This window comes from Thermoclostridium caenicola, assembly GCF_900142095.1.
Taxonomy (GTDB): domain Bacteria; phylum Bacillota; class Clostridia; order DSM-8532; family DSM-8532; genus Thermoclostridium_A; species Thermoclostridium_A caenicola.
In genome coordinates this window covers 1-57,671 of sequence record NZ_FQZP01000006.1, presented here as the reverse complement: position 1 = coordinate 57,671, position 57,671 = coordinate 1, and the positions used below count along the sequence as shown (strand labels likewise).

The following is a 57,671-nucleotide window of genomic DNA, read 5'->3' as shown; positions in this document are numbered from 1 at the left end:
GGCAACGGACGCTGATATAATGGTCAGAAGCAATGTCGTCCCCTTAATGGCCTCCGCCGAAACCACAAAATTCCATGTGGGAATCAGGCCCACCAGCAGATAGCCCGTATCACCCACCCGTGTATACAGGACGAGATGCTCCTCCCCTTTGTATACATCTTCAAAGGCACCGGATTCCGATCCGCTTTCCGCGATTTTCGCGAAAAAGTCCATACCGGTGATGGGCTCCCGGGCTTCCGTGCTCATGACAAGCGTGCCGGATTCTTCATCCATCTCATAAACGATATCCCTGTTGTCAGGGCTTACCAGGTGCAGTTCGCTGCCGCTGCCGGGGTTGACGCCATGGAAGGCGTCTGCTGCCAGCCTGTCATTGACGTCTATGATGATATAGCCCCTTGTCTGGGACAGGCCTGCGCCCTTAATGGGGCGAATCAGGGACATGGCATAGGATGAGGGATTGGACAGCAGCGCGTCCAGCTGGAGATGCTCACCCACCCAAAGCATATTTTTTTCCTGGGCGGTATTCATCAGGGAATCCCCCTGCAAACTTTCAAGTGCATTCTTGGCCAGGTTCGAATTGTGGGTGATGACCGAGCGGCCGTTTCCCAGCAGAACGGCAATTTCCGCTATTTCCGGATATCTGGCCTTGAGCGAGGTGAGCATTTGATTGAGACGATCCCTGGCGTCCAGTATGGCGGAATTATACTGTTCGTTTACGGATACCACATATCTTTGAAGATCCTTGTCCTCGGCTATCTGTTTGGCAGCAGATTCCACGACGGACATGGTATTTTCCAGATACCTTGTGATCTGCTTGATGGTCTCCAGTGATGTCTTCTCGGCTGTCTCCCTGATGGATGAGGATGCCCTTGTATACGAGAGTTGACCTAGCAGGATGATGGGCAGAATGGTGAGCATAAAGGCCAGGATCAGCCTGGCGCGGAAAGTCAGCAAGCCGCTGAGGGATTTCCCGGGGCCGGCGTCTTTCCTGGCTGTGTTGGTCTTAAGTGGTTTCATGGTATTCCCCCGTGCCAATAGAATATCTGGCCGGGTCATGCATCCCGCGGGCATTCATGTCCCAACCACAAATCCTTGATGATTCAATTGTAGAACGTTGGAAATGCTATTGAAATGGAATATGTTTATACTTAATTCACAATTTTTAGCTGCTTTTGCTTGCGCAGGAGAAAGATTTTTTAATTTTTTTAGAAAATCATCACATTTTTTAGGTAACCCTTTCCTGTCGCGTCAGTGAGTTCCGGTATATTTGTCCTTGTATTCCTTGCAGGTCATTCCCGTATATTCCTTGAACACCTTGCTGAAATAATACGGGCTGGAAAAACCGATCTCTTCGGCGATCTCATAGATCTTTTTATTGGTGGTGATCAGCATCTTCTTGGCGATTTCCATGCGGTAATCGGTCAAAAAATTGCTGAAATTGACGCCGGTTTCCTGCTTGAAGATCAGGGACAGGTAGCTGCTGCTGACCTGGGAATAGGCTGCCGCATCGGAGAGGCTGATATTGCTGGCATAATTGTTCCTGATGTAGGCAATGGTGTTCTGGACCAGCGCCGAATAGCCTGATTCACGGTTCACAGCCGCATCGGAAATGGCTGCATAAAGCTCCTGGATATAGGTTTCCACATTATCAACAAAGGGCATCACCAGGCAATTCTCATAGGAGAATTTTGCCGGGGACAGGGATGATGTCTGGTCGATGTTCTGCTCCTCGCAAATGGTCCTGGCCACAGATAGCAGATCAATAACGGCATTCTTGAATGTGCCGTAGCTCCTGAGCAGCTTCAGTTCATTGAAAATGCCGGCGATGTATTGCCTGAGTCCTTCCCTGTCCTTCTCTTCAATAAACGAAGACAGCTTGCTGCGGCTGACCCGGATGGTTCTGTCCTTCCCCTGGACCATCTCCGGGAAAAACACCTCAATGGGCTGCAGGGAAAAGAAGCAGGTCTTTCTGGCCTGCTCCGCCTCCGCTATCATGACTGGAAACCGCTCTGGCTTCCCCGCGCTGCTCAGGCCAATCTGAACCACGACTTCGAAATACTGCTTGATATTCCGGATCAGCTGCTGCATGGACTTCACGATGTCATGTGACCCCTTGACCGAATCGACGTCCTTGACACATATAATAGAAGTAAAATAGAGTTGATCCTTATAAAAAATCATGACGTTCGATGATTCGGAAAAGGCTTTTTCCAGCATGGTTTTGACGGTCTGGGAGAGCATCTTCCTGGAATCCTCATGCAGCATGGATGTCTCACAGAATCCCTTGGCGGCCATGTAGGCGCTGTCGCTGAACAAACCCGCCGGGGGCGCCATGTCTGCCTGGTCCGCGAAATCATCATCGGCCGGCTTGCCAAAGAGGAGATCCTTTAAGTAATTCTCCCGCTCCGCCTTGATATCGATCTCTTCCACAGCCTGGTCCTTTTCCTTGAGGGAAAGCTTCTGCAGGAGATCGATCAGCTTTTGATCATTCATTTCGGACTTGAGGATATACTGAGTCGCGCCGAATTCCAGCGCTTTCTGGACATAGGAAAACTCGTCATAATGGCTTAATATGACGATCTGGATATTCTTTTTCCTTTTCCTGACTTCCTCGATCAATTTGAAACCATCCATGACCGGCATCTTGATATCTGTCAGCAGAATGTCCGGATTGGCCTCGTCAAACATCTCCAGGGCTTCCTTCCCATTTGAGGCTTCCCCGACAATCCTGTATCCATGCGCTTCCCAATCCATAGTTGTGCGCAACCCAAGCCGGACGAGGAATTCATCGTCTACGACCATTACCCTTTTCATTTATTGTCCAAGCCCCCCTTGTAAAATGAGCAAAAAAACCAGGAAACGCACAGGTCAAGCGCCTGAGATAATCTTATCCTTTCCATTCCGGCATCAAATCCGATGGAATGGTTGTGCGGATCATATGGTTTCCAGCCGGAATTGGATTTGGTCTCCTTCTGCATCCATCAGGCTACCTGCTGTGGAACAGCCACGATCTTATAATAAATCAACGAATTGAATAAAACAAATAATTTTTTCTCCTGCAGGTATGGTATTTTTGTACAAAGCTACAAATCATCATGCTGTCAATCCGATGATTCTAAGCATAAGCCACCCATGACTTCTTTTGGATTCAGGGTTATTTTCCAGCATAAACCTTCAGGCGGAATGTGACAGTGATCCGGCCATTGAGGTATAATAACTTTAAGCCGTATGGGGGGGAGGCTTTTATATGGGGTTCAGATCCATTTCTTTTCGTATATTTATCGGCATGGCCGGATTGACTTTTTTCCTGCTGGCCACCATGTGGGCGGCCAACCGGTATGTCTATCTGGATGAGTTCCGCAAATATGAGGTAGATTACAACGTTCTGGTCACCAATAAGATCAAATCCCAGTTTGACTTTATGGCAGACATCATTCGCAGCACAGGCAACGCGCTGGGCGCCAACGCCAAGGTGGTGGACATGCTTCCAAAGCCCCAGTCCGGATCGGATCAGGAAAAGGTTGAGCGGCGCAATGAGATCAGTTCGCTCCTTCTTGGCACCATCGGCACCCAGTCCTTTATAAAGGGCGCGCATATTGTCAGCGAACTCGGTTATGTCTATTCCAGCACGCTTTCCATCGACGAGGAACAGGTTTTCGACTTCGTTTCCCGGTATTTCACCGTCATGCGTGAAAAAAAGGTCAAAGAGCTGTGGACCAATGTTCACGAGGTGGAGTATTATCCCGACAACTATTTCAGTGTCATGTCCTATATCTGTCCTGTCTACAACATTGAGACGCAGAAGCTCATCGGGCTGATCGTCCTGGACATCGATTACCAGGTTGTCCGTGAAATGTTCTCGCTGTCCACTGTGGAGCTCGACGAGAAGATCATGGTGGTGGACACGGAGGGCAACATCATATTCAACCATCCCATCATCAGCAATTTTGAGCCCGTACTCGAGCAGTATCCCGAAATCCTTACCGCAAAAAACCTGCAGCTTCGCGGGCCGGTATTTGGCAGGGACAGTATCATCGTCACCGAAACCATCGAGATGGCCGACTGGAAGATCGTCAGGATGATTGAAGCCCTGCCGCTTACCGAAAGGAGCCGCAGCCTGCTGTTCATTTTCAACACTATCCTGTTTGCTACGGCCATTATTTCTTTCACCTTCATCCTGCTTTCAACCCAGTCCATCACAAGGCCTGTCAAGACCCTGATACAGGCATGCAAACGCATTGAGCGGGGCGATCTGGATTTCAGGGTCTCCCTCAAACTGAAGAACGAGCTGGGTATTCTGGGGGATACCTTCAACATCATGATGGACCAGATCCAGAGCTACTACAAAAAGGAATTTGAAGAGCAGAAGCGCAAGTCGGAGCTGGAGTTCCAGGTGCTCCAGGCCCAAATCAATCCCCATTTCCTGTATAACACCCTGGATTCCATCAAATGGCTTGCCGTGCTCCAGAACATGAACAATATCGCGGATATGTGCACCTCGCTGATTAACCTTCTGAAATACAACCTGGCCCAGCCGGGAACCCTGACCACCCTGAGCGACGAGGTGGAAAATCTCAAGAATTATATCCGGATCCAGAAATTCCGTTATGGCGATACCTTCGAATTCTCAACCCAACTGGATCCGGAGACATGCGACTGCGAAATCCTGCGCTTTGTCCTGCAGCCGCTGGTGGAAAATTGCATCCTCCATGCCTTTGAGGATATGGAAGACAAAGGGTTTATCAAGATCCTGTCCTTCATCGAGAACGACAAGCTGCATATCGAGGTGATTGACAACGGTTCGGGAATGGATCTGGCCACGGTCTACACGCTTAACCAAAGCGATTCCAATAAGGGAAAACGCTTCAACACTATCGGCATACACAACATCAAGGAGCGCATACGGCTCCAGTACGGGGAAGGATATGGGCTCTACTACATCAGCGAGCCCGGGATCGGCACCATTGCGGAAATGGTCCTGCCCGTCATCAAGAAAAAAGATGTTCCGGCAATCCAGCCGGTTTGAAGCAAGCAAGGGACAAAAGGCATCTCACAGAGAGATGCCTTTTGTCCGGAGAAGGAACCTGTCAATCCAGCATCTCAAGAAGCCAGAACAAGGGCCCATAGCGGTAAAGGAATCCCCTCGGCCGGTAACGGAAGGGATACCGGAATCCGGGTACGATGACCGGACCGTATATCGGGCGACGGATGACGGGGTATCGCCTGGGGAAGCGCCTGCCTCTGAAAGAACCCGGATAGAACTCCTGGGATACGCCATCCGGCATCATGAACACCTCTCGCATCGCATGCTCCATAAAACCATCATATGACCCGAGGGACAAGAAGGTTACCGGGGGAACCTGAACAGAAAGATGCGGGAGGATGCCGTTTTCCATCCATGATGTACCTTGACAAGTACATTGGAATCTGATAGCATACTTACAAACCGGATAAATGCGATGACAGGGAAAACACACTGCTTATGCGGCTCAGAGAGCTGTTGGACGGTGCGAAACAGCGCGCGGAGCAGAAAGTGGGCTCCCCCTCGAGCAGCCATCTGAACCCCCGGAAGCAGGTTCGCTTCCGGCAAGTAGGCATGGACGGATTCCCGCCGTTACAACGGGAAGGCATTAACCCGGCTGACCGGGCGGATGCTGCATGAGTGGGCCATTTTGGCCAAAAGAAGTGGTACCGCGGAAGCAAAGCTTTCGTCTTCTTGAATGCAGGAAGGCGGAGGCTTTTTTTATTTGATCAAAACACGTCAGGAGGATTGTGGTATGAAACTGGCTTTTTCGACCCTGGGATGTCCAGATTTTGACTGGCCGGATATCTATTCCATGGCCAAGGACTTTGGTTTTGACGGCATCGAAATACGCGGCCTGGGCAAGGAAATCTTTGCGGTCCGGGCAAAGCCCTTTACTGAAGCGGAGCTTCCCCAAACCATCAATAAGCTGCAGAAGCTGCGCCTTGAAATCCCCTGCCTTTCGTCGGGCTGCTGCCTGAAATTCGCCGACAAGGCTGAGGAAAACCATGAAGAGATCGTCCAGTACATCGAGCTGGCGGCAAAGCTCAAAACCCCCTATGTCCGCATCCTGGCGGATAAAGAACCCCAACCCCAGGGAGAGGTGGACGACGAGGTCGTTATCGCCGCCTTAAAGAAGCTGGTTCCCATAGCGGAGGAAAAGGGAGTAACGCTGCTTGTGGAGACCAACGGCGTTTACAGCGATACCCGCAGGCTCTGCAATCTGCTCAACGCTATCGGAAGCGATGCGGTGGGAGCGCTTTGGGATCTTCACCATCCCTACCGTTTTGCGGGCGAAACACCCGGTCAAACCGTCCAGAACCTGGGCGCCTATATCAAGTACGTCCATATCAAGGACTCTGTCATGGCAGACGGCAAGGTTTCCTACCGCATGGTGGGAGAAGGCGATCTTCCCATCAATGATTTCATCATGGCCCTGCGTTCCATCAACTATGCCGGTTATATTTCCCTTGAATGGGTGAAGCGCTGGGCGCCGGATCTGGCGGACGCCGGCGTGGTATTCCCCAACTACGCCAATTACATGTCTAAATACCTGAGAAAGGACATGAGACGGGGCCGGCTGTATACCAACAAAGCGGGCACGGGACAGTACATCTGGGAGAAGGATATCCTCATCGATCTGACGTTCCCCCAGGTGCTCGATCGTGTGGTTGAGGAATTCCCCGACCAGTATGCCTTCAAATTCATCACCCACGACTACACCAGGACCTATGCGGAATTCCGCGATGATGTGGACACCTTTGCCCGCGCCCTGATCGCACTGGGCGTAAAGCCCGGGGATCATGTGGCCATATGGGCCACCAATGTGCCCCAGTGGTTCATCACCTTCTGGGCAACCGTGAAGATCGGGGCGGTCCTCGTAACGGTCAACACGGCCTACAAGATCCATGAGGCCGAGTATCTGCTGCGCCAGTCGGATACCCATACGCTGGTCATGATCGATGGGTTCAAGGATTCTGACTATGTGGGCATCATCCGGGAACTCTGTCCCGAACTGGAGACCGCAGAGCCCGGAAAGCCCCTCTACATCAAGCGCCTTCCGTTCCTCAGGAACATCATCACCATCGATTCGAAGCAAAAGGGCTGCCTGACCTGGGACGAAGCCATGGCGCTGGCCGACAAGGTACCCGTTGAGGAAGTTTACCGTCGGGCCTACACCATCCATAAGGACGACGTCTGCAACATGCAGTACACCTCCGGCACAACAGGCTTCCCGAAGGGCGTCATGCTGACCCACTACAACGTGGTGAACAACGGCAAGACCATCGGTGACTGCCTGGATTTCTCCACGGCGGACCGTCTGCTGATCCAGGTCCCCATGTTCCACTGCTTCGGCATGGTGCTGGCCATGACGGCTGCCATGACCCATGGCGCCACCATGTGCCCCATTCCCTACTTCTCCCCGAAAGTGGCCCTGGAATGCATCAACAAAGAAAAGATAACGGCATGCCATGGCGTTCCCACCATGTTCATCGCCATGCTGGAGCATGAGGACTTCGCCAAGACCGACTTCTCCCACATGAGAACCGGCATCATGGCAGGAAGCCCGTGTCCCATCAAGGTGATGCAGGATGTGGTGGACAAGATGAACATGAAGGAGATCACTATCGTATACGGCCAGACCGAGGCTTCCCCCGGATGCACCCAGAGCCGCGTGGACGATCCGATTGAAGTCAGGGTCAACACGGTCGGCCGAGCCCTGCCCGGTGTGGAATGCAAGATCGTGGATCCGGTTACCGGAAAGGATCTGCCGCCCAACACCGACGGCGAGTTTGTGGCCAGGGGCTACAATGTCATGAAGGGTTACTACAAAATGCCCGAGGCAACGGCAGCTGTCATCGATGCGGATGGCTGGCTGCATACGGGTGATATGGCCCGGATGGACGAAAACGGCTATTTCAAGATCACCGGGCGAATCAAGGATATGATCATCCGTGGCGGCGAAAACATCTATCCCAAGGAGATTGAGGACTTTATCTACACCCATCCCAAGGTCAGCGATGTCCAGGTCATCGGTGTGCCCGACAAGCAATACGGCGAGGAGATCATGGCCTGCGTCATCCTCAAGGATGGCGAGGAAATGACCGCCGAGGAACTGAAAGACTACGTGCGCACCCATATGGCCAAGCACAAAACGCCCAAGTATGTGGAATTCATGAAATCCTTCCCCATGAACGCAGCCGGCAAGACCCTCAAGTACAAGTTGCGCGAATGGGCCGTGGAACACCTGGGCCTCATCGCCGAAAGCCAGATCGAAACCGCATAAGGCAGAACAGATTAAAAGAGGGGTGGCTCCTAAAGCCGCCCCTCTTTCCAACAGGGAATACGGTATTCCGCTTTCAGGACACACAGTATTCTCCTGCTGTCCCCCCCCTCCTTTTCAAACATCACGATACAAGCCCGCGCAGTTCCCTGCTGAGCCTGCCGATGTTTGCCATGGCTTCATGGATCTGCATGATATTGTTGTTCTGATCCTCCAGAGTGGCAAGCACTTCCTCGGTGGATGCCGCATTTTCTTCCGAAATGCTGGCCACGTTCTCTATCTGTTTCTGGATTTCAATAAAGATCTCGGTCACATGCTTGGTTCCCTCAACACCTTCAAACAACTGACGGTTGGCATCCTCCACCGAAACCTTCATCCGGCTGAAGAAGTCCGTAATGTTTTCCAGTATCCGATTACCTTCACGGACTGCTGCATCGCCCTCATACACTTTTTTGAGGGTATCCATGGAGCGTTCGGTCAGCTCCTGGATGATACGGCTGATATTGTCGGCAGTCGCCTTGCTCTGCTCTGCCAGCTTCCTGATTTCATCGGCCACAACGGCAAACCCTTTGCCCTGCTCGCCGGCCCGCGCCGCCTCGATGGCCGCATTGAGAGCCAGCATATTGGTTTGCTCGGCAATCTCCAGGATCTCGTCCAAGGCCCGGTTAACCCGCTCCATGCTTTGGTTCAGCTCGTTAACCGTTGCCTTGGCGGAGCCCACAGCCTTGCTGATGACCTCGTTATGAGCCACCATTTCGGCAATTTTTTCGTTACCCTGCTCAATGGTTTGTGCCATTTCCTTTGATTTTTCAGCTATGGAACCCGAAATGGCCTGGGTCTGGCTGACCAGATCCATGGAACTGTTCATGGCCTCATTGGTCTTGTAAATGCTGGACGCTTCTTCCTGGATGGCCTTTGCCATCTCGTTCATGGACACAAAGATGCCCTTGCTTGATTCCTTCGTGGCGCCAATGGTCTTATTTACGGTTTCGATATGGTTATTCAGGTTCTGGGAACCTGTTTCAACCTGGGCGATCACAGTCTGGAGCCTGGCCGCCAATTCGCCGACTTTATCCGTTTCGGCAGAAGCGTTCTTCACAAGCTCGCCTGCCCACCTGGTCAAAAAGTACAGGAGCGCCAGCGCGCCGTTAAACACGACGAGCACCTTGATGAATTCGACAACCAGGATATCGTTTCCCACCGGTCCCATAAAGACCTCACCGGCCAGCAGGAACATCACTATGAGCAGAACATTGCTGATAACGCCAAAAACCAGGGTAAGCCTTTCGTTAAAGTATAACGCGATCATGGCAACGGCAGCAAAAGCAATATAGTGGTTTCCCAGATCAAACCCTGTAATCAGGAAATAGGCCATCATGGCCAATAAAGGGAGCAGACCGAAAAGCAGGGATTTAATAAACTGTGGAAGGTTCAGATAATACAGTCCTGTTGCAAGGCCTGCCACGACTATGGATTTGATGACATCCGTAAACGCATTCAGCCCATACGTCACGATATTGGTAAGCGCATAGAGCGCAATGACACACCATATTGCAATCAGATTTACCTTATCCACGCGCTTCAGATCATAGCTCGATTGTTTGACAGCATTTGCTTGGCTCATTTAGAGTACCCCCTGTTTCAGTTCATCTATATACTTGAACAACACTTATTTTTTACCACTATATTTTTTATCGAAACATTTTGTAAATATCTACAATATTCTTACAATATCTGTCGTGAATCGCGCACTGTAAACCGCCTGTTGCCGTCTTTTTCTTTTTCCGCCTATTCCCCGACGGCAGGACAGGACACCCGCCAGTATCGATCAAAAACCTGTCGCAGCCTGTCACACTTGTCCAATTTCTGAATAGACTATATCAGGGAATGGTTCATCCGGACCGTCCCAAGGAGGCGCCTCACCTCCTTTATGCCGGGTGCCGGACTTAGCATTAAGTCCGGCATTTAATTTTGGAAAAACACTTGACCTGGTGGCACGATTATTGTATTATTGTATTAAGCGCTTAATACAATAATACAAAGGGGTGATCGAATGCCCTGGGACCTGAAACCGGACAGACCCATCTACACGCAATTGGTCGAACATATCGAATGGATGATACTTTCCGGGGTCTATCCTCCAGGAGCGAAACTTCCTTCTGTACGCGATTTGGCCAGGGAAGCCTCAGTCAATCCCAACACCATGCAGCGGGCGCTGGCCCAATTGGAGGAAGACGGACTCATCATCACGCACCGCACCAGCGGTCGATCGATAACGGAGGATTCGGAGATGATTCAAAAAGCCAGAATAAGAATTGCCAGGGAACAGGTATCGGAGTTCCTGGAGAAAATGAAAAAGCTCGGTTTTGACAAAAAAGAAATCCTGTCCATCATCAACAATATGATCGAGGAGGTAGGGAAATGAATGCCATTCTGGAATGCAAAGGTCTGACGAAATCCTATGGCGGTAAAAAAGCGCTCTCGGATGTCAACCTGACCATTGAGCGGGGCAGAATTGTTGGGCTTTTGGGACCCAACGGCAGCGGCAAAACCACCCTGATTAAGCTTGCCAACGCACTTCTGACACCCACATCGGGTGAAATACGCATAGCCGGCATGAAGCCTGGAACCGGCACCAAAAAGATCGTGTCCTACCTCCCGGAAAGGAATTACCTGAACGACTGGATGCGCGTCCATGACATCATCGGGCTGTTCAGAGACTTCTACGGTGATTTCAGGCCGGATAAGGCTTATGATATGCTCAAAAGGCTCAACATTAACCCGAATGACAAGCTGAAGACCATGTCCAAGGGCACCAAGGAAAAGGTGCAGCTCATCCTGGTCATGAGCCGGGAAGCGGAACTGTATCTTCTGGACGAACCCATAGGAGGCGTGGATCCGGCGGCCCGGGATTATATCCTGGAAACCATCATCAGCAATTATAACCCGGAAGCGACAATCATCATCTCCACCCACCTGATCTCGGACGTGGAAAAGATTCTCGATCACGTGATTTTCATCCGTGAAGGCCAGGTAGTCCTGTCTTCGTCGGTGGATGAGATCAGGGAACAGGGAAAATCGGTGGACGGTCTGTTCAGGGAGGTGTTCAGATGTTAGGCAAGCTTTTAAAGTATGAACTGAAAGCCACGGGAAGAACGTTTATGCCCATATACGCCGCTATGCTGATTGCTGCGGCTGTCACCAAACTCATCTCGGCCCTGACGGCCGGGGGCTCCGAAGTCCCCGAATTCATCAGCGCCATCGTGTACATCATGATCCTGATGGGGATGTTTGTCATGACCTTTGTGGTCATGATCCAACGCTTCCACAAGAACCTGCTGTCCGATGAAGGGTATCTGATGTTCACCCTGCCGGTGGAACCATGGCAGCACATTGTCAGCAAATTGCTGATATCGGTTTTATGGAACCTGGGAAGCCTTGTTGCGGCATTCCTCTCCATCGTTATCCTGACCTTTGATGAAATTGCCAACAGGGCGTTGATGCTGGATCTTTTTGCAGTTATAGCAGAATTTCTGACCATCTTCGGCCCCACAGGAAGCCTGGTTGTGCTGGAAATCTTCCTCGCAGGCATTGCCACCACCGTTTTCGGTATCCTGCTCATCTATGCGTCCATCGCCCTGGGACATCTGTCCAACCGGCACAGGACCATGGCTTCCCTGGGCGCTTTCCTCGGGCTGACCGCTTTTGCACAAATCCTGTTTGCCTGCCTGACCCTCATCCCGAATGTCAGGGTGCTGCAGCACTACATGGATACGCTGCAGGAAAGCCTGCAGACTTCCATTGCACTGTTCCATTATGTCATGTGGTTCACCATCGGTTTCTTCACCTTGCTGTCGGCAGGCTACTTCCTGATTACCAACCATATCCTGAAGAAGCGTTTGAACCTGGAATAGCGTTCGGAAAGCAAAAGACTATCAAATATGAAACGGCATAAAGAGACCTGTATCAGGTCTCTTTCCCGTTTTGCCCCGATTATTCGGTTTTCTCCCCGGTGAATTTCCTGAAGAACCTGGGATATCCCGTTCCGTCCCATTTTTTAATCTTTTCAGCGTATTCCTTATAGATGCGTTCCGCCTTTTCGGGTTCCAGGAGGCCCTTCTTCACCTGGCCGTCCAGGTATTCCCTGCAGTCCCTGATGAGTTTTTCGCGCTTCTCTTCAAGGCTCAGCCCGTTGAATGCCTTGATTTCCGCCATTTTCTCGTCAATTCTTTTCAGGATGGACTCGGCTTTCTCCTTCGGAATTTTGCCTTCCTTCAGGAGTTGCTGGACCTCGCTTTTTCTTTTTTCCAGCGTGCCCAAAGGATCCTTTACAAACTCGCAGTAACCTCTTTTCCTGCGACCGTCCTTCTTTTCCTTTTTATGCTCCTTAATATCTTCCGGAGCCTTTTCCCTGTTGTCAAGTTCCGGCCTTTTTTCCTCCTGGTTCAGCCTTTCCTGGCGCACCGGCTCCCTGTTTTCGGTTCCATGACCGACGGCGACGGCCGGGGTTGTTACCAGAAGGCCGGCAATGACGGCAACAGCTGCCACACCTTTTAGTGCCATTTTGATCACCTCCATGATTATTTTCTCCCGATTCAATCAAGTCATAGGTGTCAATATTTAATAATTCGCGTATACAAAAAACATTTTTGTCCTGCAAAACGCAAAAGATAAGCAGGTTACACGAATTCATTGCCACAAATATGAACATCCGCCCATCATGGCAATGAATTTGCGGGGATAATCCGATGCCCAGCAAGAAAGACTGATTTCAGGGCAAAAGCGGATGCGGGAAACTGCCGGCGCATTTTTGTCATCGGACACGATTTAAAAGTCCTGTGACGCTTGTACAACTTGTGCTTGATTCGGTGCTTCCATAAGTGTTAAAGTTATAGGTATGCGGGAAGTTTTAAGAGGTGATTAATCAATGAAGGAAACATACAGGATTAAGGTAGCGGGCCTGGAAAGGGATCTGCCGCTTTGCAGCATCAGCCAGGATCTCAAGATAGCAGCATTTGTGATCCTCGGCGACGTGGAGCTGACCACCGCCTGCGCCAGGGAACTTATCCGGAAAATTCCGGAACACGATATCATGATAACAGCCGAGGCCAAGGGAATACCGCTGATTCACGAAATGGCCCGCCAGATGAATGCCGAAAAATATCTCGTGGCGCGGAAGGCCCAGAAGCTTTACATGAAGGATCCGATCACCGTTGAAGTCCAGTCCATTACCACCGCCAGGAAGCAGACGCTCTACATCGACAAAAACGATGCCGAGCTCCTGAAAGGCAAACGGGTTCTCATCATTGATGATGTCATCAGCACCGGGGAATCCATTTTTGCCGTGGAAAAGCTGGTCAAGATGTCGGGCGGCACGGTGGTCGGCAAGGCGGCCATCCTGGCCGAAGGCGACGCCAAATACAGGGAAGATATCATCTACCTCGAATACCTCCCACTGTTCAATGCGGAGGGCGAACCCATCGAAAAATAGCAAACGGCCGTCGGATACCAAAAAGAATGACTAAAAGGCTATGAATCATGCATTCATAGCCTTTTATGAGATGAAGATTATCTCCGGACTCATAATGGTTCTTAAGCAAGAACCATTATTCTTTTGTAGAACATTTTAGTCTTTGGGGGGGGCAAAGACATCTAGGGTTTATATGGAATAACCACCCGGAGCTCTATAAACCCTTAGAACATATTATATCCAATCAAAAAGTCCAATCAAGTGATTTTGGTCATCTTTTCGAGTGCTTTTTGCACTGTTTTCTCCATTTAGCGGTCATTGGCCGCCTTGGAGCGCCATGTTTTCCAGCGGGATGAAGGCGTGGACCATAAATCCGTTGCCATCCTCGAAACTGTTGAAGGAAACGTAACCGCCGAGGTTTCCGACGCGTTCCTCCATTCCCCTGAGACCATTGCCCTTGATAATCTTCCCGCACCCTTTACCGTTATCGATGATATGGATGTGCAACAGGCCTGCTTTTTCCTTGATGGAAACGGTGATCTGGTCGGCTTTGCCATGCCTGATGGCATTGGTTGTGGCCTCCTGGCATATCCTGTAGATGGTTTTTACCATATCATCGGTCATTTCGCCCGTGTATCTGGAACGGATTACGTCCATCCTGACCCCGATCTCGGCCAGGCGATCCGCCATTTCGGCAAGCAGGGACCACAGGGGCGACTGTTTCTCCCTGGGCTCGGCATGCGCCGCGATTTCCCCGATACCCCTGTCGATATCGGCGATGACCTGCTTGAGCCTCATCATGGCCTTCTCCGGCTGGGTGTCCAGGATCAGCCGATTGCTTTCCAGAGTGTGCAGGGCGAGGTTGAGGGAGTGTCCAAGTACGTCGTGTATCTCTTTGGCCAGGCTGTTCCTTTCCTCGATGGCGGCCAGGTGGCTGGTCTGGTCCTGGAGCAGCCGGATGCTGTTGTTCAACATCACCAGTTCCTCATTCTTCTCCTTCAGGTGGTTGATGGCGGTTTTCAACGCGGTATCATCATGTATCACGCATATGGTTCCTGCTCTGTTCCGGAGCAGGGATGGAGCTGCGCGCATTCTGACCGTGTATACACCGTGGTTATGCGAAACCTCCAGGATTCTTTCCTCCTCAGCATAATCCCTGAGTTCCTGCGCCTCAAGGCGGCAGACATCAGAAACGGCCTGGAAGGTGTCATGCTCCAAGCCCTCGCATGCCGGATTCATGTAGGCCACCTTTCCCCTGCTGTCCATGATAAATACGGCTTCACCGTACAATTCCAGGCTCCGTTTTATGCCCAGCGCCATCACATGGTACATCCCCAGCTTGGCCGAGCCAAAAAACAGCAGGCTGAAAACCATCAGGGCCATGATCGGACCGACGGGCGATACATAAGCAGGCTGCTGGAGGGATATCATGATTTTGAGCGTGAAGGAGACCATGGACGCCGCCACCAAAAAGATTTCAAAAGGCGAGATCCTGATCCTTTTTGTCACTGTGGCCGCCAGCAGCACACAGGCGGAAACCCGGAACAGGTATTCCACCCAGGAATGGATCTTGTACAGCGTGCCGGGCTTTGGGATGCCCGCTGCCTGTTCAAGAATCAGGGATTGCTCCGCAAGGAGGGCAAACAGGAAAGACAGGGTGGGGATCAGATAGACAGCGATAAGAAAGTACCGGTTCAGGCTCTTTTTCCGCAAAAGGACAAGGCCGAAGCACATCAGGGCAACCGAACACAGAATACCGGCCGAGGAGGAGAGAATGGTAAAGAGATGCTGGGCACCTGTTCCCTGGGCAAGCAGGGCAAGGAAATCCACCATCAGCGAAATGAACGCAAAGAAGTGGACGGCTATATAGTATTTCATGGGTCCGGTCTTGATGGACGCATGGTATATAAACGCCAGATAGGCCGATAAGACCGCAATACTGATGAGGTTGAACAGTATGTTTGTGGTCGTAATGCCACCCCCTACCCGTCCAAAATCCGGCGCCGGCATCAGATGATGTTGTGCTTCAGCGCAAACATGACCAGCTGTGCCCGGTTTCCCGTTCCGGTGATCTCCAGGAGCCGGGTTACCTTGTTCTTTACCGTTCCGTTGGCATATCCGAAGATTTCAGCGATTTCATTATTGTTCTTGCCCTCGCTGATACATTTGATGATCTCGACGTCTTCTTCCTTGAGGGCCGCCAGAACCTGATCCCTTTTCCTGTCCTGTATCCTGTCCCTGCAGGCCGAATCGAGGAGTTCCTTCAGTTCGCCACCCAAAACCTGGTACCCCCACAGGACGCACTGTATCAGAACCTTCAGGCGATCCGGAGGCGTATCCTTCATCAGGTACGCATCCGCACCGTTCATAAAGGCTTTGAAGATATGGTTTTTTTCCTCCAGCGAGGTAAGAATGATAACCTTGATGCCGGGATCAACATCCTTAATTTTGGCGATGGCGTTGATGCCATCCAGTATCGGCATCCTGATATCCATCAAAACAACATCCGGCCTGATTTCTTTGCACATTTCGCAGGCCTGCCAGCCATCATGGGCAATCCCCACAACCTGAAAGCCGTCAAAGCTTTCCAGTACCATTTTCAGGCTGTCGGTCAGCAGCGCATGGTCATCTGCAATCAAGACGCGTATCATAAGGCCCCAGCCTCCTGTCTCTGCAAGCATTATTCCATATCTTCAAGGGTTTCGCATCCCTCAGGCACATGGTTCAGTTTCCTTACGGTGGCCCGTATTTCCTCAATGACGCTCCGGGTGACTTCCAGCAACTGTTCGTTCATCATCCTGATCTTCGTGGGAAAGTCCGTTCCGGTCGCCATTTCAGCCTCAAGTTGCGCCACATCACGGCGAACCCTGCTGATATAGGCATTGGCGGTGGCATTGACCTGGTCCAGTATCCTGGCCCGCTCCCTCTCCACGGCCAGTTGCCTCACAGCCCGTGCCGCCCGCTGTTTCCTGGAAAAAGCCAACTCCAACTGCCTGTTCTTTTGCGACAATTCCATCTGGAGATTGACCAGCTCCGTAACATCGCGCAGGTTGATGATCCTTCCCAACACTTTTCCTTCCGCCTGAAGGGGTGAAATCTTATACTGCAGGTGGACGGGATGTTGTTCTTCTATCAAAATACGCCCCTGGGAAAGGGCTCCCGATTCATTCAGCACCCCTTCCTCCGCCAGCTTTTCCTGGATATCCCTGAGCCTGTCGGACAGTTTGATGGTTTTAAGTCCGTCATGGATATGAACAACCCGGCCTCTCCGGTCAAAGATGATCACGGCCTCGGAAAACCCGTCATGGATATCGGCGCGGGAAATGTATTTGGCATCCCTGCTGAGAAAGGGCATGGCCTTCAGTTTTGCGGCCAGAAGGCCCAGAAAAATGATCAGGTGCATGTTGTCCCGGACCATGTCCCTTGTGGATAGCTGCAGGATCGAAAGCGCTCCCATGCACAGCAGCAAAAACGCAAAGATCAAGGAAACCACGGTCAGTTTGCGCCCATGGTGATGCGCATGGAGAATGAAGATAACCGAGAGGATGATGCAGAATGTCCCCGGCACAAGGGCATACCAAAGGGCCAAACCCCAGTATTGCGCTTCAAAAGGCCCGGACAGCATCACGAGCCGCTCCGCCCATTGCCTGTTCAGAAACGGGAGTACCACCTGTCCCACGGAAACCAGGTGCACGCCCAGGGCCAGCCCTTTCAGCCAGCGTCTGTCCGTATAATATCCGGTGAAAAGCAGCAGGGATGTTGCCAGAAGATAGGCGCTGGCGGCCCTGACGGCAACCAGAAGTCTGAACATATCCGGCGATGTCGCATGCAAAACGATCAGCGAACTGGTCTCATGGGCAAGCACATAAAACATCACATACAGGAAGGCGCGCTTGGCACCGGCGGATGAGCTGCCGGTCAATACCAGGGAAGCAGCACAACCGCACAGGGCTGTGCAGCAGGTTATCAGCACGCCCAATATGAACCTGTCATGGATGAGAAAATCCATATCCCAAACTTCACCAACAAATCGGCAAAATTCGCCTTTTTATTTACATTATACACCAAGTCACCAAAGCCTACAAAAGAAATCCATGCATGACAAAAGAGGAAGAGACAGATCAAACGTTGAAATTCCCTTCAGGAACGGATATATTGAAAGCATATCCCGATACGGTCCCGTAAAGGCGCATCCCGGGATGCCCTTTGCGGGCGGACGATACCTGGAGATGATTATGCGTCAGGAGATTGAAAGAAAGTTCCTTGTAACGGGCAGCGGATACCGTAACGGAGCTTCCTGCAAAACATACCGGCAGGGGTATATCGTTGCCGATACCCACAGGGTTATCCGGGTCAGAACCGATGGAAGCAAGGGTTACCTGACCATAAAGGGACCTTCCCGTGGGGCGTCCCGGACGGAATACGAGTATGAGATCCCCCTGCCCGATGCGGAAGACCTTTTGGAAAGGATGTGTATAAAGCCCCTGATCGAAAAGGTCCGATACACGCTGGTCCATGACGGCATGACATGGGAAGTGGATGAATTTACCGGCGTGAACCAGGGGCTCTGCATCGCCGAAATAGAGCTTGAGCAGGAAGATCAGCGCTTTTCCCTGCCTCCCTGGGTCGGTCGGGAGGTTACGGCGGATCCCAGATACTATAATGCCTACCTGGCCAAACACCCCTACAATACCTGGGAGCATAAGGATTAGCGCAGACACCTCACATTTTCACCGCATTCTCCCATGGGTACAGGCACAGGATCCGCACCGCCTCAATAGAATACTGTTGAGGTGGTATAAGGTGAACTGCGAATGGATTAGGTCTCAGGAGCTGAAGGACACGTTCTATTACAGAAGAACCCCGATGGTCAACATCAGGCTGTCGGTGCCGCACATGGACGGGTATGACCACGCCGCATCCCGGTTCAATCTGTATTTCAGGCAGAAAGCCAGGGCCAGCTTCAACTATGCGAGGACACGCCTGTATCCCCAGGCGGTCAGGCAATACCAGTACGCCATGTCACAGGAGTTCCCGTTCCATACCTATGAACTGATCCAGACCTTTGAGCCGACCTATTGCAAGAAACCTATCGCCAGCCTTTTCTATGACCAGTATGAGTTCACGGGAGGCGCCCACGGCAATACCGTCCGTTTCGGTGACACCTGGGACTTGAGCCGCGGGACGCTGTTGAAGCTCAGCGATCTGTTCAAGGCGGGTTACGATTACAGAACCGTGATCATCAGGACCGTAGAGAACGAGGCCCTGCGCAGGCAGGAAACCGGACAGGTACCATACCTGGATGACCTGGAAAAGAACATCGTCAAATTCTTCGACGAGAAAAACTTTTACCTTGCAGAAAACGGCGTTGTCATTTTCTATCCGCTGTACACCATCGCCCCCTATGTTTCCGGTATCCAGACCTTCACCGTACCCTGGATCCTGTTTGGGGACAATCTGAGAATCAAACCGTAGCAAAAAGGGGGCCTTGTGCCCCCTTGCTCATTCTTCTTCGTTCCTGCTGAGCTTCTCCGCCTGATCGGATGTGATCAGCGCCTCTATCAGCTCTTCGATATCCCCGTTCAGGAACTCGTCGATCCGATACAGGGTATAGCCGATGCGGTGATCGGTCACGCGCCTCTGCGGGAAATTGTACGTTCTGATCCGCTCGCTGCGATCGCCCGTACCCACCTGGGCACGCCTGTTTTCAGCCACTTCGTTGAACTGCTTCTGCCTTTCTATATCGTTGAGCTTGGCCTTGAGCACCCGCAGGGCCTTCTCCCGGTTCTTGTGCTGGGAGCGCTGGTCCTGGCAGGTGACCACAATCCCGGTAGGGATATGGGTGATGCGGATGGCCGACGAGGTCTTGTTGACGTGTTGTCCGCCGGCGCCCGACGCCCGGAAGGTATCCACCTCGATGTCGGCCGGGTTGATCTCGATCTCATCCAATTCATCCGGTTCGGGAAGCACGGCAACCGTTACGGTGGAAGTATGTATCCTACCGCTGGATTCGGTGGCAGGCACCCTTTGCACCCGGTGCACCCCGCTTTCAAACTTGAAGCGGCTGTAGGCACCCTTTCCTTCCACCTCAAAGACCACTTCCTTAAAACCGCCGATTTCGGTGGGATTGGCATCGATCAGGTTGACCGTCCAGCCCTTGGACTCGGCGTAATGGGTATACATCCTCATGAGGTCCGCCGCAAAAAGCGCTGCTTCATCGCCGCCTGCCCCTGCCCGGATCTCGATGATGACATCCCTGTCATCGTTGGGATCCCTGGGCATGAGCAGGATTTTCAATTCCCTCTCGGTCCTTTCCATACCCGCGGAGGCCTCTTTCATTTCCTGCTCAATCATTTCCTCGAGCTCGGGATCGGGCTTTTCATCCAGCATGAGCCGGGCATCCTCATAAGCCTTCCGGAACCCCTTCCACTCCCTGTATTTGTCAACGATCTCCGAGAGTTCCGCATGCTCCTTCATGAGTTTTGCGTACTGGGTCGGATCGTTGAGCACATCGGGTTCGGTCAGGCGCATATTCAACTCTTCAAACCGGTTTTCTATGGCTTCAAGCTTTTCAAACATGTTTTCACCTCATGCGTCCGCTCCGGGCATAGATCAGGATTTGCCGCATCCCGGGGTTCAGGTCATCCCCTTCTCGATACCAGCTTCTTTTTAAGGCGCTCAACGCTGGCATTGGCGATCAGTTCCCTTGGAAAACCCACATGCCGGAGCAGGGCAAGCGTCTCGGAAAACTCGCCGATATCGGTATGGATGTGGGCATCGGTGTTCACGATGATGGAAACCTTGTGCTTCTCGCAGCACTCCAGAAGGCGCATATAGTTTTCCCTGGCGTTCTGCCTGAAAGCGATGGGCCTTAAGGAGGAGTTGTTCATTTCAATCAGGACATCGTACTCTGCAGCCGCCCGCACCAGTTCTTCATAATCCACGGGAATCCTGCCATCGTCGGGATGGCCAATGATGTTCACATATTTATTCTTCATGGCCCCGATATAGGTTTTGGTGTTCTCTTCGGTGGTACCGGGCTTCAGGCAGGGCGTGTGGTAGCTGGCGATCAAAACGTCCAGTTCTTTCGGATCCATGCCCGTAATGTCAAGGGAGCCGTCACGGTCGATGATGTTGGCTTCCATACCCTTGAGGATCTCAACCTCGTAGAGATAGTCGGGTATGACCTTGAGATTATGGAAATAGTAGATATGGGCACTGCCGGGCATGGCAGGTCCGTGGTCGGTCATGGCAATAAGCTCCAGTCCCTTCATGGACGCTTCCCTTGCGTATTCGTCGAGTGTACTGTATGCATGGCCGCTTGAAATGGTATGAAAGTGACAATCGGCGACGAGTTTCATGATGATGCCTCCTGATGGCTGGATCCTTTTCGTTCCATAGCCTCATCTTTTACCTGATCAATTATACATAACTCCTGTAACCCATGCAAACGGCCATTTGTCCAAATATGGCATCATAAAGCCATGCCCGCCTTGTCATTGCGAGCAGGCGCCCTTATCCCATTCTCACAGGCTGTTTTGGCACCTTATCGCAATGCGGCCTTAACCCTTACGGGCTCCCTTTCCTGTACGGTTGTCATTGAAAGCCTCGCAAAGTGAGGCGCGGCAATCTCTTCATACCCGCGGTTGGTTACGGAAGTGACTGAGATTGCTTCGTCGGTCTGCTCCTCGCAATGATATGAAAAAAAGACCACTCGGGGTCTCCAACAATTCAACTTCCAACCTGTTACATCCAACTAAATAAGTGCATCCGGCAGACTGCCGGAGCGTGTCTGCCGGATGCTATCGTGAGAATGGAAAGGTTTTATGATTAGTCGATCTGGATCCTCCTGGCCCCTTTTGTCTTTTCGTCTTTGGGAAGAACAATGGTCAGGATGCCATCCTTGTAGGAAGCTTTCACGTCGTCATTCCTGATACCCTGGACATGGAAGCTGCGCTTGAAGGAGCCGGTGGAGCGTTCCCTGTAGATGTAGCCCTCGGATTCCTCGTTCACTTCCCTCCTGGTGTCCACCCCCAGGGTCAGGACATCATCGGAGATCTCTATGGAGATATCTTCTTTGCGAACGCCCGGAATTTCAGCTTCTACAATGTATTCATGCTCGGTCTCCCGCACGTCGGCCCTGATGGGGGATGCAAAGGATGAGAGCCTGGAGAAGAAGGGATCCCGGAAAAAGTCATGGAAGAACTGTTCCAAACCGAAGAAGTCGTCTCTTCTGGAAATACCGCTGTTTCTCCTGGAAAAAGGGATTAAACTGAACATCGTAACACCTCCGTTTTCTTTTTTAGTTTTGGTTGCACATCATTATCTTATTCGGTTATTTTGATTTTGACTTTCTTTGACCTTCAAGCTCATTTTACCTTCTCTTACCTTTCGAGATCAAATCCCACACCGACTTTCACAGGCAGAATTTTGTACATCATCTCATCCATTCTCTTGTTTTCTCTCTATTTCTTTAAATTTCTTTCTATTTCACATCCTAATACAGCGCGGCATGATTCCGGCGGGTCCATCGCCTGATGTCCTCGCTCCTGATAACTCCTGTCACCATGAAAACCACCACAATAACAGCAAATGAAATGACCATGGGGATCAACAACTGCAGCCTACCCGCCCCTCCCCAAAGGCCGGGAATCCGCTTGATGAGCAGGGACAGAAGTGCACCTGCCAGAGTGGCCGCAAGCGGCTTTATGAACCACTCGCCGATATCGATGGACATGCCCGTTATCCTGGATATCTCCAGGAAGTTCAGGATGATGGTGATCAGGCTTCCTGCGATAACCCCTACAATATAGGCATCCGTTCCCCAGATCGGCAGGCAGAACCAGACCAGAAGAATCCTGACGATGCTCCCGGTGAGGGTGTTGCACAGGATGGCCGATTCCCTCGCCAAACCGTTGAGGATGCCCAGCATGGTCTGCTGGAGATACAGGAATACCCCTGTGTACGACAGCAGGTGCAGGATATGACCCACATCCTTTCCAGGATAGATGAATTCGGCTATCTCATGGCTGCATATGGCAAAAAATGCGGTGAATACAAGCCCCATGGTCAGGGTCAGACGGATGGACTGGGAAATCTGCCTGTTGGCCACCGCATACCTGCCCGAGGAGACAGCCCCGGCGATAGCCGGAACCAGTGCAGTCGCCAGCGCCATGGGCAGCATGGACGGGAAGAACACCAGGGGAGCTGCCATGCCGTTGAGCCGTCCCAGAACCTCGAGGCTTTCCTGGAAGGTCAGCCCTGAAAGGGTCAGCCTTTGCGGAATGATGAGGCTTTCCACTGTCCCCAAAACTGAAAGCACCAGCCGGTTGGCAGAAATGGGAAGGGCAGTCCTGACAAGCTTCTTGGCCAGGGTACGGGTACGGATTTCCCTCTCCGGTCTGGCGCGGTTTTTGAACTTCTCATACTGGAAAGCGCAGAACACGCAGAAGACATTGACGCATTCGCCAACCATGAGACCCAGCGTGGCGAGCAGGCACATGCTTTCAATGCCTTTGTTGACGAAATGAGGATGCATGACCACCACAAAAGCCAGCTTGGACAACTGTTCGGCCACTTGCCCGATGGCATTGGGAATAACCTGCTCCTTCCCGTAAAAATAGCCTTTATAGGCCGATGCTGCGGCAATTGGGGGAACCAGGGCGAGCATCCAGAGCAGGGACCTGCGTGCCCGGAGATCCTTGGCAAATGCCAGCAGCATGGTGTCCACGTTCAGAATCAGAATCAGCGAAACAACAACGCCTGTAACAAGAACCACACCGGCAGCCAATGATGCGATTTTCATGCCCGCGCGTATCCTGCCGGAGGATGTCTCTTCCGCCACAAAACGAGATACCGCCACCGATATGCCGGCCGACAGGACCAGGACCAGGAGCGAGTAGATGGGTACAATCAGCTGGTACAGCCCCAGGCCTTCAGCACCGATGCAGTTGGCGATGAAAATGCGGTAAAAGAAACCAATGGCCTTAACGAGAAAGCCGGTTATGGAAAGAACAGCCGCGTTGTACTTCAGTGAGCGACGGGCCATGCACAGACTCCTTCAGTGAATATCCGCCCATAAAGCTTATGAACCACCCGCAGGTTATATGTGGACATTGGCAAAAACCCTGTCCTGTCCGGTTTTCATCCGCCTGAAAAGCAGGAAGCACATCCGCATCACAGCACGTAAGGCATTTTTCATATCACCCTGATAGGATATATAAGATATATAACTTCACACAGGGCAGATCACCGTGTATAATTAATCCTAACAGCTCATAGCTCAAGGCAAAGGAGACGTTCGGTATGTACAGAATCCTGAGGAAAGAGATACTGAACCCCCAGGTGAAACTGCTTGAGATTGAGGCGCCTTATGTTGCCCGTAAGGCTGAGCCAGGCCAGTTCATCATCCTGCGGGTTCATGATGAGGGTGAGAGAATCCCTCTGACCATCGCGGATTACGACAGGGAAAAGGGATCCGTGACCATCATCTTTCAGGAGGTTGGCGCCACCACCAGGCTTCTGGGCAGCCTTGAAGCCGGTGATGCCATCGCCGATTTTTGCGGCCCTCTGGGTGTGGCCTCCCATTTTGAGGGGGTTAAGAAAGCCGCTGTGATAGGCGGCGGCCTGGGCACCGCCATCGCCTACCCGCAGGCCAAGAAACTGTTCGGCTTGGGCGTTGAAGTGGACGTCATCATCGGGTTCAGGAACAAGGACCTGATCATTCTCGAGCAGGAAATGGCGAAAGTGTCCAACCGTCTGTTTGTCACCACCGATGACGGTTCAAACGGAACCCGCGGCTTCGTCTCCGACATCCTGAAACAGCGCATCGAAGAAGGGGCACAGTACGATGTGGTCATTGCCATCGGTCCGCCCATCATGATGAAGGTGGTATGCGACGTCACGCGGCCGTACGGCATCAAGACCATTGTCAGCCTCAACCCCGTCATGATCGACGGCACGGGCATGTGCGGCGGATGCCGGGTCACAGTTGGCGGCGAGACCAAATTTGCCTGCGTGGACGGACCTGATTTTGACGGTCACCTGGTGGATTTCGACGAATTGATTCGGCGGCTTTCCATTTACAGGGAAGATGAAAGGATCTCCCTGGAACGCCACGCCTGCCGGTTGGGAGGTGTTCTGAATGCCTAATATGTCTCTGAAAAAGGTTCCCATGCCGGAACAGGATCCCCAGGTCAGGAACAGGAACTTCTCCGAGGTTGCCCTGGGCTATACCGAAGAAATGGCCATCGAAGAGGCACAGCGCTGCCTCAACTGCAAGCACAGGCCCTGCATGTCGGGCTGCCCGGTCAACGTCAGGATTCCGGAATTCATCACCCTGATCGCTGCCGGGGAATTTGAAAAGGCCTATGAAAAAATCTATGAAACCAACAGCCTTCCCGCCATATGCGGAAGGGTATGTCCCCAGGAGACCCAGTGCGAGCAGCAATGCGTGCGCGGCATCAAGGGAGAACCCGTGGCCATCGGTAGGCTGGAACGCTTTGCCGCCGACTGGTACATGAAGCATATCACAAAGCCGGTGGTCAAATCCCCGCGCAATGGCAAAAAGGTGGCCGTGATAGGTTCCGGACCGGCCGGACTCACCTGCGCCGGCGATCTGGCCAAGATGGGCTATGATGTCACCGTGTTTGAGGCCTTCCACAAGGCCGGAGGCGTACTGGTGTACGGCATCCCGGAATTCAGGCTTCCCAAGGACCTGGTCCAGCGGGAAATTGATGCCCTGAAGGCCCTTGGCGTGGAGATCCGTACCAACATGGTGATCGGAAAAACGCTGAACGTGGACGAGCTGTTTGAAGAAGGCTATGAAGCCGTATTCATCGGTTCGGGCGCCGGTCTGCCCATGTTCATGGGGATACCCGGCGAAAACCTGAACGGGGTCTATTCGGCCAATGAATTCCTTACCCGAATCAACCTGATGAAAGCCTATAAATTCCCGGAAGCCGACACGCCTGTCTTCCGGGGCCGTAATGTAGCGGTGGTGGGCGGCGGAAACGTGGCCATGGATGCCGCAAGAAGCGCAAAGCGCCTGGGTGCCGATAACGTTTATATCGTATACAGGCGTTCCGAAGCCGAAATGCCGGCCCGTCTCGAAGAGGTCCATCACGCGAAGGAAGAAGGGATCATCTTCAAGCTCCTCACCAATCCTACCCGGATCCTCGGTGACGAAAAGGGCTGGGTCCGCGGCATGGAGTGCGTGGAGATGGCCTTGGGCGAGCCCGACGCTTCAGGCAGAAGGCGTCCCGTTCCCAAAGAGGGTTCCGAGCATGTTCTTGAGGTGGACACGGTGATCATCGCCATCGGCACATCGCCCAATCCCCTCATCCGGAGCACCACGACGGGACTTGAAACCAATAAGAAGGGTTGCATTGTCGTCGACGAGAATACCTGCCAGACATCCAGGGAGGGTGTTTTTGCAGGCGGAGATGCGGTAACCGGCTCCGCAACCGTCATCCTGGCCATGGGTGCAGGGAAAAAGGCGGCGAAGGCCATCGATGAATATATCCGGGCAAAAGCCCAATCATGAAGAAAGACACGAAGGATGCCGGAAGGCATCTTTCTTTTTTGCTTTCCGATCCGCCAGCCGGAAAAATTTATAAGGCGGCAGCTGCGCAAAATAACGTATATGCGTAAACGCCATGCCATGCATAAAACACATGGATATCAATTTGCAATTTTTGATTTATGATCTTGCACACTCAGGGTGACTTTGTTATAATTACCTTGTTCTAATAAATAGTTAATTTTACAATTTACTGTATGGGACAAAATAGAAAAATATTGGAAGCACTGGCCCTGCAGGGGTTCCGTCGGTATCGCATCCAGCCGGAGGATAAAGGTCGGTGTGCAAGTTGATTAGGTGTCAAATTCATTTTTATGTCATGAATTGGAGGATAAAAAATGAAAAGACTGAGCAGGGTTTATGAAGCCGTAGTCAATCGGAATCCTGGCGAGAAGGAATTCCACCAGGCAGTAAGGGAAGTTCTGGAGTCCCTTGAACCGGTTGCCGAAAGGTACCCGGAGTTTGAAAAGGCCGGTATTTTTGACCGGATCGTTGAACCTGAGCGCCAGATCATCTTCAGGGTACCCTGGGTGGACGACAACGGTCGCGTACAGGTCAACCGCGGATTCCGCGTTCAGTTCAACAGTGCCATTGGCCCCTACAAGGGCGGGATTCGTTTCCATCCGTCCGTAAACCTGGGCATCATCAAGTTCCTTGGCTTTGAGCAGATCTTCAAGAACGCGCTCACCACCCTTCCCATGGGCGGCGGTAAGGGCGGTTCCGATTTCGATCCGAAGGGCAAATCCGACGGCGAAATCATGCGCTTCTGTCAGAGCTTCATGCTGGAGCTTGCCCGCCATATCGGTCCGGATACCGATGTTCCCGCAGGCGATATCGGCGTCGGTGCCCGCGAGATCGGCTATATGTACGGCATGTACCGCAAGTTCCGGAACGACTTCACCGGCGTACTGACAGGCAAGGGTCTTGATTACGGCGGAAGCCTCGTCCGCACCCAGGCAACCGGATACGGCCTGTGCTACTTCATGGAAGAGGCCCTGAAGGCTAAGGGCAGATCCTTCGATGGCTCCACCGTCGTTATCTCCGGTTCGGGCAATGTGGCCATCTATGCTGCCGAGAAGGCCATGGAACTGGGCGCCAAAGTCGTTGCCCTCAGCGACTCCAACGGATACATCTACGACAAGGACGGCATTGACCTTAATCTGGTCAAGAGAATCAAGGAAGTGGAAAGAGGCAGAATCCGCGAGTATCTCAAGGAGCGCCCGAACGCCCAGTTCGGCGAGAACTTCAGGGATATCTGGAAGATCCCCTGCGATATCGCCCTGCCTTGCGCGACCCAGAACGAACTGGATCAGGAAGGCGCGGAAGCGCTGGTAAAGAACGGCTGCTTTGCAGTCGGCGAAGGTGCCAACATGCCTTCTACCCCTGAAGCCATCGAGATCTTCCTGAAGAACAAGGTCATCTTCGGTCCTGCCAAGGCTGCCAACGCGGGCGGCGTTGCCACCTCGGGCCTTGAAATGTCCCAGAACAGCATGCGCCTGTCCTGGAGCTTTGAAGAAGTGGATGCCAAGCTGAAGGGCATCATGCAGAACATTTACAGAAATGCCAGTGGGGCTGCCCAGGAGTTCGGCGATCCTGACAACCTGGTCATGGGTGCCAACATCGCCGGCTTCATGAAGGTTGCCCGTGCAATGCTGGCACAGGGCGTTATCTGAGTCGACAGAACCGGTCAAAGCATCGGTTTTGGCAATATGCGAGAGTCTTCTTACAGGAATGGGACTGTTCCATAAGGATTGTGGGACAGATCCCATTTTTATTTGCTTTTCTGAGCCCCTCCTTTTCCGACCGGGCTTGTCCGCCTTTTGCCCATCTTGTCTGTTCCATGTTTCATGCCCGCATTGGAAATAAAGCATGCCACAAACTGGCCTTCGCCAGGTGCGCAGCACGGCATTTAAACCCGGATCGCTCCACACCGCCCGGAAATGTTCTAAATGCGGGGCATGTCCCATATACATTTAATCGACCGGCCTGAGTACCGGTTGCCGGAAAACGGGACAAGCCTGCAACAGAGGATGTGATTGACTGTGCTGGATGGTCTGATAAGCCTGTACCGCCAGCTGGGCGGTGTGGGAACCTTCATCACCTTACTGATCATGTTCATATTCATCGGCGCATCCTATGCCAATACCCTGGTCAGGCGCAGGTACATCAGCCTGTCCGAAGAACTGGCAGGTTATTGCGCAGGTGACCTGAAGGAATTTTCCTCAGACATGCTCCAATGGATTGCCGAGGAATACCGGGAGGCAGCCGAAAGCGGCCTTTCCGGCATCAATACCCTTTCCATCATTCAGACCGGCATGGAGGTTTGCCTCAAGCCTTGCCTTCTGGCAGAGCGCTTCCTGAAAAGAACCAACAGCCTGCTCATCACCACCGGCCTGTTCGGAACCTTTATCGGGCTCACCTATGCGGTGGGGAACATGGGCGACATCATGTCCAGTACCAACGCCGACACGCTGATGCAGGAAACCGGTGCCGATGTTTTGGCTCTCTTGATTTCTTCCTTCAAGGGCATGGCCGTTGCCTTTGTGACAAGCCTCCTGGGGACCGGCTTCTCAATTCTTTTCATGGTCACGTCCTCCCTGTTCAGCGCTGCTGCGGCAAAGGAGCTTCTGATCACCCAGCTGGAAGAATACCTGGATATCAAGGTGGCCTCTGAGGTCATGGAACAGCTGCGCCAGGACGACAAGGACGGCGAGGATCTCGTTCAGAAAACGGCACAGGACCTGGGAGAGGCCATCGGCGTTTTCGAGCAGCTGGTATCAGGCTTTTCCGACTGCCTCAAAGGCCTTAAAAACTTCAACGAGGATTTTTCGGCCAATATCGGACAATTCCGGGCCAGCTCCGGTTACCTCTGCGACTCCCTCGACAGAACTTCACAGGCCATCTCTGAGTGTGGCGCCAGGATCAGCAGATGCGCGGAAACCCTGGAGGGCATCATTGACGAGATTCAGGCCAGTAACCGGAGACTGGAAAACATGACCTCCGTCATTTCCGATCTCAGGATCTGCCTGGATGATTCCCGAAAAGACCGCGAAATGTTCCTTAAGGCCGTTTACGAGATACCGGACAGGCTGCTGAACTACCATGAGGCGGCCGTGGCCAGCGTTGACAGAAGGCAGGTGAATCCATGAGACTTGCAAGAGCCCGGCGTGAAGCCACCGAAGAAGAATCCTTCTGGCCTTCCTTTACCGATGTGATGTCCTCCCTGGTGTTCGTACTTTTTTTCTGTATCCTGATACTGGTCATCCGCCAGATCGTCAACGCCAGCGTATGGGATGACAGGCTCATGAAGGCCGATATGGCGCTGGCCGGAAAGCAGGCCCAGCTGGAATCGGTGAACCGGGAACTGGAGACGAAAAAGGCCGAACTCAGCAGTCTGGAAAGCACGCTGAGCAGCCGGGAGGCCGAAATTGAAAACCTCAGGATCCAACTGGAACAGGACCGGGCCGCCCTCGCCCAGAAAGAGGAGGAGCTTTCCAAGGTTCGGTCGCAGCTTCAGGAGATCTCGGTCCTTCGCCTGAGCATCCTGGGCCAGGTGAAGGAATCCATAGAAAAGGAGCTCGGCCCGTTGCTTTCTACAGGCGGGGAGCCCCTTGTGGACATTGATGACAACGCCAACCTGGTCATCAACAGCAGTTTATTATTTGATAAAGGAAGCAGCCGCATATCCGCCAGCGGCCAAAAGCTCCTGGAGAAGTTCGCCGTGGCCTTCGAGCGGATTCTCAGCGATCCGGAGACCAGGAAGAATATTGACGCCATCATCGTTTCAGGATATGCCGATTCCGACGATACTTTTGAGTACAACTACAACCTGTCCTGCCAGCGCGCTATCGCCGTCATCGTAACCATGATGAAGAGTAACCCGGTGCTTGAAACCAAATACGGCGCCTATTTCCAGGCATCCGGCTTCTCTGAGTTCAGGCCCATTGCCCTGGGCGATGACGAGGCGGCCAAAAGCAAGAACCGGCGCATCCAGATTTCCATCAACATCAAGGATGGCAATCTTCAGAAGATCATCAGCGACTATATGTCAGGGCGGTCGCAATAATGGCTTCCAGGAAACGGCAGGCCCTCTCCATATCGGAGATCCGGATCCGCTCCTCGGTGCTGTGAACCCTGTCCATGCCGACGCTGATGTCCACGGCGGGTATCCCGTAGCCGTTGATCACGTTGGTATCGCTACCGCCCCCTGTGGCATGGAGGTTCAGGGGAAGGCCGGCCTTTTGGGCCGCATCCTTCAGGATACGAATAATAGGACTGGTTTCTTCGAGATGGTAACCCGGATACATGCGCTCCACTTCTATCTCGACGCGACCGCCCATCTTTTCGGTCACAGCCCGGATATGGTCCAGGATCTCCCGGGTGTATTTTTCCAGGCGGTCCTCATGGATGGAACGCACCTCGCCTTCCACCACGCATGTCTCGCTCACGATATTGCGGGCAATGCCCCCGTTGATGATACCGATGTTGGACGTGCTCTCCTCATCGATACGGCCCATATGGGGCAGTTCCGCCAGCGCCTTTGACGCCAGCAGAATGGCGTTCAGGCCTTTCTCAGGCTCCAGTCCGGCGTGGGCTGCCCGCCCGATGAAGGTGGCCTTGAACCGGTTATAGAAGGGCGCTTTGACGGCCGCCGTGGCGATGGGCCCCTCATCATCCATGATGAAGGCAAAATCGGCCGGTATTTTGCTGATATCCAGGTTCCTCGCCCCAAAGAGCCCGCCTTCCTCCGCCACGGTAAACACCAGGTACAGGTCGCCGTGGGGCAAACCATCTTCCCTGATGGCACGCACGGTTTCCAGGATCACTGCGATCCCGGCCGCGTCGTCGCCGCCCAGCACCGTGGTCCCGTCGGAACGGATCAGGTCCCCGTCAACCACGGGTTTTTTGCCGATGCCCGGGGCCACGGTATCCATATGAGCCATGAGCAGCAAAGCGGGTTTTCCGGGAATGCCGGGCACACGGCAGATCACGTTCCCCGCATTGCCGCCTATTTTTGCGCCCGTATCGTCCTCATAGGGCTCAAATCCCATCTCCTTCAGGGTTTTCAGAAGGTAACCGGCCATGCCCCTCTCCTGCCTGGTAAGGCTGTCTATGCGAACCATATCGAGAAAACTGTTTACGAGTCTGTCCCTGTTGATCATCTGCAACCATCCTTTCCTTTGTCTGAAAATCCGACAGCAAATCCCCTGCTGCCCAGTCCGGCGAACAGCCCGTTACCCAAGGCTATCTTTACACGTCAGACACCGGTGGAGCCAAAGCCGCCTCCGCGGTCCTGACCGATGCGCTTTACCGAATCCACCAGGCAAAGCCGCATGCGGGGCACCTGGGCCAGCACCAGCTGGGCTATCCTGTCTCCTTTTTTGATAAAATACGTTCCCTGGCGATTGCCCTTTGAGCTTACCGGCAGGGGCTCGCTGTCGCCGGCCTGGTCTTCCCGGGAGGTATTGGTCATGATGATGCCCAATTCGTCACGGTACCCGGCATCGATGGTACCCGGGGAATTGGATATCCGAAGCGGCGTATTCAGGCTGATACCGCTCCTTGGCCGCACCTGGATCTCATATCCCTCGGGTATGGCCAGCTTCAGACCGGTGGGTATGATCACGGTCTGGCCGGGCGGGATCAGGACGTCACAAGCCGCGCAAACATCCATCCCCGCATCCCATGGATTGGCATAGGCCGGCAGGACGACCCCTTCCCGGACGATCTCCACAAAAACCTCTATTTCCCCCATAAGTCCACTCCTTATCCATGTCTATTCGAAAAGCGGCCGGGCTATACACCCCTGAACCAGTGGCCCTTACCTGTACCTTTTGCCAGCAGTCGATCCAGCGCCTCCCGCTCCCTTTCATCCATTGCAGGCGGCTTGCCGCTGAACCGCGCATGGAACCACCGGGACACTGCCTGGATAGTTAAATCGTCTTCATCGGTGAAGACCATCCTGAAGTGTTTAATGCCGCTTATTAGCAGCTTATCCGGCTCATCCAGAAAGACAGGCTCGGCGCTGAACAGCAGGGTGCGTTTTGTCCCGCCATCCCGCATGTAGGGAAACACCTTGTTCTTCCTGTCGCGCAGAAAGCCCCTGGACGCTTCACAGCCATCGCAGGCCATACCGCATGCACCAGCGAGACTTGCCGGGCAGTATTCCAGGGTCATGAGCTGGACCCGGCCGTAAACCTGCGCCTCCAGAAGCAGCCCATGGGCATTCAGCCTTTCGGCTTCATCCAGCCTGAGCTCCGGGGAAATGGACGCAGAAGAAGCTCCCCATTGGGCTACCACGGCCAGGGCATGGGAGTTGAACAGGTTCATGGGGGCATCCGCATGGATACGGAAGGACCCTGGATGTTCCCCCAGTGCGCGCAGGGTTCCGGGATTGGCCGCGCTGATACCGTCAATCATCCCCTCCAGTTGGTCCAGGGCATTCATCAGGCCGTCCATCTCCCCATTTCTGACGATATTGGGCGTCCAGATGAAGATCTCACCCCGGAAGCATTCCCGGATGGGCCTAAGCTCCTCCCTTCCCAGCAGCGGAAGATAGATGCGCGCCACATACCGGTCATATCCTGCCGGCAGCAAGGGTTTTGAAAGGAAGAAGGCCGTCAGGGCCGGCACGGATTCCGGCTCCTTCCCCATGCCGGTAACCGCAAAGGGCGGCCTGCTACTCAAATCAGCTTTTTCGCGTTTTCCGGCTGCCCGCCTGATGGCGCCGAGGGCTTCAATGGCTTCCCTTCTCATGGCGTTCAAAGCGGATATCGGCAGGGTACCGATGCCATCGGTTTCAACACGGACCTGTTCCACCCTGTAGGGCGTATCCCCGGTCTTCTGGATTTGCCGGGTGATCCGCTCCTCATCGAGGGCCATTTTTTCCGCCTTTTCAGCGGGAATCTCCGAGAAGACTTCAACCCGGTTTCCGTCCGGATCGGTCAGCTCAAGGGATGCCGGCGCGCCCGCCTCCAGCCGGAAGACGGCTTCGAGGGGCACCCGGCGCACTTCACCCCGCTCAAAGGAATCCCTTGCCTCCAGCATCAGGGGTTTGGAATAGGTGCGCCACACCTGGCTTCCCTTTTCCACCCGCATCTTCATATCCCCCACCCAGGGCGAGGTTCCGGCAGGAGCGAATCGCACATGCTCACCATCAAGCACGATGGAACTGACGATGATGTCCGGAACCCCCTGAGCGGTATCCCAGACTTCAATGCCGTCCCCCATGCTCAGGGGCTTTTCAAGCTGAACACGCACCGCATCCCTTCTCGCGTCGATAACCGTTCCGATTCGGACTCCCCGGTTCTTGGGATGGACGGGATAGACCAGCGAACGGTAACTCTTGATACCCTTCAGATAACCCGTGGAAAAACCTCCCCGGTTGAAGATCTGTTCCAGTTTTTCCAGATCCGCCTCATCGATGCGATATGCCTCTTCGCCGTATGCCCTCAGCCTGTCCAGGTACTTCCTGTAAATGCCTGTCACCACGGCCACATACTCGGGAGACTTCATGCGCCCTTCGATCTTCAGCGAGGTGACACCGGCTTTACGGAGTCCCGGAAGCTCGGTCAGCCCCATCAAATCCCTCGGGCTTAAGTAATAGGCCTCCTCCGACCAGGCGCCATCCTTTTTTCGGATACGCCAGGGCAGCCGGCATGGTTGGGCGCACCTGCCCCTGTTGCCGCTCCTGCAACCAATGAAGCTGCTCATGAGGCATTGGCCTGAATAGCATATGCAAAGGGCCCCGTGGACAAACACCTCGATCTCGGCATCAGTGGTTTTGCACAGGGCCTCAATCTCTTCCAGCGTCAGCTCCCTTGCCAGCACCACCCGGCTTATGCCCATGGCTTCGCATTGCCGGATGCCTGCAGAATTGGTGATGGTCATCTGGGTGCTGGCATGGAGTTTGAGTTCCGGGAAAGAATGGCGCAGAAGCCCGGCCAGCCCGATATCCTGCACGATAACGGCATCCGCACCCTTTTCATAAACAAAGCCCGCAAACTGCAGGGCTTCATCCATCTCACTGTCCTTGGTGAGCGTATTCATGGTGATATAGACCTTGACGCCTCGTTCAGCGGCATATTCCAGCGCGGCTTCCAGCTCGTTGTTGGAAAAATTGCCCGCTCCGATCCTGGCGTTGAACTGCTCCCCGCCCAGGTAGACCGCATCCGCGCCATTAGCGACAGCTGCTTTCAGGCTTTCGAAGGTTCCGGCCGGCGCCAGGAGCTCCATTTGATCAATCTGCTTCACTTTCGTCTTCCCCGACATCCTCTTGTTTGGCTGACTCCAATTCTGTCTCCGTGTTGTCCGAATCCTCTATATAACCGTCGCAGGGCTTGTCCGGCTTTTCATAGGCAATGATCTCGACTTCGTCCGGTTTATCCTGATCCTTTTTATACTTGTACCTGTAAACGGCTGCTTCCTTCTTTCTGGAAGCGGAGGCTTTCTTCTTCTTGTCAAAGTATTTTCGGACGGCGTCGATGATATCCATGAAAATTTTCGCCTTGACCAGGATATCGTTCTGGATGGTTTCCACGCCTTTTTTCACCGATGAGGTGATTTTGCCCACATCCTTGACCGCCTGATCGATGGCTTCCACATTGTTTTTCAGCGTATCGGCTATCTTCTCGGCATCACTGGCGATCCTGGGAAGCTTCTCCAGGGTCTGATTGATGTTTTCTTTATTGCTGTCAAACAGCCGGTTGACATTCTTGAGAAGCCTTACCAGGTTGGCAGCCGCCAGGATCAGATAAAAGATAAGGGCGGCTCCCAGAACAAAAAGTACAATGGTGATCAGCTCTCCCCATGAAATCGGCTTATCAAACATTTAGCTGATACCTCCTTCATCAGCGCTCGGCACTTTCCTGTTGGACAGGGTGGACAGGGTCTTTCTGACTTCATTCAGCTCAGTTTCCTTTTTGGTGAGCTCAATCTGCAGATTGGACTGAATCTCCTTCAGCTTTTCGTTTTCCTGTTTGAATCGGTAGACGTCCTCCCGCAGCTCCTGGACCTTCCTTCTCAGTTCCTTCAGCTCGGATTCCGAACGATCGCAGGCTTCCTGGGCCTTGATCATCTCGTCGGCCATATTGATGGCCGTCAGGACGGAAGCCATGGAGGTGCTGAGCAAATGGTTCTTGCGGGTGATCTCCTGAAGTTTCCTGTCCACCAGCAGGGCTATCCTTTGTATGTACTCCGGCGATTCTGTACCGCACAGGACATACTCATTGCCCGCAATTCTCACGACCACTTTGTTTTTTTCTTCAGCCATTTCGCAGCTCAACTCCCCAATCCCTGCCGGGGTTTTTGATCCCCCGCTGATGCCGATTCCGGATGGTATCCTTTTATCTCTTGTGAGAGGCCGTACCGCCTGTCTTTGAATTTATTATACTATATTTTGTCAAGGGAAACACAAAGTCTGCCGGAAACCGACAGGATTAAGCCAGGCCCGCCCGGAGACCCCGTTCCCAGTTTATACCCTATCTATAATATCTTGTTTCTTGCTTTTTCGACAAAATTCGTTTATACTTGAACCTGACACTGATACCTTAACATACTTTTACCTCCTTTTTAGCACATTTAATGATATTAGCCTGTTGTTCGGCCAACAGGCGCTTTTTGTATGACTCATGCTCCCGCTTCATGCCTGTTGTTCAGCAGGCTTTTTTCTATCTTTTTCTTCAGCCGCTGCAGCGCATTGTCAATGGACTTCACAGGCTTGTTCAGCTGGCGGGCGATCTCCTGGTAGGCGATGCCGCTCAGATACATGCTGAGTACCTGTTTTTCAAACGGGCTTAAAAGCTCCAGCAACTTGCTCTCTATGACACTGTAGTCTTCCTTGGAGATGAACAGTTCTTCCGGATCGGTAACGGAGACTTCCTGGAGCATCTCGATGAGCATCTTGTCCGATTCCTCGTCAAACAGCCGTTTGTTGAGTGAAACATAGGAATTCAGCGGGATATGCTTCTGCCTTGTGGCTGTTTTGATGGCCGTGATGATCTGGCGGGTGATGCACATCTCGGCAAACATCCTGAAGGGAATGCTCTTGTCCTCCCTGTAGTCCCTAATCGCCTTGAACAGCCCTATCATGCCTTCCTGAACAATGTCTTCCCGGTCGGCGCCCACGAGGAAATAGGATCTGGATTTGGCACGGACAACGGGTTTGTACTTTTCGATCAGATGCTCCATGCCCCACTTGCAGCCATTGCGGATGCGGTGTATGATTTCTTCGTCCTCAAGTTCCTCCGGATGGGTGATGTGGTTTTCATCGGTCTTCAGCACGGTTACTCCTCCATGAATCAGGCATTCTGATACGATTTGGAGATGACAAGGGTCTTCACATTGATGACGAGCCTGGTCAGGTTAATCCCTGCGAAGCGGTCCAGTTCCTGGCTGATGGTGTTTTGCGCGCGTTTGAGTGCATCCACTAAATTATAGCCAAAAACCATAACCACGTCCATATCCACAAACAGGCCATCAGGGGTGTTATTGCAGCGGAAGCGCGCTATCTTCTCCATTTCAGGCATGGATACGATGATGTGGTTGATCAGCTGGTAAATGGCATAGTCGGAAATGGTATATTTCCCAAAATAGCTGAAGGTCGGACGCACAACCGTTTTCTCCCCGATTTTCTGGAACTCGGCCTTTCCCTTCCTTTTGAACAACTGCAGGGGATCCAGAAAATACCCCGAAAACTGCTTTTTGATCTCCATGGCGGGAACCGGTATCACATGCTTTCCCTGCTTTTCCCTCGTGTTCCTGGCCTGCTCGATCTCAAGGGGAGTGGCCACATCCTCAATCTTTATCCATTCCTGTACCTCTCCCAGTTCCAGCACTTCGGCAATCCTGCTGATCATCTTGTCGGACGTGCCCAGGATCAGGATACCATCCGGTTTCCGTTCCCTGATGGCTTTCTTGACCTCTTCCCGGTGATCCTCCTCCTGGAAAAGCGCCGTCCTGATGGAACTGAGCTTTGATGGCGCTTTTTTGGCAGACTTTCCGGCAACAACCAGGTTGCCGTGGATCAAAAGGCCGTCGTCGATGATATAGTCCAACCCGTTTTCCCGGGAAACCCAAAGCGCCCGGTGACTTTTCCCCGTTCCGCTGGGACCGCAGAAGCCCACCACTCGCAAACTTCTTCCCTCCTGACAAAACCCCGGATATCGGCAGCAGGGCAACCCCCTCAATCGGGCCGAAAATACCCGCCTCATATAGTTATTCCCCTCCGCGGGGCTCATCAAACGCCTGTCTGCCTTTTTGCAAAGATCTGTCCGCACATGGAAAATGCGCGCCGAAAAAGGCCGCTCCCCTAAGGAAGCGGCCTTTTTCCTTTACCGGATTAGTGAACAATTGCTTTCTCTGTTTCCTTATCAAAGATATGGATACGGCCCATATCAAAGGTGAGCTGAATCTTGTCGTTAGCCTGAACAGTGGATTTCGGGCTGACCCTTGCCGTATAGTTGGCATCGTTGATAACCACATAGAGAAGAGTTTCGGAACCGAGTCTTTCGGTAACTTCCACGTCTGCGTTGAGAGGAATGCTGGCATGGGCTCCGAGGCTTGCGGCATTCTCGTGGATATCCTCGGGACGAACGCCAAACACGACTTCCTTACCCACATATCCCTGCTTCTCAAGCACGGATGCCTTTTCAGGAGGAAGCTCCAGGCTGTATCCGCCGAACCTGAGGCTGATCTTGCCATCGTCGCTCTTCTCAACAATCGCATTACCGAAGTTCATCTGCGGGCTTCCGATAAATCCGGCGACGAACAGGTTGGAAGGCTCGTCATACAGCTTCTGGGGCGTGTCGATCTGCTGGATTAAGCCATCCTTCATGACCACGATACGGGTACCCATGGTGAGGGCTTCGGTCTGGTCGTGGGTAACGTAGATGAAGGTGGTGTTGAGTTTCAGATGGAGCTTGCTGATCTCGGTTCTCATCTGAACTCTGAGCTTGGCGTCCAGGTTGGACAGAGGCTCGTCCATAAGGAATACCTTGGGTTCACGGACGATGGCACGGCCCAGGGCAACACGCTGTCTCTGACCGCCGGAGAGCGCCTTCGGCTTTCTGTCGAGAAGGTGCTCAATGCTGAGGATCCTTGCAGCCTCATGAACTCTTCTCTTGATCTCATCCTTCGGGGTCTTTCTCAGCTTCAGACCAAATGCCATATTGTCGAAAACGGTCATGTGAGGATACAGGGCGTAGTTCTGGAACACCATGGCGATGTCCCTGTCCTTGGGAGCCACATCATTGCAAAGCTTGTCCCCTATGTACAGTTCGCCCTCGGAAATCTCCTCAAGACCGGCAATCATTCTGAGGGTCGTGGTTTTTCCGCATCCGGAAGGACCAACAAGAATGATAAATTCCTTATCTTCAATATCAATGTTGAAATCGTGAACAGCTCTTACTCCGCCTGGGTAAATCTTGCTGACGTTCTTAAGCCTTACACCAGCCATTAAATTTCCCTCCTATTATATATTGCGTCGTTTGACCCATACAAAAAATCTAACATGAACGAGCTGGATTAACTAGCTATCTTTTCTACAAAAATAAAAATTGGCATTTGGCTAGTTTGCATAAGGAAAAACAGCCAAGAAAACCGGCTAAAGCTATATATAAAGGCTAAAAGCAAATAGATGTTGAATTTTTATTCATATATATTGTATAATTATAAACCATCGGTAATATTACCCTTTTGTTTTGCTTTTCCTTTCTCTGCCATAACGGTATAATAACCAGGGAGGTATGGTTCATGATAAAGGTAGGCATCATCGGCGCCACAGGCTATGTGGGCGCGGAACTGGTCCGACTGCTCCACCGGCGCAAGGATATCAGGCTGACCACAGTCGTTTCAAACAGCTTTGCAGGGCAGCCCTTTTCCGAGATTTACCCCGCATTCAGGGGTACATTCGATCTGGTGTGCGATAAACTGGACATCCCGGCCCTGTGCGAAAAGGCCGATTATTTCATCACGGCACTTCCGCACGGAGTTTCCACCGATATTACCCGGGAACTGGTCCAAAACGGGAAACGCGTGATCGATCACAGCGCCGATTTCCGGTTCAGGGATCGCACCCGTTACGAGAAGGCTTACAAGCTGACCCACGGGGCACCGGAACTTTTGGAGAAAGCCGTCTACGGGCTTCCCGAACTCTATCGCGACAAGATACGGAACGCGGACCTGATAGGGGATCCGGGCTGCTATCCCACCTGTTCCATCCTTGCCATTGCGCCCGCGCTGAAAAACGGACTGGTTTCCACCGACAACATCATCATCGATGCCACCTCCGGTGTATCCGGTGCAGGCCGGAAGAGCGATCTGGCCTATTCCTACTGTGAAACCGACGAGAATTTCAAGGCTTACGGGATCATCAGCCATCGGCATACCCCCGAGATCGAGCAGGAACTGTCCTTCCTGGCCGGCAGGGATGTGGCGGTGTCATTCACGCCGCACCTGGCACCCATGAAGCGCGGTATGCTGGCCACCATATACATGAATCTTGCAAAACCGGTTTCTCGTGACCATATCCTGGAGGCATACAGGGAATTCTACAAGGATGAACCCTTCGTCCGGATCCTGCCGCCGGGCGTGCTGCCTGAAACCAGGTTTGTGGTGGGGTCCAACCGCATCGATATCAGCGTGAACCTGGACGAACGGCTCAACCGGCTCATCGTCCTGTCAGCCCTGGACAACATGGGCAAGGGTTCGGCCGGTCAGGCCGTTCAGGCCCTGAACCTGATGGCCGGTTTCGTTGAGACCGAGGGACTTTCGCCCGTCGGTTTCTTCCTGTAAGTTCATTAAGGTATGCATTGGAGGATAGAGTAAAACTATGTTTGACTACACGGAAATCATCAAAAAAGCGGAGATATTGATCGAGGCCCTTCCCTATATCCAGGCCCTTGCCGGCAAAACCGTGGTGATCAAGTACGGCGGCAATGCCATGATCAGTGAGGAGCTCAAAAACTCGGTCATGGAGGATATCACATTGCTGAAGTACATCGGGCTCAATCCCGTGGTTGTTCATGGGGGCGGTCCCGATATTTCCAGAGCGCTGAAAAGCTTCGGCGTGGAGTCCGAATTCGTGAACGGTCTCAGAAAGACCGACAGCAGCACCATGGAAGTCGCACAGATGGTCCTGGTTGGCAAAACCAACAAGGAAATCGTTTCACTCATCAACCAGAAAGGCGGAAAGGCCATCGGCCTGTGCGGCATTGACGGCATGCTCCTGGAATGCGAGAAGCACATGGAAATCGTGGACGGAAAACCGGTGGATCTGGGGTTTGTGGGCAGAATCACCAAAATCAATACCAGGGCCCTGGAGCTCCTGACCCACAGTGAATACATCCCGGTGGTAGCGCCCATCGGTACCGACAAAAACGGCCAGAGTTACAATATCAACGCCGACACGGTGGCCGCCGAACTGGCCGCAGCGCTGAAGGCCGAAAAGCTGATCCTGCTCACCGATGTGGAGGGTGTCAAGTCGGCCGAGGACAAGGTTATCCACGTCATCACCAGTGACGAGGTGCATCGGATGATCGAGGAGAAGGCCATTGTGGGCGGCATGATCCCCAAGGTACTGGGTTGCATACGCGCCCTGGAAGGCGGCGTCGGCCGTGCCCATATCATCGACGGAAGGATTCCGCACTGCATCCTGCTTGAGATATTCACCAACAAGGGTATCGGAACCATGATCACCAGACAGCTGATCCCTTACTATGAAAAAGAGAAGCTCTGACCCATGTTTACTTTCCCCCTGCATTGGCTTATAATACCCATATGATAAAAGGTGCGCAAACGATTGCGTCCTTTTTTATCAAAAGTTGAAGGATAGGGATTAGTGTATGGAAGAAATGGAACGCAGATCGAAGAACTTTATTGAAGAGATCATCGAAAAGGATCTGGAGTCCGGCAGAGTTAAGGAAATACGAACCCGATTCCCGCCCGAGCCAAACGGCTATCTGCATATCGGTCATACCAAGGCCATGTGCGTGGATTTTGGAATGGCCGAGAAGTATGGCGGCAAATGCAATCTGCGCTTTGACGACACCAACCCCACAAAGGAAGACGTGGAGTACGTGGACGCCATCATCGAAGATATCCGCTGGATGGGCTTTGATTTTGGCGACAGAGTCTATTTCGGCTCCGACTACAGCGAGCAGATTTATCAATACGCCGTACAGCTTATCAAGAAAGGCCTGGCCTACGTTGACGATCTTTCACCAGAGGAGATGCGCGAATATCGCGGCACCCTCACCGAGCCCGGCAGGGAAAGCCCATACCGCAACAGGAGCATCGAGGAGAACCTGGAGCTCTTTGAACGCATGAGGAAGGGCGAGTTTGAAAGCGGGGAAAAAACCTTGCGTGCCAAGATCGATATGGCCTCCCCCAACCTCAACATGCGGGATCCTGTCATCTACCGAATCAAGAAGGAACCGCATCACCGCACGGGAACCCAATGGTGCATCTACCCCATGTATGATTTTGCCCACCCGCTCCAGGACGCCATCGAGGGCATCACCCACTCCCTGTGCTCCATTGAATACGTGGATCACCGGCCCCTGTACGACTGGTTCCTCGAAAAGCTGGAAATTCCCAACCCGCCGCGCCAGTACGAGTTTGCAAGGCTCAACATCAACTATACCGTCATGAGCAAGAGAAAGCTTCGCGAACTGGTGGAAAAGGGCTATGTGGACGGTTGGGACGATCCGAGGATGCCCACCCTGCGTGCTCTCAGAAGGCGCGGCTTCACGCCCGCTTCCATCCGCAATTTCATCGAGCTCAACGGCATTTCCAAGACCGCCAGCGTAGCCGACTGGGGACTTCTGGAGCATTGCGTCCGTGAGGATCTGAACAAGAATGCCGATCGGGTTATGGCCGTCTTAAAGCCGCTCAAGGTTGTCATTGAGAATTACCCCGAAGATCTGGTCGAGGAATTCGATGTGGAGAACAATCCTGAAAGGCCTGAAAAGGGAACCCGGAAGGTTCCTTTCTCAAGAGAGATCTACATCGAGCGCGATGACTTTGCCATCGATCCGCCGCCCAAGTATTTCAGGCTGAAACCCGGCGGCGAAGTCAGGTTGAAAAACGCCTACTTCATCAAATGCACCGGATACGAGACCGATGAGAACGGCGAGGTTACCCTGGTCCGGGCCGTCTATGATCCCGCCTCCCGCGGCGGAGAGTCCCCCGACGGCCGAAAGGTGAAAGGAACCATCCATTGGGTATCGGCAAAGCACGCCATCGATGCGGAGGTAAGGCTCTACGACAAGCTCTTTGCTGTGGAAAACCCGGATGATATTCCGGACGGCAGCGACTACAAGGATTACATCAATCCGGACTCGTTGATCGTCATCAAGGGTGCAAAGCTTGAGCCGTGCCTCAAGGATGCGAAGCCCGAGGAAAAGTTCCAGTTCCTGAGGATTGGCTATTTCTGCGTGGACAATAAGGACAGCAAGCCCGGCAACCTGGTCTTCAACCGGACCGTGGGTCTGAAGGACACCTGGGCTAAGATCGCATCGAAACAGCAGGCTGGGAATGGCTGACTGACGTCAGACCAGAGGTTTGCCACCCGACTTCCTTCAGATTCCACCTCGCAATGGACACCCTCGTCTTAAGCTATACACTTCCCACTACCAGGGCGTATTCGGGACTTTCACCCGTTAGATTGCGCCCATGCTGGGCACACATGGACAAGGCTATCTCATTATTCGAGATAGCCTTGTTTAGTCGTTATAGTAGGATACCAGACGCTTTTAGTTTGAACTAGGCGGACCCATATTGGTGCCAGCCCAAAACTCCACATATCGCGAAGCATACGAATCGACAATATTCCCATATTTATCGATAGTAAAACCATATATTAATAGCGCAGGTTCTGCGAGAATCAATAAATTCGTAATTGTATGTTTCTGCAAAAAACCATGGATAGGGAATACTCTGCGTGGAAGTAGTCCAAACAGACTCAACGGAAGAGAATTTCCAGTATCCTCCGGTATCAAAAACCCTTGCTTCCAGATGAACATTTGCGCCTTTTACCTGCTTAGAATGATAATATGGATAGGAAGCCATAGGTGTTGTTATTCTCCCGGGACTGCAAACACCACTTCCGCTTTCATCGCTCTTTATCCTCTTGAGTTTTGATGCTGCTTCCTGGGCTTCAAGATTGGCCGCCTTGCTGGCTTCTATTTCCCTTATTAATTCCGCTTCAAATTCTTCAGGTGAAATAGTAATTTTCTCCGGTATAAGGCCCACCTTTTTCAGCTCTTCCGGAGTTGCCAATCGTACTTTTGTGCCATATCGGGCGTTTACCCTGTCAATCACGGCCTGGTATTTTTTATTTGCTTCAATAACATCATTTACAGCTGACATAAAGTCATCTGGCTGCCCAGATGCTGTCTGAAATTCCGAAACATCTGTTTCTGTAGCCGCGCAGTTTGCGGAAGTAGCAGATGCAAACGTCGGCATAGCCAATACAATCATCAGAACACATAAAAGCCATGCTACAACACGTTTTAAGCGCATTCGTACAACCCCTTTTACTTTTTTTGGATTACGGTAGACAGCTTTACTGGTAGCATTCATATGACAGGCTATACGGCTATCATCCTGTAAAAACATTCATTTCCATCATCTCCATACTAATTGAAATATTTCTGATATATGTATTATATATTTTATGATGTCAAATTATATCAAAATGTAATAAAAGCATATTTTAATGTAACAAACGCAAAACCAGACTTGAGATCGCGCTTTTCTCCTCAAGAAATATCTTTAGCGAAAGTTCTAGTTGGCTTATATGGCGCACCATCAAAAAAGATTCCATTCCGGCTACCGGATGGAATCTTTCTATATCCAAACGATTTCCGCCTACTGGTTGATATCCACGAAAATCCTTTCCCCGTCCTTGACCATGCCCAGCTTCTCCCGAGCTATCTTTTCAATGCTCTCCTCGCTGGACAGTTCATCCTTCTGCCGGAGAAGCTCCTGTTTGAGGGCTTTTTCCCGCTCTATGCGCTTTTGAACTTCTTTCATCTCGATCCGGATGGCGGTCATCTCCCTGGATTGGGAATAAACCGTAAAGGCTGTATAAACAAACGCCACCGACAACAGCGGGAATACCCACCATCCCTTTTTCCGTTTTCGTTTCTTCACCACAATGTTCACCCGGCTTTATCCTTGGTAGACGCGTTCCCATAAGGGTTTCTGTTACTGATATTATACCATATTGTCATGAAATTGTAACGGTTTCCTCATTTCTTGGTCATGGCGTTCCTGAGGCGCCTCATGTCAACCCTGATGCGGTAGGCCCTGACGGCAACCTGGTTTCGGAACTTGCCAAGACCCTTCCTGGTATGGCGCAGAAACACCCTGAAGACAGGCGCCAGGAGGCGGAGAATCTGCCTGAATGGCCACAGTATCGCTTTGATAAGTTCCGTCAGAACCCAGGACACGATCTTGCTGAGAAGGGCCAGATAAAGAAACCCGCCCAGAAACAGCCCGGAGAAAAAGTAAAATCTGGTCTCGCCGCTGCTGATGATGTAGGAGGCCAGAAAAACGATGATGGCTGCAATCACCCAGAACAGGATATCTTCAATATGGATAAAAATAACCGATGTCCTGACAAATCGCCTTTTGATTCGGAAAAGATCATACAGAAATGCCAAAACCAGCCCGCAAGCCGCAGCGCCCCCAACCACAGTAAGCTCATAACCCGCAATTGTGCTCATCTACCGTGCCGCCTTTCTATCTGAAAAGCCCCGAGAAGAAGCCTCCTTTTCTTTGCGGTACGCCCTCGTCCAGGTATTCCATGGCACAGATGTCTCCCTCCACATCCAGTTCGGATGTTTCCACGTTGAGCTTGTTGATGTGCAATCCGGCACCCCGTATCACCAACAGCCCGTTCTCCGTATCGAGGACTATGCATTCCTCATTGAAGCTTTCAACGTGTCGAACCCCTGAAACCATGAGCCGTCTCCTGTCCTTCAGGATGATGTTTTGCTGACGTTGCTCAAAGGCTTTGCGGTCTTCAACCATAACAGCACCTCCGATTCCATGCCTGCGCCAACCCAGGGTTCCGCTATGCCGTCGTTTGATATTATGCGCGGGCGGTTCGGGATATGCCACCGGATTAAAGTTGCGGCCGCAAGGCCTGTGGGCTTCCGCCGATCTTTCGCCGTACCATTCGGTTCCATGTGCCCGCCGGCATTTGACTCCCATTAAAAAAGCTTCTGCATGGATTACAGAAGCTCGTACATATCGGCGCTTTCTTCTTTCTTGGCGTGTTCTGTCGTTTTAAGCACCCTGAATCGGGTCACGTGTTCACCGAACCGGATCTCAACGATGTCCCCCTCCTTGACCTGGGATCCGGGCTTGGCCACTCTGCCGTTGATGAAGACCTTTTCCCTGTCGCAGGCCTCGCTGGCCAGTGTTCTCCGCTTGATGATCCGACTGACTTTCAGAAACTTGTCGATCCGCAATCAGACCGCCTCCTTTCCTGCTTAAACGGGAGACGCATCCCCGCGTTCCTTCCGTTTGCACTCCTCCCACAGGGCATCCATTTCTTCCAGGGTCATGTCCTGTAATTGTCTTCCCTGCTTTGCGCTTTCTGTTTCCACATACTCAAATCTCTTGATAAACTTGTTGACGGTGGCGGAAAGGGCCAGCTCGGGCTGTACCTTATGGAAACGGGCCACATTGACCGCGGCAAACAGCAAGTCGCCCATCTCTTCCTCGATCTCCGCCTGGTCTTTGCTTTCACAGGCTTTCTTCAGTTCCTGCACCTCTTCCTCAAGCTTTTTGAAGGCATCCTCCGCCTTATCCCAGTCAAAGCCCACCTGGGCGGCCTTCTCCTGAACCTTGTAGCTGCGCATCAATGCCGGGAGATTGGCCGGAACGCCTTTTAAGACCTTCGTCTGGGTTTCCTGGCCCTTTTCCTCCTTCTTGATCTCCTCCCATATCCGGATGACATCCTCGGGGGTTTCGGCCTCTTCCTCCCCGAACACATGGCGGTGTCGGTTGATCATCTTGCTGCTGACACCGTGAACCACATCTTCCATGTCAAACTGGCCGTTCTCCCTGGCGATCTGGGCATGGAACACCACCTGCAGCAGGAGATCCCCCAGCTCATCGCAGAGCTTGGCAGGGTTCTCCTCATCGATGGCCTCAAGCACCTCATAGGCTTCTTCGATCAGGTACCGTTTTAGGCTTTTATGGTCCTGTTCCCTGTCCCAGGGACAGCCTCCCGGGCTCCTGAGTTTTGCCATGATATCCAGAAGATCCTTGTACGTGTATTTCTTCATGCTCTCCATCTCCTGTATCCTGTCGTCGCGCCTGTTACCTTTGCAGATCACAGGGACCGCAAATCTTTTCAATGCTTCTGGGAACGGCATCCCGGGAGTTTTTCCAGTCCCCTTCCCGGTTCCTGTAATCAAACATTTCGGTAAAATGCCTGACCTCCCCGTGGATCCGTTCCAGGTGCTGTATCTGGATGGGAAGCAGCGTCTTCATAAACTCGGCCCGCTTTCCGCCGTTCAGCTCTTTTTTGCTTCCCTCCGCCAGCGATTTCATATGCTTTAGGCAGAATCCCTTTGAAGATTCAAACTTTCGCCTGAAATCCGGTTCCTTAAAGAACAGGTAGAGGATGGTGCCCACAAACCTGTCCATGTTCTTTTCAATCCGGCTGCATATGGCGCAGGACTTCTCCAGGTTTTCCAGGTACCTGGTCAATTCCTCCGAGAACCTGTCGGTACCCGAAACCTTCCCCGATAGCCGTCCCATGGCCGACTCCAGCAGGCCTTTTTCGCTTTCCTGCCCGATGGCATCCGCGTATTGCCGGTAGAGTTTTCCAATGACGGCTGCCTGCTCGGCCAGATGGGTTTCGATGATCAGCCCCAATCCAAGGCGGTTTTTCTGTGAATTGTACAGCTTGGTGAAATGGTGCGCACAAAAGCCCATGCGGTTGGTCTCCATCCGGCTGTCGGGTTCCATCAGGGACGGACCGAGGGCATATTCCAGCGCATCCTGTTCAAGCTTCTTCTCACAGACGCACAGGGGGCATTCGGTGTCCTGCTCAAAGGCCTCCGTTATGGGAATGGTGTAAATCCTCTCTTTCATGAAACCGCCTTGCCTTCCCGCCAGCAGGGCTTAACCGGGCCTGCTGGTTTAGTATGCAACGCTTATAGCATAACATACAATCACGGATGTGGGAAGTTGACGGTTGGATGGGATGAAAAGATTGCTTCGCACAGCTCGCAATGACAGCATTCAGTATTACCGGGCAGGCCTTTTCTCATGTCATTGCGAGGAGCAGAACGACGAAGCAATCTCAGCCTAACACTTTACGGGCTCCCTTCCTCTGCAAGCACATATCCGGCGTCATTGCGAGCGAGTGGAACGAGCGTGGCAATCTCTGAATACTATACAGGTCGCAGAAAAGGCTGAAATTGGCTTGTCGCGTTCACAATAGCCGCTTATACGCCGCCACCGGCATCCAATACATAGCGATGCGTGTGGGGCAACTCCTTCGGGTTCGAAAATCCCCATTTGAACCACGGAAAATGCTCCTGCACCCCGCCAATGGCGGCTGAAAGCCTTTCCAGGTAGGGATGGTAGATCCACGAGACAATCTTTTGATCTTCGATGTGGTAATACCAGCATAAGTTATACTCATACCGGCTGATGATGGACAGGCCTGAAAAATGGTAGAAGATCAGCGGTACGCCGTTCAGGCAGACCTGTTTCCCCTTCCGGGAAACCTTGTAGTTGGTGATGTTCCACAGGGCCGCATTGGCCCCGATGGACACCACGGTATGCACCCTTTCATACCGCTGGGGCCAATCCTCCACATAGCGTTGATCTCCGAACAGCTTGTGCTCGGGTTCTTCCTTGATAGGACAATGCTCAATGCATTTCTGCGCCCATTCCCCGATGGCCGCAAGGCTCGTGTCATCCCTCCTGCACCCCACAAACCCGGTATTGTAGATCCCGGTGATGTTGTAAAACCCCTCAAAGGCCTTTGAATTTCTGTGATGGGTCAGGAACAGGGACGCGGTGGGCTTTTCCGCGAATATGGCGGCCGGATCCGCGTAGAAGAAGAGGTCCGCATCCAGATGGGCAAAGTAACCGGCATCCGGGAAGGTATTCAAAACGTAGTTCAGGAACACCGGCTTCAGCGTCCAGCAATAAGCATGGAACAGGCGGTTGGCTTTTGCCTTGAGGAGCGCATCGTCCTCAATCTCATTAAGCTGCACCAGAACAAGGTTTGGAAAGGGAATGGCCTTAAGGACATCATACACCGCCTTGTCGGCACAGAGCACAAACAGCTTGTAGTTACCGGCATGCTCCTGAAGGGAAGACCTCATGGCCAGGAACTTATACAGATGATCCCTGGAAACCACAGTTGAAAAATGAAAAGCATCCATGTGCCCAACCCCTTTCCTGATGCTTGAATCCACCTTGACCTCCCTCATGGGGGGTGATGGATGAAAACCCGTCATGGATCGTCCACCCGGTTGATTTGCCGGGAGCCATTTCTTCTCAGATATTCAGGCCGATCTTCGGGCCCAGCTCGATATTGAGCGCCATCTTCAGCAAATCGCGCAGCATCCTGACAAAATGGACCGCTTTCCGTGCTTCAACCCATTCCCTCGTTTGCCGGATGATCATGGGAATACTGTCGGCAATGTTGATGATGACATCCGCCGTAGGCCCCCTGTAAGGCTTGTAGTGACTCTTTCGGATGATATTGAGCAGTTTCAGAAACACCCACAGGATCGGATGGCTCGACTCTTCCGCCAGCAGTTGCCGGATATCGCCCACCACCAGGTTGATTCTGTCCGAATCGGTCTTCAGCGCCTCCTGGAGGCAGACCATCTGCATATCCAGATAGAAGATATGGTTATACTTTTCGCAGATATAGGTCACGTTCTCCACCACGTCCACCCAGGTGAAGTTGGCCGGGTGTTCCTGGTGACAGCTCATGATGTCCTCTGCCACCACAAACCGGCAGCCGTCCTTGAAAAGCCGGATACCCAGGTCATAGTCCTCATAGCCGTACCGGACAATGCCCTCGTCAAACATACCCACGCCCATCACTTTGCTTCTGGGTACCGAAAGGTTGTTGGTGATGAAGAAGCGCCAGGGCAGGTTGTATCCGGTGAGGGTGCTGCCGTACCTGGCCAGGACCTGCTTCAAATCCACAATGAACGGGAGATCCAGGTCGAAGCTGTATTTCTCGTAGCTTCCGTCCAGCACATCAGCCTCGGTGATGAGGGGCATCCGGTCCTGGGGCGGATCCGCAAGGTTCAGAAGGCTGCCGGCCATGCGTTCGAATCGCGCCATCTGCTCGTGGCTGAACTTCTTGTAGAAGAACGAAAAAATGCGTTTCCAGAACAGACCGCAGACCACCAGGTCATCCCCCTGCTCATGGGCCTCAATATGCTTCCGCACGAAACTTCTGGAGGCGATCATATCGCTGTCATGGAAGATGAGGATCTCCCCCAGGGCTTCCAGGATGCCCTGGTTGCGTCCCCGAGCAATGCCCCGGTTCTCTTCCAGGCGGATGAACCGCAGGGGGAACCTGGATTTGAAATTTTTCAGCATGTCCAGGGTGTTATCGGTGGAGCCGTTATCCACCACGATGATCTCCACATCGTCACCCTGGTAATCCTGGTTGTTCAGCGCCACAAGGTTCAGGTAAAGCCGTTCCCGGGCATTCCAGGAAGGGATGATGATGCTTGCCCTCATTTCTTGTCACTCTCCTTCCGCTCCAGGTCCTGGGCATCGGAATAGCCGTCGAATCCCGGGTCAATCCTGCTGATATTGTGGATCACATTCTGCAGGATGTGTATGTAAATCCCATAGAAGAAAGGCAGATCCGCAGCGCTCTGTTCATGGATCATGATGATCCGGTTGCCCCTCAGCACGCGAAAACCGCTGAAATGGTAGCAAATCAGCTGGTTTGCCCCGGCATATACCTTTCCGTCGACAATGGAATACTGGTATTGGGCACGGTTCCAGTGACCGATATTGACACCCGGTGTCCGGATCTCACAGACATTCGGAAACCTGGCAGGCATGTCGTCCAGGTATTTCTGGTCGCCGAAAAGGCCTGCCTCGGGCTTGCTGACGCAGGATTCCAGGCAGCGGTTCTTCCACCATCTGAGGCAGTCCAGCCCGGTTTCATCTCTTTTGAAGCTGATGAAACCGGAATTGTACCGGCCGAGAAGGGACTGGAGCCTCGCCTTGTTCTCGGGAGCAAGGGACGGAATGACGATATCGCCTCGGGACAAAAGCACCGAACAGTCGGGCTGGCTCTGGAAGATCACCGACGGATCGGCAAAGAAGAAAAGATCCGCATCCACATAGGTCACCCTGTCGATCTTGGGATCGCGCGAGAACACCGCCTCTATCAGGAGCGGCTTCAGGGTCCAGCAATACTCGTTCATCCGTCGGTTTTTCCTGACCTGGGCCAGCGCTTCGTGCCTGAGCTCACAGAGATGCAGCAGCCGGATGCGCTGCCATCCCATCCTGCTGATGAGGCGGTGTGTTTCTTCATCCACGCAGAGCACATACAGAACAGGATCCTTCAGGACTTCCTGGAGCGAGCAGAGCATGGCAATGGCCTGGTACAACCTGAACCTGGAAATCACCGTGCAAAAAACAAGCTCGTTCATCCCCCGACACACTCCTCAAGGCCATGCCGATCGGTTTGCCCAAAATATGCCCGGTACCATTCAATCGTCCTTTTCAATCCTTCATCAATGGTGTAGCGGGGCGACCATCCCAGGAGCCTTCTGGCCTTGGATGCATCCAGGTATTGGTGCCGGATCTCATGGTTTCCCCGGTTCAGGATAACCGGTTTCAGGTTTGAACCCATGATGTCCAGGATTTTATTGACCAGTTCCAGAACCGTCAGCTGGATCTCATTGCTGAAGTTGAAGGCCTCACCGAAAAGCCCCTCGCTTTCCATTTTTTCAGCCAGGAGCATATAGGCGCTGACCGCATCCTCCACATAGAAATAGTCCCGGATAAAGGTCCCGTCACTGCGTATGACGGGCGCCTGCCCCTTAAGCACGCTCAGGATGGTCTGGGGAACAATCCGGTTGAAATTGGTATCCCCCTCGCCGTACAGGTTCCCGCAGCGGGTGATGCAAACCGGCAGGCCATAGGTATGGTAATAGGCCTGCGCGATCAAATCGGCGCAGCTTTTGGAGACATCGTAGGGATGCCTTCCCTGTAGCGGCATGTTTTCATTGTAGGGAAGCACCTCCTGATCCCCGTAGGCCTTGTCGCTGGATGCCACAATGACTCTTTTGACCAGCGGATTTCTCCTGCAGGCCTCCAGCACATGCCAGGTGCCCCGGATGTTGGCCTCAAAGGTGGACAGGGGATTCCGGTTAGCCGTCCCGACAATGGCCTGCGCCCCCACATGGAATACCGTATCGATCTCATATTCATTCAAAGCCCTCTCCAGAAGGGCGTAATCTTCCAGTGAACCGTAGACCTGGCTGATGCCCGAAAGATCATGAAAAAAACCGGATGACGGTACCCTGTCACGCACCAGACCGGTCACAACAGCCCCTTTGCTTTTCAGGGCCTTCACCAGGTGGCTTCCCAGAAAGCCTGTGCAACCCGTTACAAAAACATTGCGTCCATTCCAGAAACCGCTCATTTCCATACCCTCCATCGGTCCATGCCTTCCTCCGCCATCTTGTTCATGGTCATGACGTCATAGTAGGTATCGCAGGCATACCAGAACCCGTCGTGCATATAGACGGCCAGTTGCCTGTCCCTGGCAAGATCGGCCATGGCGTGTTTTTCAAGGATATTGGGCTCAACGGCTGAGAGGTAATCAAACACACCCGGCTCAAAAACAAAAAAGCCGCCGTTAATGATGCCTTCCCTGCTTTCCTTTTCCACAAACGAATCCGCAATGCCGTTCCGTACCGTCATGGTGCCATACTGGCTTTTCTTGCTGATCCCTGTCACGGTGGCAATACGCCCTTTTTCCCTGTGGAAGACCAGGAGCTTATGGAGGTTGATATCCGCCAGGCCATCCCCGTAGGTGGCCATAAAGGTCTTGTTGCCGACCAGATCCCGCGCCTTTTTGATCCGGTCCCCGGTCGTGGTATCCAGGCCTGTGTCCAGAAAGGTAATCTTCCAGTTTTCCGCCTCTTCCAGCAAGGTGATACGGCTGTTCTGGGTGTCCAGGACAAAGCTGTGGTTTTTCCAGGGATAATCCATGAAATACTCCTTAATCCTGTCGCCCCTGTATCCCAGCAGCAGGATAAAATCGTCAAAGCCGTAATGCTTGTAAAGCTTCATGATATGCCACAGCATCGGCTTACCGGCAATGGGAACAAGCGGCTTGGGCATATCCCTGGTCAGCTCATGCATTCTCAGTCCCCGGCCACCGCATAATATCAATACTTTCATATTCGTCCCCCAATGGCGTCATAGGTTGTACACATATTCATGATACGCAGGTGTGCCGAAAATCGTTCGAAATGGGCATACAGCCCATCGGCCGGCAGCATCCGGTCAGGCCGGGCTACCTGGATGCCCCGTTTATAAACGCCTCATCGATGTAGTCGTAGCGATAGTAATCATCATAGAATACCGTGATGGTCAACCGCCACTGGTTGTTCCTGTCCACGGACTCAGACTGCTTCAGCGCGATCACCTGCTTATTGCTGATGAACCGGTTAACCAAGGATTCCAGAGTCCGGATATCATCACCGGAAAAGATCTTGATTTTCAAAACAGCCGCCTCCACCCTGAGCAATGGATTCTTTCTCTTACTTTATTTATATTAGGCAGGAACCCGAACATAACCAGATTTCAGAACCTGCCGGCAACACGTCCGGACAGGCAGTTTGGCATCAGGACAAGGTTCGGGCACGGCGACTCAGGCGCGGGGGCAAACGGCCGTACCGTCCACAGGAAGAAATGGTTAACACAGGCAGCCAAACAAGCGAAAAAAAATGCTTGACTGCGTTTCAGGACTTTGCTATACTATAAAAGCGCGCTAACACGCCGGAAATATGGCGGCGTAGCTCAGGTGGCTAGAGCATGCGGTTCATACCCGCAGTGTCGTTGGTTCAAATCCGACCGCCGCTACCATTTATAAGGCCCCATGGTCAAGTGGTTAAGACACGGCCCTTTCAAGGCCGTAACAGGGGTTCGAATCCCCTTGGGGTCACCAGAAAAGAGACTGTCGCATACGACAGTCTCTTTTGTTCTTTCCGCCTTCTTTCCGGCGAAGAAAGGCCTCACCGGTATTATTCTATGCTTTTGATGCTCCAGCCATAATCCATCTTTACCAGATGAAAGGTATACGCATATCCCGTTCCGTCCGTGTCGGCAACGGACATCCGGGCTGTGGCCTGATTGCCCTTCCGGCTGACCTTAAGGTTCAGACCGTCATCAAGCTCCATGATGTCATTGAACAAGGCACCGGCTATGGCATCCAGATGGAGTTCGGGTGCTTTCCCGGGATCGCCTGTAAAGAGCATGGCAAGCCTGTCATCAGCTTCCCGGCAATGGTCAAGGTCCAGGATGCTCAGGATCAGGTATTCGTGTATCGTATCTTCAATGCTGTCCGGATAATCGGGCAGCTCAATGCGGCAGATATCCGGCACAAATTCGCCATCCTTCCAGAGGTATGTGCTGAAGACGGGATAATAATAAACGTCATAGCTCCACCTGTGCTGGTAATAGCCTTCGTATACGCCGTCATCTTCAAGATCCAGAAGCCCGTCATCCCCGACTCCCGTAGGCGATGCGCTGGTGACCAGCAACCGGATTTCATCTCCGTCAAGCGCATAAAGGGAAAAGCCGTACAGGTTGACAAAATTGGTCAGTGCAGCATGGATATAGGTCTTGTTGCTGCCGTTCATACGGACCGGTTCCACATGCTCTATGGCATACCCGCTGTCATTCCCGGCCATGTCGCCCACCTGTACCAGGTCGCCGTTCCTGTACCTGAGGATATAGAAGCCTGAAATCTCATCTCCAAAACCTGCCACAGCCAGCGCCTCTTCATGGCCGTCCCTGTCAAAGTCCTCAATGAAGCAGTCCAGCAGGGTCATATCCGGATAGTTCCGGTAAAAGTAATCCGAAACCATGCTTTCGGTCAGCCCGGCATCCGGGTTGGGAACAGGCGTTGGGGTGATTTCGGGAGCAGGGGTTTCTTTTGCGGTAGCTTCAGGAGTATCCGCCGGTTCATCTGTTTCCGTCACGTCTTGCATCCTGGCACACCCGGCCAGCAACAGCGCAAGGCACAGGAACAGGGTTACAATGTGGAAAATAAGGGATCGGCACTTTGCCATCCCGTACCCCTCCTTTTCAAAAGGCCATATCCCGCCTGGCAGCGGACAGGCCCATAAAACTTTACATCCTTTTCCATTATACCATCGCGGAATCCGCAGTTCAAAGAGCCGGCTCAGTCCGTCGACGAGGCTGCCTCGCTGCCGGGGTTGTCCATGCCGATCCGGTTTTCCCGGGCAAAGTAGAACAGATATTGCTGGGCGATGCCGGCAAGCGGCCCGAACTTCCTTCGCGCAAAGGCCACAATCGCTTCATTGGTGGTTCCGCTTTCCGGATACAGCGTTTCCATCACGCGTCTGACCCACCTGTCCACAGGAAAAGCGTCAGGCATCAGCCCGCTGTACAGCCCGACGCAATCCGCCACTTTTTCACCGACCCCATGCAGCGCAAGAAGCGCCTGCCTCACACTGCCGGAATCCATTTTCCCGAGCGCGTCCACATCAAGCGCATGCACCTGCCGGGATGCACGGATGATGTACCTGGCCCGGTATCCCGCCCTGATACACCGGAGGGATTCCTCGGACAGAGCGGCCAGCACATCCGCTTCCGGAAAGGCATAAAGGACATGTTCCCGGTAGACTACCGGCCTTCCGTAGTTTTGGGCCAGGCATTCCACAATCCTTTTGATCCTGGGGATATTGTTGTTCTGTGAAATGATGAAGGAGATGAGGATCTCGAAAAATTCCTGTTTCAGAAGCCTGAGTCCGGGCGCGAAGGCAATGGCTTCCTTCATGACCGGATCATTACGGGAAAGCTCACGCTGCACCGCACCATAATCACGGCCCAGGTCGAAGTATTCATGCCACATCCGGACAAAATCGGATCGCTCCGTGTTATGAAAGATGATATCGCGGCCTGCCTGTTCGGCCTCCACCACCCTGCCCCTGACAATCCCCAGCCAGTTGCCATTCTCCAGCCTTCGCCACCTGAAGCACTGTCCGCATTCAAAGGTTTGCTGAAGGTCAAACTGTGCCACGTTCCGCAATATGACGCGCTCTTTTTCTGCATGCCATTCCATGGGTTCACTGTCCTTTTTGGTTTGCTGTCTAACGTAAATAATGTATCCGGCAAAATGCAAGACTTCTTGTACGCCTGACAGGCATTACTGTATAATTAAAATGTAAATTTGAACATGAACATGTCGTTTATTGTCGTTTTTCTACTAAACCGATATCGAATTACAATTATATATAAAACAATTAATTGAGCGTTTACAAGGGGTATTATAACATGGCTCTACTGTTGTTTAAAAACGAGTATATAGAGATCTCCCGGGATGCGGGATATTTCTATATCAAATCCACGGCAAAGGGCCTTTCCATGGAGGCGTTCAGCAAAATACTGCAGAATTCTTTCCCCCAGATAAAAATCATCAGTTTTACCGCCATAAAAAACGCTCTCCTGAATGCACCCCATGGTCCTGTCCTGTTCGGCCAGGAACGGGATCGCGTTATTATTCATGTGTCCAACGATGAGTTGCGGGCCTACATGACCCTGTACGTCCCCGACAAAGACCTGGCGCCTGAGAACCGTGACAATCTGATCAGGGAGATCTATGAGGCACTGCGCAAAGCCGGTGTTGTTTACGGCATCAAGACAGAGGTGCTCACCGGGAGTCTTTCCCCGAGTGTTGAATACCTGATAGCCGAGGGTGTGCCCGCAATCAACGGAACGGATGCCGAAATCAAGCTATATGAAATTCAAACCCCCAAACCCCAGGTATATGATTCGGGCAATGTCAACCATTACGAGCTGAATCTAATCCACCGGGTCAACAAGGGCGACTGGCTGGGCGAGAGAAAGAATCCCACTCCCGGAATACCCGGCAAGAGCGTCCGGGGCAACCCGATTCCTCCCATTCCGGGCAAATGGCTGCCGCTCCTGTATGACCGTACCTCAGTCTATGAGGAAACCAAGGACGGCGTGACCACCCTGTACGCCAAGAAGACCGGGGCAGTCTATTACAAGGGGGATACTATCGGCGTCTACGATTTTCTTGAAATCAACGGGGATATCGATTTTTCCACCGGTAATATAGGTTTTGACGGCTACCTGTCTGTTAAGGGGACCGTGGAAGACAATTTCTGTGCCGTTTCCGACAAGGACCTGGAGATCCTCGGCGAGTACGGCGTCGGGGCTGCCGATCAAATCGGGAGCCGGGACGGCAACGTATACATCCGGGGCGGTATCGCCGGCAAGGGCAAAACCGTGCTTCGCTGCAAAAAGAATCTCTATGTCAAATTCCTGTCCGATATCACCGTGGAATGTGAGGGCAATGTTTATGTGGGATTCTATTGCATCAATGCCAACATAAAGGCCAGGCAGGTCATTGTCGAAGCGCCCCGCGGCAAGATCATCGGCGGTACCATCGATGCGGAAATCCGGGTATCCGCCGCAGACATCGGCAATGTTGCCGAGAACCGGACCGTAATCCGGGTCAGAGGGTTTAACCGGAGCAATCTCAAGATGGAACTGGATCAGAAAAAGCTCCATCTGAAAGAGCTCAGGGATCAATTGACACAGCTCAAACAGCATATTCATGTTTACTCCTGCTCATCCGATCTTTCAGAAGAACAGCGCATCCAGTTCGAGGAGCTGAAGAACCAGTATTCGGATCTGAAGGAACAGATCAAGGAATTGGAATATGAGCTGAGGAACCTGACCGATGACCTGAAAACTCCGGGCGAAGGAGCGGTTATCGTCCGGAACAGGTGCTATCCACGGGTCAGGGTGGAGATAAAAGGCATAGGCGAAGAGATCACCAAGGAAACACCCATGACGGTCTTTTATTTCAAGGATAACGCCATCAAAACGAGGTAGGGGGAAACGATTTTGGATTACCAGGAAATTCTGTCGAAGATTCAGCAGGATGTCAATAATGACCTGAGGACGGATAGTGTCAACGATTTGTAGGAATAAAAATCAGCCTCCTACACGATACAGTAAGCTTCCGTGTTGTAACCCCCTAAGTATCCAATAGATTCTG

Annotated in this window: 52 protein-coding genes and 2 tRNA genes (1 of these 54 running past the window's edge); 19 read left to right on the top strand and 35 right to left on the bottom strand. The window is 52.6% G+C overall.

The window, feature by feature from the left end:
* Nucleotides 1-1,017 carry the start of a methyl-accepting chemotaxis protein gene (locus tag F3H12_RS03265; protein WP_188118338.1) on the bottom strand. 1,104 nt of this gene lie to the left of the window's left edge, so only the first 1,017 of its 2,121 coding nucleotides appear in the window; its start codon is at nt 1,015-1,017; the stop codon falls past the left edge of the window.
* A gap of 231 nt (nt 1,018-1,248) precedes the next feature.
* Nucleotides 1,249-2,814, bottom strand: coding sequence for a response regulator transcription factor (locus F3H12_RS03260; RefSeq protein WP_149677927.1), 1,566 nt, complete (start codon nt 2,812-2,814; stop codon nt 1,249-1,251).
* 433 nt (nt 2,815-3,247) lie between these two features.
* Here F3H12_RS03260 and F3H12_RS03255 point away from each other — a divergent pair, with 433 nt between their 5' ends.
* Entirely contained in the window at nt 3,248-5,026 is a 1,779-nt protein-coding gene (locus tag F3H12_RS03255; protein ID WP_149677926.1) for a cache domain-containing sensor histidine kinase, read from the top strand.
* Between the two features lie 61 nt (nt 5,027-5,087).
* Here the strand turns inward: F3H12_RS03255 and F3H12_RS03250 are convergent, their stop codons facing one another.
* Entirely contained in the window at nt 5,088-5,315 is a 228-nt protein-coding gene (locus F3H12_RS03250) for a hypothetical protein (protein WP_149677925.1), read from the bottom strand.
* A 462-nt stretch (nt 5,316-5,777) separates the two neighbouring features.
* On the opposite strand from F3H12_RS03250, the gene F3H12_RS03245 reads away from it, so the two are divergent.
* Entirely contained in the window at nt 5,778-8,309 is a 2,532-nt protein-coding gene (locus F3H12_RS03245) for an AMP-binding protein (protein WP_149677924.1), read from the top strand.
* Nucleotides 8,310-8,430: 121 nt separating this feature from the next.
* Here the strand turns inward: F3H12_RS03245 and F3H12_RS03240 are convergent, their stop codons facing one another.
* A complete protein-coding gene (locus F3H12_RS03240; RefSeq protein ID WP_149677923.1) occupies nt 8,431-9,930 on the bottom strand; it encodes a methyl-accepting chemotaxis protein in 1,500 nt (499 codons plus the stop codon).
* A 429-nt stretch (nt 9,931-10,359) separates the two neighbouring features.
* On the opposite strand from F3H12_RS03240, the gene F3H12_RS03235 reads away from it, so the two are divergent.
* Genes F3H12_RS03235 through F3H12_RS03225 form a run of 3 tightly spaced genes read left to right on the top strand, consistent with a single transcriptional unit; the run spans nt 10,360 to nt 12,220 of the window.
* On the top strand, nt 10,360-10,731 hold the full coding sequence (locus tag F3H12_RS03235) for a GntR family transcriptional regulator (protein WP_149677922.1): 372 nt from the start codon (nt 10,360-10,362) through the stop codon (nt 10,729-10,731).
* Nucleotides 10,728-11,423 (top strand): ABC transporter ATP-binding protein, encoded by a 696-nt coding sequence (locus F3H12_RS03230; RefSeq protein WP_149677921.1) that lies wholly within the window; start codon nt 10,728-10,730, stop codon nt 11,421-11,423. The genes F3H12_RS03235 and F3H12_RS03230 overlap by 4 nt, the downstream gene beginning before the upstream one ends.
* The gene (locus F3H12_RS03225) at nt 11,417-12,220 is read left to right on the top strand and encodes a hypothetical protein (RefSeq protein WP_149677920.1); all 804 of its coding nucleotides are present in this window, start codon (nt 11,417-11,419) and stop codon (nt 12,218-12,220) included. The genes F3H12_RS03230 and F3H12_RS03225 overlap by 7 nt, the downstream gene beginning before the upstream one ends.
* 79 nt (nt 12,221-12,299) lie before the next feature.
* Here the strand turns inward: F3H12_RS03225 and F3H12_RS03220 are convergent, their stop codons facing one another.
* Nucleotides 12,300-12,884 (bottom strand): hypothetical protein, encoded by a 585-nt coding sequence (locus F3H12_RS03220; RefSeq protein ID WP_188118337.1) that lies wholly within the window; start codon nt 12,882-12,884, stop codon nt 12,300-12,302.
* Nucleotides 12,885-13,233: 349 nt separating this feature from the next.
* On the opposite strand from F3H12_RS03220, the gene F3H12_RS03215 reads away from it, so the two are divergent.
* Nucleotides 13,234-13,797: a phosphoribosyltransferase family protein gene (locus F3H12_RS03215; RefSeq protein WP_149677918.1), complete on the top strand. Its 564-nt coding sequence runs from the start codon at nt 13,234-13,236 to the stop codon at nt 13,795-13,797.
* A gap of 294 nt (nt 13,798-14,091) precedes the next feature.
* Here F3H12_RS03215 and F3H12_RS03210 read toward each other — a convergent pair whose 3' ends face one another.
* Genes F3H12_RS03210 through F3H12_RS03200 form a run of 3 tightly spaced genes read right to left on the bottom strand, consistent with a single transcriptional unit; the run spans nt 14,092 to nt 17,785 of the window.
* Nucleotides 14,092-15,786 carry an ATP-binding protein gene (locus F3H12_RS03210; protein WP_149677917.1) on the bottom strand — a complete coding sequence of 565 codons (1,695 nt, stop codon included), beginning with the start codon at nt 15,784-15,786 and terminating at the stop codon, nt 14,092-14,094.
* Nucleotides 15,786-16,427 (bottom strand): response regulator transcription factor, encoded by a 642-nt coding sequence (locus tag F3H12_RS03205; RefSeq protein ID WP_188118336.1) that lies wholly within the window; start codon nt 16,425-16,427, stop codon nt 15,786-15,788. The genes F3H12_RS03210 and F3H12_RS03205 overlap by 1 nt, the downstream gene beginning before the upstream one ends.
* 29 nt (nt 16,428-16,456) lie before the next feature.
* Nucleotides 16,457-17,785 (bottom strand): hypothetical protein, encoded by a 1,329-nt coding sequence (locus tag F3H12_RS03200; protein ID WP_149677915.1) that lies wholly within the window; start codon nt 17,783-17,785, stop codon nt 16,457-16,459.
* An 85-nt stretch (nt 17,786-17,870) separates the two neighbouring features.
* Between F3H12_RS03200 and F3H12_RS03195 the strand changes: the two genes are divergently transcribed.
* Nucleotides 17,871-18,488: a CYTH domain-containing protein gene (locus tag F3H12_RS03195; RefSeq protein ID WP_243133175.1), complete on the top strand. Its 618-nt coding sequence runs from the start codon at nt 17,871-17,873 to the stop codon at nt 18,486-18,488.
* 91 nt (nt 18,489-18,579) lie between these two features.
* Nucleotides 18,580-19,251 carry a DUF3298 and DUF4163 domain-containing protein gene (locus F3H12_RS03190; RefSeq protein ID WP_188118335.1) on the top strand — a complete coding sequence of 224 codons (672 nt, stop codon included), beginning with the start codon at nt 18,580-18,582 and terminating at the stop codon, nt 19,249-19,251.
* 27 nt (nt 19,252-19,278) lie between these two features.
* Here F3H12_RS03190 and prfA read toward each other — a convergent pair whose 3' ends face one another.
* From prfA to F3H12_RS03170, 4 genes are all read right to left on the bottom strand, one after another.
* Entirely contained in the window at nt 19,279-20,355 is a 1,077-nt protein-coding gene (prfA, locus tag F3H12_RS03185; RefSeq protein ID WP_149677913.1) for a peptide chain release factor 1, read from the bottom strand.
* 62 nt (nt 20,356-20,417) lie between these two features.
* Complete coding sequence (locus F3H12_RS03180) at nt 20,418-21,137, bottom strand: phosphatase (RefSeq protein ID WP_149677912.1); 720 nt, start codon at nt 21,135-21,137, stop codon at nt 20,418-20,420.
* Between the two features lie 469 nt (nt 21,138-21,606).
* A complete protein-coding gene (locus tag F3H12_RS03175) occupies nt 21,607-22,056 on the bottom strand; it encodes an Hsp20/alpha crystallin family protein (protein WP_149677911.1) in 450 nt (149 codons plus the stop codon).
* A 217-nt stretch (nt 22,057-22,273) separates the two neighbouring features.
* Nucleotides 22,274-23,824, bottom strand: a complete 1,551-nt coding sequence (locus F3H12_RS03170; protein WP_149677910.1) for a putative polysaccharide biosynthesis protein — start codon at nt 23,822-23,824, stop codon at nt 22,274-22,276.
* Nucleotides 23,825-24,081: 257 nt separating this feature from the next.
* Between F3H12_RS03170 and F3H12_RS03165 the strand changes: the two genes are divergently transcribed.
* The 5 genes from F3H12_RS03165 to F3H12_RS03145 all read left to right on the top strand — a co-directional run bounded on the left by F3H12_RS03165 (nt 24,082) and on the right by F3H12_RS03145 (nt 30,422).
* The gene (locus F3H12_RS03165) at nt 24,082-24,927 is read left to right on the top strand and encodes a sulfide/dihydroorotate dehydrogenase-like FAD/NAD-binding protein (protein ID WP_149677909.1); all 846 of its coding nucleotides are present in this window, start codon (nt 24,082-24,084) and stop codon (nt 24,925-24,927) included.
* The gene (gene gltA, locus F3H12_RS03160) at nt 24,920-26,320 is read left to right on the top strand and encodes an NADPH-dependent glutamate synthase (RefSeq protein WP_149677908.1); all 1,401 of its coding nucleotides are present in this window, start codon (nt 24,920-24,922) and stop codon (nt 26,318-26,320) included. Before F3H12_RS03165 ends, gltA begins: the two co-directional genes overlap by 8 nt.
* 374 nt (nt 26,321-26,694) lie before the next feature.
* Entirely contained in the window at nt 26,695-28,029 is a 1,335-nt protein-coding gene (gene gdhA, locus F3H12_RS03155; protein ID WP_149677907.1) for an NADP-specific glutamate dehydrogenase, read from the top strand.
* A 369-nt stretch (nt 28,030-28,398) separates the two neighbouring features.
* Nucleotides 28,399-29,505: a MotA/TolQ/ExbB proton channel family protein gene (locus F3H12_RS03150; protein ID WP_149677906.1), complete on the top strand. Its 1,107-nt coding sequence runs from the start codon at nt 28,399-28,401 to the stop codon at nt 29,503-29,505.
* Complete coding sequence (locus tag F3H12_RS03145; protein WP_149677905.1) at nt 29,502-30,422, top strand: OmpA family protein; 921 nt, start codon at nt 29,502-29,504, stop codon at nt 30,420-30,422. Before F3H12_RS03150 ends, F3H12_RS03145 begins: the two co-directional genes overlap by 4 nt.
* Here F3H12_RS03145 and F3H12_RS03140 read toward each other — a convergent pair.
* From F3H12_RS03140 to F3H12_RS03105, 8 genes are all read right to left on the bottom strand, one after another.
* A complete protein-coding gene (locus F3H12_RS03140) occupies nt 30,391-31,518 on the bottom strand; it encodes a M20/M25/M40 family metallo-hydrolase (protein ID WP_149677904.1) in 1,128 nt (375 codons plus the stop codon). The genes F3H12_RS03145 and F3H12_RS03140 overlap by 32 nt on opposite strands.
* Nucleotides 31,519-31,613: 95 nt before the next feature.
* Nucleotides 31,614-32,111, bottom strand: a complete 498-nt coding sequence (locus F3H12_RS03135) for a dUTP diphosphatase (protein ID WP_149677903.1) — start codon at nt 32,109-32,111, stop codon at nt 31,614-31,616.
* Nucleotides 32,112-32,152: 41 nt separating this feature from the next.
* Nucleotides 32,153-34,609 (bottom strand): U32 family peptidase, encoded by a 2,457-nt coding sequence (locus F3H12_RS03130; protein ID WP_188118334.1) that lies wholly within the window; start codon nt 34,607-34,609, stop codon nt 32,153-32,155.
* A complete protein-coding gene (locus tag F3H12_RS03125) occupies nt 34,596-35,186 on the bottom strand; it encodes a hypothetical protein (RefSeq protein WP_149677901.1) in 591 nt (196 codons plus the stop codon). The genes F3H12_RS03130 and F3H12_RS03125 overlap by 14 nt, the downstream gene beginning before the upstream one ends.
* Nucleotides 35,187-35,627 (bottom strand): cell division protein ZapA, encoded by a 441-nt coding sequence (locus tag F3H12_RS03120; RefSeq protein ID WP_149677900.1) that lies wholly within the window; start codon nt 35,625-35,627, stop codon nt 35,187-35,189. It abuts the gene before it with no gap.
* Nucleotides 35,628-35,983: 356 nt separating this feature from the next.
* Nucleotides 35,984-36,637 (bottom strand): RNA polymerase sporulation sigma factor SigH, encoded by a 654-nt coding sequence (gene sigH, locus F3H12_RS03115; RefSeq protein WP_149677899.1) that lies wholly within the window; start codon nt 36,635-36,637, stop codon nt 35,984-35,986.
* A 17-nt stretch (nt 36,638-36,654) separates the two neighbouring features.
* Nucleotides 36,655-37,482, bottom strand: coding sequence for a hypothetical protein (locus F3H12_RS03110; RefSeq protein ID WP_324449623.1), 828 nt, complete (start codon nt 37,480-37,482; stop codon nt 36,655-36,657).
* 212 nt (nt 37,483-37,694) lie between these two features.
* The gene (locus F3H12_RS03105; protein WP_149677897.1) at nt 37,695-38,810 is read right to left on the bottom strand and encodes an ABC transporter ATP-binding protein; all 1,116 of its coding nucleotides are present in this window, start codon (nt 38,808-38,810) and stop codon (nt 37,695-37,697) included.
* A gap of 296 nt (nt 38,811-39,106) precedes the next feature.
* Between F3H12_RS03105 and argC the strand changes: the two genes are divergently transcribed.
* The 3 genes from argC to F3H12_RS03090 all read left to right on the top strand — a co-directional run bounded on the left by argC (nt 39,107) and on the right by F3H12_RS03090 (nt 42,897).
* Nucleotides 39,107-40,147 carry an N-acetyl-gamma-glutamyl-phosphate reductase gene (argC, locus tag F3H12_RS03100; RefSeq protein WP_149677896.1) on the top strand — a complete coding sequence of 347 codons (1,041 nt, stop codon included), beginning with the start codon at nt 39,107-39,109 and terminating at the stop codon, nt 40,145-40,147.
* 37 nt (nt 40,148-40,184) lie between these two features.
* On the top strand, nt 40,185-41,090 hold the full coding sequence (gene argB, locus F3H12_RS03095) for an acetylglutamate kinase (protein ID WP_149677895.1): 906 nt from the start codon (nt 40,185-40,187) through the stop codon (nt 41,088-41,090).
* Between the two features lie 106 nt (nt 41,091-41,196).
* A complete protein-coding gene (locus F3H12_RS03090; protein WP_149677894.1) occupies nt 41,197-42,897 on the top strand; it encodes a glutamine--tRNA ligase/YqeY domain fusion protein in 1,701 nt (566 codons plus the stop codon).
* A 295-nt stretch (nt 42,898-43,192) separates the two neighbouring features.
* On the opposite strand, the gene F3H12_RS03085 is transcribed toward F3H12_RS03090, so the two are convergent.
* From F3H12_RS03085 to F3H12_RS03025, 13 genes are all read right to left on the bottom strand, one after another.
* Nucleotides 43,193-43,972 carry a hypothetical protein gene (locus F3H12_RS03085; protein ID WP_149677893.1) on the bottom strand — a complete coding sequence of 260 codons (780 nt, stop codon included), beginning with the start codon at nt 43,970-43,972 and terminating at the stop codon, nt 43,193-43,195.
* A 252-nt stretch (nt 43,973-44,224) separates the two neighbouring features.
* A complete protein-coding gene (locus tag F3H12_RS03080; RefSeq protein ID WP_149677892.1) occupies nt 44,225-44,521 on the bottom strand; it encodes an FtsB family cell division protein in 297 nt (98 codons plus the stop codon).
* Nucleotides 44,522-44,607: 86 nt separating this feature from the next.
* Nucleotides 44,608-45,084, bottom strand: coding sequence for a spore cortex biosynthesis protein YabQ (yabQ, locus tag F3H12_RS03075; RefSeq protein ID WP_149677891.1), 477 nt, complete (start codon nt 45,082-45,084; stop codon nt 44,608-44,610).
* A gap of 16 nt (nt 45,085-45,100) precedes the next feature.
* Complete coding sequence (gene yabP / locus F3H12_RS03070) at nt 45,101-45,391, bottom strand: sporulation protein YabP (protein ID WP_149677890.1); 291 nt, start codon at nt 45,389-45,391, stop codon at nt 45,101-45,103.
* Between the two features lie 203 nt (nt 45,392-45,594).
* Entirely contained in the window at nt 45,595-45,834 is a 240-nt protein-coding gene (locus F3H12_RS03065; RefSeq protein WP_149677889.1) for an RNA-binding S4 domain-containing protein, read from the bottom strand.
* 21 nt (nt 45,835-45,855) lie between these two features.
* Nucleotides 45,856-46,656, bottom strand: a complete 801-nt coding sequence (mazG, locus tag F3H12_RS03060; protein WP_149677888.1) for a nucleoside triphosphate pyrophosphohydrolase — start codon at nt 46,654-46,656, stop codon at nt 45,856-45,858.
* Nucleotides 46,657-46,690: 34 nt separating this feature from the next.
* Nucleotides 46,691-47,470 (bottom strand): DUF6062 family protein, encoded by a 780-nt coding sequence (locus tag F3H12_RS03055; RefSeq protein ID WP_149677887.1) that lies wholly within the window; start codon nt 47,468-47,470, stop codon nt 46,691-46,693.
* A gap of 356 nt (nt 47,471-47,826) precedes the next feature.
* Nucleotides 47,827-48,810, bottom strand: coding sequence for a hypothetical protein (locus F3H12_RS03050; protein WP_207706787.1), 984 nt, complete (start codon nt 48,808-48,810; stop codon nt 47,827-47,829).
* An 82-nt stretch (nt 48,811-48,892) separates the two neighbouring features.
* Nucleotides 48,893-50,101, bottom strand: coding sequence for a glycosyltransferase family 2 protein (locus tag F3H12_RS03045; RefSeq protein WP_149677886.1), 1,209 nt, complete (start codon nt 50,099-50,101; stop codon nt 48,893-48,895).
* A complete protein-coding gene (locus F3H12_RS03040) occupies nt 50,098-51,030 on the bottom strand; it encodes a putative nucleotide-diphospho-sugar transferase (RefSeq protein WP_149677885.1) in 933 nt (310 codons plus the stop codon). Before F3H12_RS03040 ends, F3H12_RS03045 begins: the two co-directional genes overlap by 4 nt.
* Nucleotides 51,027-52,028, bottom strand: coding sequence for a GDP-mannose 4,6-dehydratase (locus F3H12_RS03035; protein ID WP_149677884.1), 1,002 nt, complete (start codon nt 52,026-52,028; stop codon nt 51,027-51,029). The genes F3H12_RS03040 and F3H12_RS03035 overlap by 4 nt, the downstream gene beginning before the upstream one ends.
* On the bottom strand, nt 52,025-52,792 hold the full coding sequence (locus tag F3H12_RS03030) for a sugar phosphate nucleotidyltransferase (protein ID WP_149677883.1): 768 nt from the start codon (nt 52,790-52,792) through the stop codon (nt 52,025-52,027). The genes F3H12_RS03035 and F3H12_RS03030 overlap by 4 nt, the downstream gene beginning before the upstream one ends.
* 115 nt (nt 52,793-52,907) lie before the next feature.
* The gene (locus F3H12_RS03025; protein ID WP_149677882.1) at nt 52,908-53,117 is read right to left on the bottom strand and encodes a hypothetical protein; all 210 of its coding nucleotides are present in this window, start codon (nt 53,115-53,117) and stop codon (nt 52,908-52,910) included.
* 285 nt (nt 53,118-53,402) lie between these two features.
* Between F3H12_RS03025 and F3H12_RS03020 the strand changes: the two genes are divergently transcribed.
* Nucleotides 53,403-53,479, top strand: a tRNA-Met gene (locus F3H12_RS03020).
* A gap of 7 nt (nt 53,480-53,486) precedes the next feature.
* Nucleotides 53,487-53,561 (top strand) — tRNA-Glu (locus F3H12_RS03015).
* Nucleotides 53,562-53,637: 76 nt separating this feature from the next.
* Here the strand turns inward: F3H12_RS03015 and F3H12_RS03010 are convergent.
* Nucleotides 53,638-54,687 (bottom strand): hypothetical protein, encoded by a 1,050-nt coding sequence (locus F3H12_RS03010; protein WP_149677881.1) that lies wholly within the window; start codon nt 54,685-54,687, stop codon nt 53,638-53,640.
* 113 nt (nt 54,688-54,800) lie between these two features.
* Nucleotides 54,801-55,703, bottom strand: coding sequence for a DNA-3-methyladenine glycosylase family protein (locus F3H12_RS03005; RefSeq protein WP_149677880.1), 903 nt, complete (start codon nt 55,701-55,703; stop codon nt 54,801-54,803).
* A gap of 212 nt (nt 55,704-55,915) precedes the next feature.
* Between F3H12_RS03005 and F3H12_RS03000 the strand changes: the two genes are divergently transcribed.
* Nucleotides 55,916-57,505 carry a FapA family protein gene (locus F3H12_RS03000; protein WP_149677879.1) on the top strand — a complete coding sequence of 530 codons (1,590 nt, stop codon included), beginning with the start codon at nt 55,916-55,918 and terminating at the stop codon, nt 57,503-57,505.
* Nucleotides 57,506-57,671 lie beyond the last annotated feature (166 nt).

Excerpts from the sequence above, each read along its gene's own strand:
- F3H12_RS03260 (WP_149677927.1), bottom strand. The coding sequence starts at position 2,814 with ATGAAAAGGGTAATGGTCGTAGACGATGAATTCCTCGTCCGGCTTGGG.
- F3H12_RS03255 (WP_149677926.1), top strand. The coding sequence starts at position 3,248 with ATGGGGTTCAGATCCATTTCTTTTCGTATATTTATCGGCATGGCCGGA.
- F3H12_RS03250 (WP_149677925.1), bottom strand. The coding sequence starts at position 5,315 with ATGGAGCATGCGATGCGAGAGGTGTTCATGATGCCGGATGGCGTATCC.
- F3H12_RS03245 (WP_149677924.1), top strand. The coding sequence starts at position 5,778 with ATGAAACTGGCTTTTTCGACCCTGGGATGTCCAGATTTTGACTGGCCG.
- F3H12_RS03240 (WP_149677923.1), bottom strand. The coding sequence starts at position 9,930 with ATGAGCCAAGCAAATGCTGTCAAACAATCGAGCTATGATCTGAAGCGC.
- F3H12_RS03235 (WP_149677922.1), top strand. The coding sequence starts at position 10,360 with ATGCCCTGGGACCTGAAACCGGACAGACCCATCTACACGCAATTGGTC.
- F3H12_RS03230 (WP_149677921.1), top strand. The coding sequence starts at position 10,728 with ATGAATGCCATTCTGGAATGCAAAGGTCTGACGAAATCCTATGGCGGT.
- F3H12_RS03225 (WP_149677920.1), top strand. The coding sequence starts at position 11,417 with ATGTTAGGCAAGCTTTTAAAGTATGAACTGAAAGCCACGGGAAGAACG.
- F3H12_RS03220 (WP_188118337.1), bottom strand. The coding sequence starts at position 12,884 with ATGGAGGTGATCAAAATGGCACTAAAAGGTGTGGCAGCTGTTGCCGTC.
- F3H12_RS03215 (WP_149677918.1), top strand. The coding sequence starts at position 13,234 with ATGAAGGAAACATACAGGATTAAGGTAGCGGGCCTGGAAAGGGATCTG.
- F3H12_RS03210 (WP_149677917.1), bottom strand. The coding sequence starts at position 15,786 with ATGCCGGCGCCGGATTTTGGACGGGTAGGGGGTGGCATTACGACCACA.
- F3H12_RS03205 (WP_188118336.1), bottom strand. The coding sequence starts at position 16,427 with ATGATACGCGTCTTGATTGCAGATGACCATGCGCTGCTGACCGACAGC.
- F3H12_RS03200 (WP_149677915.1), bottom strand. The coding sequence starts at position 17,785 with ATGGATTTTCTCATCCATGACAGGTTCATATTGGGCGTGCTGATAACC.
- F3H12_RS03195 (WP_243133175.1), top strand. The coding sequence starts at position 17,871 with ATGCATGACAAAAGAGGAAGAGACAGATCAAACGTTGAAATTCCCTTC.
- prfA (WP_149677913.1), bottom strand. The coding sequence starts at position 20,355 with ATGTTTGAAAAGCTTGAAGCCATAGAAAACCGGTTTGAAGAGTTGAAT.
- F3H12_RS03180 (WP_149677912.1), bottom strand. The coding sequence starts at position 21,137 with ATGAAACTCGTCGCCGATTGTCACTTTCATACCATTTCAAGCGGCCAT.
- F3H12_RS03175 (WP_149677911.1), bottom strand. The coding sequence starts at position 22,056 with ATGTTCAGTTTAATCCCTTTTTCCAGGAGAAACAGCGGTATTTCCAGA.
- F3H12_RS03170 (WP_149677910.1), bottom strand. The coding sequence starts at position 23,824 with ATGGCCCGTCGCTCACTGAAGTACAACGCGGCTGTTCTTTCCATAACC.
- F3H12_RS03165 (WP_149677909.1), top strand. The coding sequence starts at position 24,082 with ATGTACAGAATCCTGAGGAAAGAGATACTGAACCCCCAGGTGAAACTG.
- gltA (WP_149677908.1), top strand. The coding sequence starts at position 24,920 with ATGCCTAATATGTCTCTGAAAAAGGTTCCCATGCCGGAACAGGATCCC.
- gdhA (WP_149677907.1), top strand. The coding sequence starts at position 26,695 with ATGAAAAGACTGAGCAGGGTTTATGAAGCCGTAGTCAATCGGAATCCT.
- F3H12_RS03145 (WP_149677905.1), top strand. The coding sequence starts at position 29,502 with ATGAGACTTGCAAGAGCCCGGCGTGAAGCCACCGAAGAAGAATCCTTC.
- F3H12_RS03140 (WP_149677904.1), bottom strand. The coding sequence starts at position 31,518 with ATGATCAACAGGGACAGACTCGTAAACAGTTTTCTCGATATGGTTCGC.
- F3H12_RS03135 (WP_149677903.1), bottom strand. The coding sequence starts at position 32,111 with ATGGGGGAAATAGAGGTTTTTGTGGAGATCGTCCGGGAAGGGGTCGTC.
- F3H12_RS03125 (WP_149677901.1), bottom strand. The coding sequence starts at position 35,186 with ATGTTTGATAAGCCGATTTCATGGGGAGAGCTGATCACCATTGTACTT.
- F3H12_RS03120 (WP_149677900.1), bottom strand. The coding sequence starts at position 35,627 with ATGGCTGAAGAAAAAAACAAAGTGGTCGTGAGAATTGCGGGCAATGAG.
- F3H12_RS03105 (WP_149677897.1), bottom strand. The coding sequence starts at position 38,810 with ATGGCTGGTGTAAGGCTTAAGAACGTCAGCAAGATTTACCCAGGCGGA.
- argC (WP_149677896.1), top strand. The coding sequence starts at position 39,107 with ATGATAAAGGTAGGCATCATCGGCGCCACAGGCTATGTGGGCGCGGAA.
- argB (WP_149677895.1), top strand. The coding sequence starts at position 40,185 with ATGTTTGACTACACGGAAATCATCAAAAAAGCGGAGATATTGATCGAG.
- F3H12_RS03090 (WP_149677894.1), top strand. The coding sequence starts at position 41,197 with ATGGAAGAAATGGAACGCAGATCGAAGAACTTTATTGAAGAGATCATC.
- F3H12_RS03085 (WP_149677893.1), bottom strand. The coding sequence starts at position 43,972 with ATGTTTTTACAGGATGATAGCCGTATAGCCTGTCATATGAATGCTACC.
- yabQ (WP_149677891.1), bottom strand. The coding sequence starts at position 45,084 with ATGAGCACAATTGCGGGTTATGAGCTTACTGTGGTTGGGGGCGCTGCG.
- yabP (WP_149677890.1), bottom strand. The coding sequence starts at position 45,391 with ATGGTTGAAGACCGCAAAGCCTTTGAGCAACGTCAGCAAAACATCATC.
- mazG (WP_149677888.1), bottom strand. The coding sequence starts at position 46,656 with ATGAAGAAATACACGTACAAGGATCTTCTGGATATCATGGCAAAACTC.
- F3H12_RS03055 (WP_149677887.1), bottom strand. The coding sequence starts at position 47,470 with ATGAAAGAGAGGATTTACACCATTCCCATAACGGAGGCCTTTGAGCAG.
- F3H12_RS03045 (WP_149677886.1), bottom strand. The coding sequence starts at position 50,101 with ATGAGGGCAAGCATCATCATCCCTTCCTGGAATGCCCGGGAACGGCTT.
- F3H12_RS03040 (WP_149677885.1), bottom strand. The coding sequence starts at position 51,030 with ATGAACGAGCTTGTTTTTTGCACGGTGATTTCCAGGTTCAGGTTGTAC.
- F3H12_RS03035 (WP_149677884.1), bottom strand. The coding sequence starts at position 52,028 with ATGAGCGGTTTCTGGAATGGACGCAATGTTTTTGTAACGGGTTGCACA.
- F3H12_RS03030 (WP_149677883.1), bottom strand. The coding sequence starts at position 52,792 with ATGAAAGTATTGATATTATGCGGTGGCCGGGGACTGAGAATGCATGAG.
- F3H12_RS03010 (WP_149677881.1), bottom strand. The coding sequence starts at position 54,687 with ATGGCAAAGTGCCGATCCCTTATTTTCCACATTGTAACCCTGTTCCTG.
- F3H12_RS03005 (WP_149677880.1), bottom strand. The coding sequence starts at position 55,703 with ATGGAATGGCATGCAGAAAAAGAGCGCGTCATATTGCGGAACGTGGCA.
- F3H12_RS03000 (WP_149677879.1), top strand. The coding sequence starts at position 55,916 with ATGGCTCTACTGTTGTTTAAAAACGAGTATATAGAGATCTCCCGGGAT.